General features: G+C 65.4%; 53 protein-coding genes (2 of these 53 running past the window's edge). 33 read left to right on the forward strand and 20 right to left on the reverse strand.

The features are described 5' to 3' along the window. From AC1X6S_RS10815 to AC1X6S_RS10830, 4 genes are all read left to right on the forward strand, one after another. Positions 1 to 130, forward strand: partial view of a helix-turn-helix transcriptional regulator gene (locus AC1X6S_RS10815; protein ID WP_483405743.1) — the 3' portion only. 830 nt of this gene lie to the left of the window's left edge; only the last 130 of its 960 coding nucleotides appear in the window; its start codon lies off the left edge, out of view; it ends in the stop codon at positions 128 to 130. A 31-nt stretch (positions 131 to 161) separates the two neighbouring features. Next, positions 162 to 2,390 (forward strand): heavy metal translocating P-type ATPase, encoded by a 2,229-nt coding sequence (locus tag AC1X6S_RS10820; protein WP_483405744.1) that lies wholly within the window; start codon positions 162 to 164, stop codon positions 2,388 to 2,390. Positions 2,391 to 2,538: 148 nt separating this feature from the next. After that, a complete protein-coding gene (locus AC1X6S_RS10825; protein ID WP_483405745.1) occupies positions 2,539 to 4,725 on the forward strand; it encodes a DEAD/DEAH box helicase in 2,187 nt (728 codons plus the stop codon). Between the two features lie 2 nt (positions 4,726 to 4,727). Beyond that, positions 4,728 to 5,102 carry a DUF6804 family protein gene (locus tag AC1X6S_RS10830; RefSeq protein WP_483405746.1) on the forward strand — a complete coding sequence of 125 codons (375 nt, stop codon included), beginning with the start codon at positions 4,728 to 4,730 and terminating at the stop codon, positions 5,100 to 5,102. A gap of 34 nt (positions 5,103 to 5,136) precedes the next feature. On the opposite strand, the gene AC1X6S_RS10835 is transcribed toward AC1X6S_RS10830, so the two are convergent. Together AC1X6S_RS10835 and AC1X6S_RS10840 are read right to left on the reverse strand one after the other, a co-directional pair. After that, positions 5,137 to 5,448, reverse strand: coding sequence for a hypothetical protein (locus tag AC1X6S_RS10835; RefSeq protein ID WP_483405747.1), 312 nt, complete (start codon positions 5,446 to 5,448; stop codon positions 5,137 to 5,139). 92 nt (positions 5,449 to 5,540) lie between these two features. Further along, on the reverse strand, positions 5,541 to 5,810 hold the full coding sequence (locus tag AC1X6S_RS10840) for a mycoredoxin (protein ID WP_483405748.1): 270 nt from the start codon (positions 5,808 to 5,810) through the stop codon (positions 5,541 to 5,543). 153 nt (positions 5,811 to 5,963) lie between these two features. Here AC1X6S_RS10840 and AC1X6S_RS10845 point away from each other — a divergent pair, with 153 nt between their 5' ends. Next, the gene (locus AC1X6S_RS10845; protein ID WP_483405749.1) at positions 5,964 to 6,992 is read left to right on the forward strand and encodes a 6-phosphofructokinase; all 1,029 of its coding nucleotides are present in this window, start codon (positions 5,964 to 5,966) and stop codon (positions 6,990 to 6,992) included. A 100-nt stretch (positions 6,993 to 7,092) separates the two neighbouring features. Here the strand turns inward: AC1X6S_RS10845 and AC1X6S_RS10850 are convergent, their stop codons facing one another. Beyond that, positions 7,093 to 9,222 carry a S9 family peptidase gene (locus tag AC1X6S_RS10850; protein WP_483405750.1) on the reverse strand — a complete coding sequence of 710 codons (2,130 nt, stop codon included), beginning with the start codon at positions 9,220 to 9,222 and terminating at the stop codon, positions 7,093 to 7,095. Between the two features lie 42 nt (positions 9,223 to 9,264). Between AC1X6S_RS10850 and AC1X6S_RS10855 the strand changes: the two genes are divergently transcribed. From AC1X6S_RS10855 to AC1X6S_RS10870, 4 genes are all read left to right on the forward strand, one after another. Further along, positions 9,265 to 10,104 (forward strand): aldo/keto reductase, encoded by an 840-nt coding sequence (locus AC1X6S_RS10855; protein ID WP_483405751.1) that lies wholly within the window; start codon positions 9,265 to 9,267, stop codon positions 10,102 to 10,104. A 75-nt stretch (positions 10,105 to 10,179) separates the two neighbouring features. Beyond that, positions 10,180 to 12,090, forward strand: coding sequence for a DUF2207 domain-containing protein (locus tag AC1X6S_RS10860; protein WP_483405752.1), 1,911 nt, complete (start codon positions 10,180 to 10,182; stop codon positions 12,088 to 12,090). A gap of 156 nt (positions 12,091 to 12,246) precedes the next feature. Next, complete coding sequence (locus AC1X6S_RS10865; RefSeq protein WP_483405906.1) at positions 12,247 to 13,422, forward strand: inorganic phosphate transporter; 1,176 nt, start codon at positions 12,247 to 12,249, stop codon at positions 13,420 to 13,422. Beyond that, the gene (locus tag AC1X6S_RS10870; RefSeq protein ID WP_483405753.1) at positions 13,419 to 13,751 is read left to right on the forward strand and encodes a peptidase; all 333 of its coding nucleotides are present in this window, start codon (positions 13,419 to 13,421) and stop codon (positions 13,749 to 13,751) included. Before AC1X6S_RS10865 ends, AC1X6S_RS10870 begins: the two co-directional genes overlap by 4 nt. A gap of 91 nt (positions 13,752 to 13,842) precedes the next feature. Here the strand turns inward: AC1X6S_RS10870 and AC1X6S_RS10875 are convergent, their stop codons facing one another. Further along, a complete protein-coding gene (locus AC1X6S_RS10875; RefSeq protein ID WP_483405754.1) occupies positions 13,843 to 15,120 on the reverse strand; it encodes a uracil-xanthine permease family protein in 1,278 nt (425 codons plus the stop codon). A 192-nt stretch (positions 15,121 to 15,312) separates the two neighbouring features. Between AC1X6S_RS10875 and AC1X6S_RS10880 the strand changes: the two genes are divergently transcribed. The 3 genes from AC1X6S_RS10880 (at position 15,313) to AC1X6S_RS10890 (ending at position 19,490) form a co-directional block, all read left to right on the forward strand. Beyond that, positions 15,313 to 16,749: an NCS2 family permease gene (locus AC1X6S_RS10880; protein ID WP_483405755.1), complete on the forward strand. Its 1,437-nt coding sequence runs from the start codon at positions 15,313 to 15,315 to the stop codon at positions 16,747 to 16,749. 128 nt (positions 16,750 to 16,877) lie between these two features. Further along, complete coding sequence (locus AC1X6S_RS10885) at positions 16,878 to 17,771, forward strand: phosphodiesterase (protein ID WP_483405756.1); 894 nt, start codon at positions 16,878 to 16,880, stop codon at positions 17,769 to 17,771. A 183-nt stretch (positions 17,772 to 17,954) separates the two neighbouring features. After that, entirely contained in the window at positions 17,955 to 19,490 is a 1,536-nt protein-coding gene (locus tag AC1X6S_RS10890; RefSeq protein ID WP_483405907.1) for an aspartate ammonia-lyase, read from the forward strand. A 58-nt stretch (positions 19,491 to 19,548) separates the two neighbouring features. Here the strand turns inward: AC1X6S_RS10890 and AC1X6S_RS10895 are convergent, their stop codons facing one another. Further along, complete coding sequence (locus tag AC1X6S_RS10895) at positions 19,549 to 19,971, reverse strand: cytidine deaminase family protein (RefSeq protein WP_483405757.1); 423 nt, start codon at positions 19,969 to 19,971, stop codon at positions 19,549 to 19,551. A 71-nt stretch (positions 19,972 to 20,042) separates the two neighbouring features. Beyond that, positions 20,043 to 20,936, reverse strand: coding sequence for a fumarylacetoacetate hydrolase family protein (locus AC1X6S_RS10900; RefSeq protein ID WP_483405758.1), 894 nt, complete (start codon positions 20,934 to 20,936; stop codon positions 20,043 to 20,045). A 65-nt stretch (positions 20,937 to 21,001) separates the two neighbouring features. Between AC1X6S_RS10900 and AC1X6S_RS10905 the strand changes: the two genes are divergently transcribed. From AC1X6S_RS10905 to AC1X6S_RS10915, 3 genes are all read left to right on the forward strand, one after another. After that, the gene (locus AC1X6S_RS10905) at positions 21,002 to 22,291 is read left to right on the forward strand and encodes a PrsW family intramembrane metalloprotease (RefSeq protein ID WP_483405759.1); all 1,290 of its coding nucleotides are present in this window, start codon (positions 21,002 to 21,004) and stop codon (positions 22,289 to 22,291) included. 207 nt (positions 22,292 to 22,498) lie between these two features. Then, entirely contained in the window at positions 22,499 to 22,873 is a 375-nt protein-coding gene (locus AC1X6S_RS10910; protein ID WP_108390561.1) for an FKBP-type peptidyl-prolyl cis-trans isomerase, read from the forward strand. A 3-nt stretch (positions 22,874 to 22,876) separates the two neighbouring features. Further along, the gene (locus AC1X6S_RS10915; RefSeq protein WP_483405760.1) at positions 22,877 to 23,404 is read left to right on the forward strand and encodes an adenine phosphoribosyltransferase; all 528 of its coding nucleotides are present in this window, start codon (positions 22,877 to 22,879) and stop codon (positions 23,402 to 23,404) included. Between the two features lie 14 nt (positions 23,405 to 23,418). Here AC1X6S_RS10915 and AC1X6S_RS10920 read toward each other — a convergent pair whose 3' ends face one another. Further along, positions 23,419 to 23,814, reverse strand: coding sequence for a DUF1304 domain-containing protein (locus AC1X6S_RS10920; RefSeq protein ID WP_483405761.1), 396 nt, complete (start codon positions 23,812 to 23,814; stop codon positions 23,419 to 23,421). Between the two features lie 181 nt (positions 23,815 to 23,995). On the opposite strand from AC1X6S_RS10920, the gene AC1X6S_RS10925 reads away from it, so the two are divergent. Genes AC1X6S_RS10925 through AC1X6S_RS10935 form a run of 3 tightly spaced genes read left to right on the forward strand, consistent with a single transcriptional unit; the run spans position 23,996 to position 27,078 of the window. Next, positions 23,996 to 24,475 carry an Lrp/AsnC family transcriptional regulator gene (locus tag AC1X6S_RS10925; protein ID WP_108390564.1) on the forward strand — a complete coding sequence of 160 codons (480 nt, stop codon included), beginning with the start codon at positions 23,996 to 23,998 and terminating at the stop codon, positions 24,473 to 24,475. A 52-nt stretch (positions 24,476 to 24,527) separates the two neighbouring features. After that, positions 24,528 to 25,568 (forward strand): LLM class flavin-dependent oxidoreductase, encoded by a 1,041-nt coding sequence (locus tag AC1X6S_RS10930; RefSeq protein ID WP_483405762.1) that lies wholly within the window; start codon positions 24,528 to 24,530, stop codon positions 25,566 to 25,568. 49 nt (positions 25,569 to 25,617) lie between these two features. Further along, positions 25,618 to 27,078: an MFS transporter gene (locus tag AC1X6S_RS10935; protein ID WP_483405763.1), complete on the forward strand. Its 1,461-nt coding sequence runs from the start codon at positions 25,618 to 25,620 to the stop codon at positions 27,076 to 27,078. Position 27,079: 1 nt separating this feature from the next. On the opposite strand, the gene AC1X6S_RS10940 is transcribed toward AC1X6S_RS10935, so the two are convergent. Together AC1X6S_RS10940 and AC1X6S_RS10945 are read right to left on the reverse strand one after the other, a co-directional pair. Then, positions 27,080 to 27,421 (reverse strand): protealysin inhibitor emfourin, encoded by a 342-nt coding sequence (locus AC1X6S_RS10940; RefSeq protein WP_483405764.1) that lies wholly within the window; start codon positions 27,419 to 27,421, stop codon positions 27,080 to 27,082. A 19-nt stretch (positions 27,422 to 27,440) separates the two neighbouring features. Beyond that, positions 27,441 to 28,526, reverse strand: a complete 1,086-nt coding sequence (locus AC1X6S_RS10945) for a M4 family metallopeptidase (protein ID WP_483405765.1) — start codon at positions 28,524 to 28,526, stop codon at positions 27,441 to 27,443. 132 nt (positions 28,527 to 28,658) lie between these two features. On the opposite strand from AC1X6S_RS10945, the gene AC1X6S_RS10950 reads away from it, so the two are divergent. Genes AC1X6S_RS10950 through AC1X6S_RS10960 form a run of 3 tightly spaced genes read left to right on the forward strand, consistent with a single transcriptional unit; the run spans position 28,659 to position 30,568 of the window. Beyond that, on the forward strand, positions 28,659 to 29,549 hold the full coding sequence (locus AC1X6S_RS10950) for an LLM class flavin-dependent oxidoreductase (RefSeq protein ID WP_483405766.1): 891 nt from the start codon (positions 28,659 to 28,661) through the stop codon (positions 29,547 to 29,549). Continuing rightward, positions 29,546 to 30,004 (forward strand): PaaI family thioesterase, encoded by a 459-nt coding sequence (locus tag AC1X6S_RS10955; RefSeq protein ID WP_483405767.1) that lies wholly within the window; start codon positions 29,546 to 29,548, stop codon positions 30,002 to 30,004. The genes AC1X6S_RS10950 and AC1X6S_RS10955 overlap by 4 nt, the downstream gene beginning before the upstream one ends. Positions 30,005 to 30,034: 30 nt before the next feature. After that, a complete protein-coding gene (locus tag AC1X6S_RS10960) occupies positions 30,035 to 30,568 on the forward strand; it encodes a GNAT family N-acetyltransferase (RefSeq protein ID WP_483405768.1) in 534 nt (177 codons plus the stop codon). 36 nt (positions 30,569 to 30,604) lie between these two features. Here the strand turns inward: AC1X6S_RS10960 and AC1X6S_RS10965 are convergent, their stop codons facing one another. The 4 genes from AC1X6S_RS10965 to AC1X6S_RS10980 all read right to left on the reverse strand — a co-directional run bounded on the left by AC1X6S_RS10965 (position 30,605) and on the right by AC1X6S_RS10980 (position 33,214). After that, the gene (locus AC1X6S_RS10965) at positions 30,605 to 30,808 is read right to left on the reverse strand and encodes a DUF5302 domain-containing protein (protein ID WP_483405769.1); all 204 of its coding nucleotides are present in this window, start codon (positions 30,806 to 30,808) and stop codon (positions 30,605 to 30,607) included. An 83-nt stretch (positions 30,809 to 30,891) separates the two neighbouring features. Then, a complete protein-coding gene (locus tag AC1X6S_RS10970; protein ID WP_483405770.1) occupies positions 30,892 to 31,320 on the reverse strand; it encodes a VOC family protein in 429 nt (142 codons plus the stop codon). Between the two features lie 47 nt (positions 31,321 to 31,367). Next, positions 31,368 to 31,802: a hypothetical protein gene (locus AC1X6S_RS10975; RefSeq protein WP_483405771.1), complete on the reverse strand. Its 435-nt coding sequence runs from the start codon at positions 31,800 to 31,802 to the stop codon at positions 31,368 to 31,370. Between the two features lie 758 nt (positions 31,803 to 32,560). Next, the gene (locus AC1X6S_RS10980; protein ID WP_483405772.1) at positions 32,561 to 33,214 is read right to left on the reverse strand and encodes a pyridoxine/pyridoxamine 5'-phosphate oxidase; all 654 of its coding nucleotides are present in this window, start codon (positions 33,212 to 33,214) and stop codon (positions 32,561 to 32,563) included. A 195-nt stretch (positions 33,215 to 33,409) separates the two neighbouring features. Here AC1X6S_RS10980 and rpsO point away from each other — a divergent pair, with 195 nt between their 5' ends. Beyond that, a complete protein-coding gene (gene rpsO, locus AC1X6S_RS10985) occupies positions 33,410 to 33,679 on the forward strand; it encodes a 30S ribosomal protein S15 (protein ID WP_108390576.1) in 270 nt (89 codons plus the stop codon). A gap of 124 nt (positions 33,680 to 33,803) precedes the next feature. Here rpsO and AC1X6S_RS10990 read toward each other — a convergent pair whose 3' ends face one another. Then, complete coding sequence (locus AC1X6S_RS10990; protein WP_483405773.1) at positions 33,804 to 35,546, reverse strand: glycoside hydrolase family 13 protein; 1,743 nt, start codon at positions 35,544 to 35,546, stop codon at positions 33,804 to 33,806. Between the two features lie 89 nt (positions 35,547 to 35,635). Here AC1X6S_RS10990 and AC1X6S_RS10995 point away from each other — a divergent pair, with 89 nt between their 5' ends. Continuing rightward, positions 35,636 to 37,129, forward strand: a complete 1,494-nt coding sequence (locus AC1X6S_RS10995) for an amino acid permease (RefSeq protein WP_483405774.1) — start codon at positions 35,636 to 35,638, stop codon at positions 37,127 to 37,129. A gap of 84 nt (positions 37,130 to 37,213) precedes the next feature. After that, positions 37,214 to 37,696 (forward strand): VanZ family protein, encoded by a 483-nt coding sequence (locus AC1X6S_RS11000; protein ID WP_483405775.1) that lies wholly within the window; start codon positions 37,214 to 37,216, stop codon positions 37,694 to 37,696. A 61-nt stretch (positions 37,697 to 37,757) separates the two neighbouring features. On the opposite strand, the gene AC1X6S_RS11005 is transcribed toward AC1X6S_RS11000, so the two are convergent. Continuing rightward, positions 37,758 to 38,903: an acyltransferase family protein gene (locus AC1X6S_RS11005; protein ID WP_483405776.1), complete on the reverse strand. Its 1,146-nt coding sequence runs from the start codon at positions 38,901 to 38,903 to the stop codon at positions 37,758 to 37,760. Positions 38,904 to 39,041: 138 nt separating this feature from the next. Here AC1X6S_RS11005 and AC1X6S_RS11010 point away from each other — a divergent pair, with 138 nt between their 5' ends. The 3 genes from AC1X6S_RS11010 (at position 39,042) to AC1X6S_RS11020 (ending at position 41,037) form a co-directional block, all read left to right on the forward strand. Next, a complete protein-coding gene (locus tag AC1X6S_RS11010) occupies positions 39,042 to 40,154 on the forward strand; it encodes an LLM class flavin-dependent oxidoreductase (RefSeq protein WP_483405908.1) in 1,113 nt (370 codons plus the stop codon). Further along, entirely contained in the window at positions 40,154 to 40,780 is a 627-nt protein-coding gene (locus AC1X6S_RS11015) for an FMN reductase (protein WP_483405777.1), read from the forward strand. Before AC1X6S_RS11010 ends, AC1X6S_RS11015 begins: the two co-directional genes overlap by 1 nt. A gap of 68 nt (positions 40,781 to 40,848) precedes the next feature. Then, the gene (locus AC1X6S_RS11020; protein ID WP_483405778.1) at positions 40,849 to 41,037 is read left to right on the forward strand and encodes a hypothetical protein; all 189 of its coding nucleotides are present in this window, start codon (positions 40,849 to 40,851) and stop codon (positions 41,035 to 41,037) included. On the opposite strand, the gene AC1X6S_RS11025 is transcribed toward AC1X6S_RS11020, so the two are convergent. Then, on the reverse strand, positions 41,034 to 44,744 hold the full coding sequence (locus AC1X6S_RS11025; protein ID WP_483405779.1) for a DUF3376 domain-containing protein: 3,711 nt from the start codon (positions 44,742 to 44,744) through the stop codon (positions 41,034 to 41,036). The genes AC1X6S_RS11020 and AC1X6S_RS11025 overlap by 4 nt on opposite strands. A 436-nt stretch (positions 44,745 to 45,180) precedes the next feature. Here AC1X6S_RS11025 and AC1X6S_RS11030 point away from each other — a divergent pair, with 436 nt between their 5' ends. Beyond that, a complete protein-coding gene (locus AC1X6S_RS11030) occupies positions 45,181 to 47,484 on the forward strand; it encodes a polyribonucleotide nucleotidyltransferase (protein WP_483405780.1) in 2,304 nt (767 codons plus the stop codon). Between the two features lie 80 nt (positions 47,485 to 47,564). Here AC1X6S_RS11030 and AC1X6S_RS11035 read toward each other — a convergent pair whose 3' ends face one another. Further along, positions 47,565 to 48,035 carry an Lrp/AsnC family transcriptional regulator gene (locus AC1X6S_RS11035; protein WP_483405781.1) on the reverse strand — a complete coding sequence of 157 codons (471 nt, stop codon included), beginning with the start codon at positions 48,033 to 48,035 and terminating at the stop codon, positions 47,565 to 47,567. Positions 48,036 to 48,241: 206 nt separating this feature from the next. Here AC1X6S_RS11035 and pdhA point away from each other — a divergent pair, with 206 nt between their 5' ends. From pdhA to AC1X6S_RS11055, 4 genes are read left to right on the forward strand one after another with little or no spacing between them, the layout of a single operon-like run. Next, a complete protein-coding gene (gene pdhA, locus AC1X6S_RS11040) occupies positions 48,242 to 49,387 on the forward strand; it encodes a pyruvate dehydrogenase (acetyl-transferring) E1 component subunit alpha (protein ID WP_483405909.1) in 1,146 nt (381 codons plus the stop codon). Beyond that, positions 49,384 to 50,397, forward strand: coding sequence for an alpha-ketoacid dehydrogenase subunit beta (locus tag AC1X6S_RS11045; protein ID WP_483405782.1), 1,014 nt, complete (start codon positions 49,384 to 49,386; stop codon positions 50,395 to 50,397). Before pdhA ends, AC1X6S_RS11045 begins: the two co-directional genes overlap by 4 nt. Beyond that, positions 50,394 to 51,929, forward strand: coding sequence for a dihydrolipoamide acetyltransferase family protein (locus AC1X6S_RS11050; RefSeq protein ID WP_483405783.1), 1,536 nt, complete (start codon positions 50,394 to 50,396; stop codon positions 51,927 to 51,929). Before AC1X6S_RS11045 ends, AC1X6S_RS11050 begins: the two co-directional genes overlap by 4 nt. A 39-nt stretch (positions 51,930 to 51,968) precedes the next feature. Continuing rightward, positions 51,969 to 52,652: a hypothetical protein gene (locus AC1X6S_RS11055; protein ID WP_483405784.1), complete on the forward strand. Its 684-nt coding sequence runs from the start codon at positions 51,969 to 51,971 to the stop codon at positions 52,650 to 52,652. Here AC1X6S_RS11055 and AC1X6S_RS11060 read toward each other — a convergent pair. The 3 genes from AC1X6S_RS11060 to AC1X6S_RS11070 all read right to left on the reverse strand — a co-directional run bounded on the left by AC1X6S_RS11060 (position 52,645) and on the right by AC1X6S_RS11070 (position 54,837). After that, entirely contained in the window at positions 52,645 to 53,292 is a 648-nt protein-coding gene (locus AC1X6S_RS11060) for a DUF6584 family protein (protein ID WP_483405785.1), read from the reverse strand. The genes AC1X6S_RS11055 and AC1X6S_RS11060 overlap by 8 nt on opposite strands. Before the next feature lie 5 nt (positions 53,293 to 53,297). Next, complete coding sequence (locus AC1X6S_RS11065; protein WP_483405786.1) at positions 53,298 to 54,029, reverse strand: DUF6584 family protein; 732 nt, start codon at positions 54,027 to 54,029, stop codon at positions 53,298 to 53,300. Between the two features lie 103 nt (positions 54,030 to 54,132). Further along, positions 54,133 to 54,837: a DUF6584 family protein gene (locus AC1X6S_RS11070; protein ID WP_483405787.1), complete on the reverse strand. Its 705-nt coding sequence runs from the start codon at positions 54,835 to 54,837 to the stop codon at positions 54,133 to 54,135. 238 nt (positions 54,838 to 55,075) lie between these two features. Between AC1X6S_RS11070 and AC1X6S_RS11075 the strand changes: the two genes are divergently transcribed. Then, positions 55,076 to 55,776 carry the start of an ABC-F family ATP-binding cassette domain-containing protein gene (locus AC1X6S_RS11075; RefSeq protein WP_483405788.1) on the forward strand. 946 nt of this gene lie beyond the right edge of the window, so only the first 701 of its 1,647 coding nucleotides appear in the window; its start codon is at positions 55,076 to 55,078; its stop codon lies off the right edge, out of view.

Raw genomic sequence — 55,776 nt, forward strand, 5'->3', positions numbered from 1 at the left:
TGGGTCGTTCGAAGAGCTGATCAGTGCGCTCGCCTGGGTTGAGCGCGGCGTCGAGTACCGGATCGAGGGAAATGACGAGTTTGCTGAGTTCGTCCGGGAAGCGGGGACGCGGATGCTGCGGGCAACTTGAACGCAATACCCCCTAGGGGTACCGTGGAAGAGTGAAGACTGCAACGCTCGAAATTTCGGGGATGACCTGTGCCAGTTGCGTCGCTCGCGTGGAAAAACGCCTGTCCCGGCTGGACGGCGTGACCGCCGAGGTCAACCTCGCCACGGAGCGAGCCAGCGTCCACTTTCCGGCCACGGTGTCCGCCGAGCAGCTGGTCACGGCGGTTGAGTCCGCCGGCTACGGGGCCACGCTGGTGCCAGAGCATCCGCTCGCCGAGCCTGCCGCCCGCGCGGAGCCGGCATCCCTTCGCACCAGGCTTATCGTGAGCGCTGTCCTCACGCTTCCCGTCGTGGTGCTGGCGATGGTTCCGGCCTGGCAGTTCGTGAACTGGCAGTGGGTGTCGCTCGCGCTCGCCGCCCCGGTTGTGATCTGGGGCGGATACCCCTTCCATCGGGCGACCTGGCTGAACCTCCGCCATGGCACGCTCACCATGGACACCCTCATCACGCTCGGCACGGGGGCCGCATTCCTCTGGTCGCTCTGGGCGCTGTTCTTCGGCATGGCTGGAATGCCCGGAGCGACGCACGAGTTCAGCCTGTTCACCCCGGACGCCGACCCGTCGGGAACCATCTATCTCGAGGTGGCCGCCGGAGTCACCGTCTTCCTTCTCCTCGGTCGGTACATCGAGCAGCGCTCTCGGCGTGCGGCAGGGCATGCGCTCCGGTCACTGCTCGAATTGGGAGCGAAAGATGTGACGGTGCTGCGTTCCGGACCGTCCGGATCGCAGGAATCCACGATCCCGATCGGCGAACTCACGACCGGCGATCGGTTTGTCGTCCGTCCCGGTGAGACGATCGCCACGGACGGCATCGTCGAGTCCGGCTCTGCCGCCGTCGATGTCAGCATGCTCACGGGAGAATCGGTCCCCGTCGAGGTGGCGCCGGGCGACGCGGTGACCGGTGGCACGATCGCCGGCGGTGGGCGGCTCGTCGTTCGGGCGACCCGGGTCGGAAGCGAGACGCGGCTCGCCCAGATGGCGCGCCTCGTCGAAGCCGCCCAGCTGGGAAAGGGGCAGGCCCAGCGGCTGGCCGACCGGATCTCGGCGGTCTTCGTACCCATCGTCATCGCCCTCGCCGTTGCTGTGTTCGCGGGGTGGGTGCTCGCCGGTAACCCGCTCTCGTCGGGATTCACCGCGGCGGTTGCCGTGCTCATCATCGCGTGCCCCTGCGCCCTCGGCCTCGCCACCCCCGTTGCACTTCTCGTCGGCACCAGTCGCGGTGCGCAGTCGGGCATTCTCATCACAGGCCCTGAAGCGCTCGAGCGGGCGCGCCGAATCGACACGGTCGTGCTCGACAAGACGGGCACTGTCACGACGGGAACGATGACGCTGACCCGTGTGACGGCGACCGACCAAACCGCGCTCCGCCGTGCGGCGTCGCTCGAAGCCGCGTCGGAGCATCCGGTCGCCCGTGCGATCGTCGCCGGGGCAGTGGACCTCATGGGCACCGATGGACATCGTGCGGCGGCGCCGGCGGTGTCCGACTTCCGTAGCGCAGCGGGACTCGGCGTGACGGGAACCGTTGACGGGTTCGATGTCGTCGTCGGGCGGCCTGCCTTTGCCGCCGACCACGGTTGCACGGTGCCCGATGGGCTTGCGGATGCCATCACCGCGGCGGAATCCGCGGGATCGACAGCGGTTGTGGTCGGCTGGGATGGCGAGGTTCGAGGTGTGCTGGAGGTGGCCGACACGGTCAAGCCGGGAGCGCGTGCCGCCGTCGAGCGCCTGCGCCGGCTCGGACTCAGCATCGTCCTGCTGACCGGTGACAACGAGCGCGCCGCCCGGGTCGTCGCCGGTGAGGTCGGCATCGACCGTGTCGTCGCCGGCGTGCTTCCCGAACAAAAGGTCGACGAGATCCGGCGCATCCAGGGCGATGGCCACAGTGTTGCGATGGTCGGCGATGGCGTGAACGACGCGGCAGCGCTCGCGACGGCTGACCTCGGTATCGCGATGGGTTCCGGGACGGATGCCGCGATCTCGGCGTCAGATATCACGCTCGTCCGCTCCGACCTCGGAAGCGTTGCCGACGCCGTCGAGTTGTCGCGAAAAACGCTCGCTATCATCCACGGCAACCTGTTCTGGGCGTTCGCCTACAACGTCGCTGCGCTCCCGCTCGCCGCTTTCGGGCTGCTCAACCCGATCATCGCCGGCGCCGCCATGGCGTTCTCGAGCGTATTCGTGGTGCTCAACAGTCTCAGACTGCGCTCATTCACACCACGCTGACCTCTTCCATGGCGTAGAATGAGCGAGCGCCCGCCGTGTGGGGTGTGCCGATCCGCAATGAACATCTTCGCGTCGATTGGTCACGTAATCGGCGCCCGCTGTCTCGGCCACCGGCATCCGCCTGGCCATTCGACTGCTCAGGAGGAGCATGCCGCACACCGGTACACGCCGCAGTTCTGGCCGACAGGCCACCCGCGGATCTTCATCGCGCGCATCATCGTCGCGCGGTTCATCGTCACGACACGATGACGAATCCCCGATCATCCCCATCCTCGCCCGCAAGGTGCGCGAGGTTGAAGCGAAGGCGCAGAAGGGCAAGGTCGGGCCAACGAACCGGACCAAGTTCCAGGTCATCGCGTTCCTGGTTCGTGAGGAACGGGCAAAGGTCAAAGCCGACACCACCCTCAGCGACAGCACGCGAGCGGAACTGCTGAAGCGACTCGACGGTGTTGCGACCATTCTTGCGAAGACCGCCGCGCGCGACACCTCGCTCATCACGCTGCTCGAAGCGGATGCCGCCACCACGCCGGTTGCGCAGAAGTTGCGTCGCGACTGGCTGCTCGAGTCCGGCGCTGAGCTGAGCCCCGACGAGCTGATCATCACCACAACGAAGCCGGTGCTTGAGCCCGTAGTTCCCGCCGAACTCGCGGAGAAGCAGGTCATCCCGCAGTCCGTGAAGTCGCGGCTGATGGCCAATCCGTTCCTCGCTCCGGTCCTCGACCAGCCGGAGGTGAAGCAGCCCGTTCGCGGCCGGCTCTCCAACTGGGAACTGATGGGCCCGCTGTACAAGGCGTTCGAACAGGGCTCAGGCGGGCGAGCCGCGAGTATGGAACTTCCCGAGGCGCCGAAGATCGACAGGCTTTCTCCCAAGGGTCGCGAGATCATGCGGCACCAGGCCCGATTCGTTGAAGCGGTCCGAGAGGGTCACCGCACCTTCCTGCTCGCCGATGAGCCCGGGCTCGGCAAGACCGCGCAGTCGATCCTCGCCGCCAGCGTCGCCGACGCGTGGCCGCTGCTCGCCGTCGTCCCCAACGTCGTGAAGATGAACTGGGCACGAGAGGTCGAGCGCTGGGCGCCCAACCGCCGCGCAACGGTCATCCACGGTGACGGTCGCGACCTCGATGCGTTCGCCGATGTCGTCATCGTCAATTACGAAGTGCTCGACCGTCACCTCGCCTGGCTGGGAACCCTCGGGTTCAAGGGCATGGTCGTCGACGAGGCGCACTTCATCAAGAACCTGCACTCGCAGCGTTCACAGCACGTGCTGTCGCTCGCGTCGCGTATCCGCAAGCTGACACCGGGCGGCAACCCGCTGATGCTCGCGCTCACCGGTACGCCGCTCATCAACGATGTCGAGGACTTCAATGCCATCTGGCAGTTCCTCGGCTGGGTCGATGGCGACAAGCCCGCACCCGAACTCATGGCGAAGCTCGAGGAGACCGGACTCACCCCGGCCGACCGCGACTTCTACCCCGAGGCTCGCAGTGCCGTCATCGACATGGGCATCGTCCGTCGTCGCAAGATCGACGTCGCCAAGGACCTGCCGTCGAAGATGATCGCCGACCTTCCCGTCGAACTCGACGACGACCTCGGGCGTTCCATCCGCGACGCCGAGCGCGAACTCGGCGCCCGGCTGCTTGCAAAGTACCGTCGCATCATCGAGGCACGCGGGGAACGCGCGTCGCTGGCCGGAGAACCGGACACCGACATCATGCGTCTCGTCGCCCAGGGCGAACTCGACGAGTCCAAGGCGTCTGGGGGAGCGGAGAACGTCTTCACCATGGTGCGCAAGATCGGCCAGGCGAAAGCAGTGCTCGCGGCCGATTACACGGCGCAGCTGGCTCACTCGGTGGGCAAGGTCGTCTTCTTCGCCAAGCACATCGACGTCATGGACACAGCGGAGCAGGTCTTCGCCGGCCGCGGCATCCGTACGGTGTCGATCCGTGGAGACCAGTCGACTCCGGCCCGCCAGGCCGCGATCGATGCCTTCAACAACGACCCGGACGTGGCCGTTGCTGTCTGTTCGCTCACCGCTGCGGGAGTGGGACTCAACCTGCAGGCCGCGTCGAACGTCGTTCTTGCCGAGCTCAGCTGGACCGCTGCGGAGCAGACGCAGGCGATCGACCGCGTTCACCGCATCGGCCAGGACGAGCCGGTGACGGCGTGGCGGATCATCGCTGCTCACACTATCGACGCGAAGATCGCCGAGCTCATCGACAGCAAGCAGGGCCTCGCGGCTCGGGCGCTCGACGGCAGCGACCAGGAGATCACGACGAGCGATTCCGTCCAGCTCAACGCTCTCGTCGCGCTGCTGCGCGACGCGCTGGCGGCGTAATCGTGGCGAAACCACAGGCACGGCCTGCCGAACCGACGTTCTCGAGGCCTGCCCTCGCCCCCGGCATCCTCGCCGCCATCGTCCTGATGGCGGGTGTCGCGTTCATCGAGGACTCATGGTTCATCGCGGTGCACTTCGCCGTGACCATCCTCGCGGTGATCATCGGCTGGTTCGCGATCCAGGGCAGGCAGTACTGGTGGCTGATCGTCCTCGTGCCCATCATCGTGCTGTGGAACCCGGTGTTCCCGTTGCCGCTCTCCGGTGACGGCTGGTTCGCTGCACAGCTGATCGCGGCGATTCCGTTCGTCGCGGCCGGTGTGATGATCAAGGTCGACACCCCGGCAGACGCACACGCAGAAGACCGCCGCAGGCGCTAGGCCAACGGCGGTCTGTGTTCCGCTGATTGAGGGTTTAGCCCGGGTCTGGTGCGAGTTCCTCGGCTTCGGCAGGAGTGGCCGCGTCAACGGCCGGATTCTCGGCAACACGGTCGGACTGTCCGCTCGGATTGTCTGACGCCGTGTCGTGGCCGGTTGCGTTGTTCTCGACCGAACCGGAACCCGAGTCGTGTGACTCCGGGTCACCAGCGGCATCATCGGCGACGATGTCGGCGTCCTGCGGAATCGAGAAATCGGTCAGCGGGTCGTTCGAGGTCGCGGTGTTCGCGGTTCCCTCGGTGTTTTCCGTGTTCGGCCCGGTCTTTGGGGTGTTCTGTGCGTCGGTCATGGCTCGAGGCTACGGCGACGGTGACGGCCGAGGCTACCCCTTGCGCTCTCGAAGCGGATGCTGTTCAGCCGCGCGCAATTACACGCCGGGGCTCAAGCGCCGAGCGCAGCCTTGACGGCGATGAGAGACGGGTTGGTCGCGGAGGTGCCATCCGGGTAGATCACCGTCGGGACCGTCTGGTTGCCGCCATTGAGGCTCGCGACCAACTCGGCAGTTCCCGGGACCTCTTCGATGTTGACTTCGGTGTACCCGATTCCGGCCTTGTCGAGCTGGCTCTTCAGTCGTGAACAGTAACCGCACCATCCCGTTGAGAACATCGTGATGGTGCCGTCTTCGGGAATGTAACTGGTCGTTGTGCTCATGATTTCGTGGGGCTTTCTTGCTACTGTTCTCGGTCTATTGCGGGTCGCGGTACGCCGGCGGGTAAACCCCGGCGCGTGCTTCACGCTATCCTCATTGCAGCAACGACGCTGCTCTTTTCATTCCCCCATCTACCGTATGAGGAACGTAACCCTATGAGAATTGGTGTACTCACCAGCGGCGGCGACTGCCCCGGACTGAACGCCGTCATCCGTGGAGCCGTGCTGAAAGGCACCAAGATCCACAACCAGGAGTTCATCGGAATTCGCGATGGGTGGAAGGGTGTCGTCGAGGGACTGACCATGCCGCTCGACCGGCACAGCGTCCGCGGCCTCGGCAAACAGGGTGGCACCATCCTCGGCACCAGCCGCACGAATCCGTTCGAGGGTCCGCACGGTGGCCCCGAGAACGTCCAGGCGACACTCGACAGGCTCGGGATCGACGCGCTCATCGCGATCGGTGGAGAGGGCACTCTCGCAGCGGCGAAGCGGTTGACGGATGCCGGACTCCAGATCGTCGGCGTGCCGAAGACCATCGACAACGACCTCGATGCCACCGACTACTCGTTCGGCTTCGACACCGCCGTCGAGATCGCCACCGAGGCGATCGACCGGCTGCGCACCACTGGTGAGTCACACAAGCGCTGCATGGTCGTCGAGGTCATGGGACGCCACGTCGGCTGGATCGCGCTGCACTCCGGCATGGCAGCAGGCGCCCACGCGATCCTCATCCCGGAGCAGCCGCAGTCGATCGATCAGATCTGCGAGTGGGCGAAGAGCGTCGGAGACCGCGGACGCGCCCCGGTCATCGTGGTCTCAGAGGGATTCACGCTCGACACCATGGAGAGCGCTCACTCCGAGAAGGGGCTCGACGCGTTCAACCGTCCCCGCCTCGGCGGCATCGCCGACGTGCTCGCCCCCATCATCGAGGAGCGCACAGGTATCGAGTCCCGCGCCACGGTGCTCGGGCACCTCCAGCGCGGTGGCGTACCGAGCGCGTACGACCGCGTGCTCGCCACCCGCCTCGGCATGGCTGCCATCGACTCCGTCATGAAGAAGGAGTGGGGCACCATGGTCGCGCTGCGCGGCACCGACATCGTCAACGTTCCGTTTGAGGATGCCCTCGGCGGCCTGAAGACGGTTCCTCAGGAGCGCTACGACGAGGCCGCAATCCTGTTCGGCTAAGCCGTACGTCTCGGCTCAGCCATCCTCGCGAGCGCTGCACTTCCATGCCCGCGCTGCAGAAACATCTGCAGCTTGAGCATGGAAGTGCAGCGTTCGGCGTTTAGTCGGCCAGACCCAGCACCTTGAGCAGCCAGGCGAGCTCGTAAGCGCGCTCGTGCCAGGCCTTGTACCGGCCGCTGACTCCGCCGTGACCGGCGCTCATCTCGATCTTGAGCAGTGCCGGCGCGCCCACCTCGCGCAGGCGGGCCACCCACTTGGCTGGCTCAACGTAGAGCACCCTCGTGTCGTTGAGGCTCGTCACCGCGAGGATCTGCGGGTAATCGACTCCCTCCCGCACGTTTTCGTACGGCGAGTACGACTTCATGTACTCGTAGACTCCGGCGTCCTCAAGCGGGTTTCCCCATTCGTCCCACTCGATGACGGTGAGCGGAAGATCAGGATCGAGGATGCTGGTGAGCGGGTCGACAAAGGGAACAGCGGCAAGGATGCCGGCGAAGAGTTCAGGGGCAAGGTTCGCGACGGCGCCCATGAGCAGGCCTCCCGCGCTTCCGCCCTCAGCGACCATCCGCTCTGGTGTGGTGTACCCCTCGGCAACGAGATGACGTGCACACGCCACGAAGTCGGTGAACGTGTTCTTCTTGGCCAGCGTCTTGCCGTTCTCGTACCACGCGCGGCCCAGCTCGCCACCGCCGCGGACGTGCGCGATGGCAAACGTGACGCCTCGGTCCAGGAGGCTCAGCCGCGCCACTGAGAACGCCGGGTCCATGCTCGCCTCGTATGAGCCGTACCCGTAGAGCTCGAGCGGACCGGGGTGGGCCGCTCCCTTCTTCCAGACCAGCGAAATGGGGACCCGTGTCCCGTCGTCGGCGACCGCCCACTCGCGTTTCTGTTCGTAGTCGAGCGGGTCGTACCCGCCGAGCACCGGCTGCTGCTTGAGCAGGGCGAGCTCACCGGTGCGTACGTCGAGGTCGAACACCGTCGCGGGTGTGACCAGTGAGCCGAACCCGAATCGGACCGTCGGTTGCGTCCACTCGGGGTTGCTCGACGACCCGACGGTGTACAGCGGTTCGGTGAACGGCACCTCGTCGACGGCGAGAGCAGCGGGGGAGTCGACCCCGTCCAGTGTCGCGATGCCGAGCTGGCTGAGCCCCGCCCGCCGGTAACCGAACACGAGGTGGCCGGCGAACGCCTCGACGTCCTCGAGCCTGACCTCGGCACTGTGTTCACGCACGACGATGGCGTCCGCCGGGCCGGTGCCGACGGCATCCGGGCGCACAGCGACCAGCTCGAAGTTCGGGGCACCGTCATTGTGAAGGATGAGGAACCAGTCCTCGCCGCCGATCACGGCGTGCTCGAGGGAGTACTCAACCTCGTCCCGGCGTTCCCAGACCACCCGCGGCTCGGCGGTCGGGTCAGCAGCATCGAGGATGAGCCACTCGCTGGTGACGCTCGAGGAGACCACGATGATGATGTACTTCGCGCTCCGGGTGACTCCGGCGCCGACCCAGAACCGTTCGTCCGGCTCGGAGAGCACGACGACATCGGCGCTCGACGCCGTGCCGACCTCGTGCCGCCAGAGCGTGTCCGGTCGCCAGGACTCGTCAACCGTCGTGTAGAACACGTGGGCGCCGTCGGGGGAGAAGGTCGCGCCGTGTGAGGTGTTGGGAATCTCGTCCGGCAGGTCGACGCCCGTCACCAGGTCACGGATCCGGAGGGTGTACCGCTCGTCACCCTCGGTGTCGACGGCCCAGGCCAGCAGCCGGCCGTCGAGCGAGACGTCGAACGAGCCGAGCGAGAAGAACTCGTGCCCATCGGCCTCGACGTTGCCGTCGAGCAGCACCTGTTCACCGGCGACGTCGACGCCGGGGGTGAGGGTCGGCGGAGTCCAGTCGAGCGGGTCTGTGATGGGCGCCCGACAGTGCAGGGCGTACTCCTTGCCCTCGATGCTCCTCGAGTAGTACCACCAGTCGCCCTCACGCACGGGAACGCTGAGGTCGGTCTCGAGGGTCCGTCCCTTGATCTCCTCGAAGATCCTCTGCCTGAGTGGAGCGAGTGACGCGGTCTGCGCATCGGTCCAGGCGTTCTCGGCTTCGAGGTGGGCGATCACCTCGGGGTTGCTCTTGTCGCGCAGCCACTCGTAGTCGTCGACGACTGTATCGCCGTGGTGAGTCCGTTCGGTGGGGCGCTTCGCGGCGCGAGGTGCAGCGCGAGGTGCGGAAATATCAGGCATGATTCCACGCTACCGGGCATCACCCGGGCATAGGGTCGACACATGACTTCTCTCCGCTCGCTCACGCTCAATGACGGCAACCAGCTTCCAGGAATCGGATTCGGCACCTACCCGCTGAAGGGTCAGGAGGCGACGGATGCCGTGGCATCCGCTCTCGAAATCGGCTACCGGCTGATCGACACCGCTGTGAATTACGGCAATGAGGATGCTGTCGGCCGCGCGATCGCGGAGACCTCTGTACCTCGATCGGAGATCACGCTCACAACGAAGCTGCCGGGCCGCGACCACGGCTACGACGAGACCCTGCGGTCGTTCGATGCCTCTGCCAGCGCGCTCGGCGTCGACACCATCGACCTCTATCTCATTCACTGGCCGAACCCGTCGGTCGGAAAGTTTGCCGAGAGCTGGAAGGCGATGGTGCAACTGCAGAGGGACCACCGGGTTCGCAGCATCGGTGTGTCGAACTTCACTCAGGAGTTCATCGAACGGCTTGGCGCCGAGACGGGTGTGCTCCCCGCGGTGAACCAGATCGAGGTGCACCCGTACTTTCCGCAGGAGCCCCTCATCGAATTTCACACCGAGCGCGGCATCGTCACTGAGGCCTGGAGCCCGCTCGGAAAAGGCGCGGCGCCGTACAAGGACGAGGTCGTCGTCGACATCGCTCGCGAACACGGGATCACCCCGGTGCAGGTCATCCTGCGCTGGCACACGCAGCGCGGCACAGTCCCGCTGCCGAAGTCAGGAAACCGCGAGCGGCAGCTGGAGAACTTCTCACTCCCCGGTGGCGACCTGTCCGCCGAGGAACTGGCCGCGATCACTGCACTCGGGCGGGAGAACGGGCGACTGTTCGGCGGCGACCCGAACACCCACGAAGAGATGTAGGGGCGGGTCCGCGACGCTCGCGGACGTCGCGGATCCTGTGCGTGAGCCGGGATGCCGGTCTTCTAGGCTGGTGGCATGACGCTCCAGCCGACATCGCCGTCCCGACAGTCAGTCCGTTCCAGGTTCGCTCGCCGCGCGGCGGTATTTCTCGCCGTCACGGGGGCGCTGGTGATGTCAGCGGGGATCCCCGCGACCGCCGCCGTGCCGCAGCAGGCGGAGGCAGGCATCCGCTCGGATGTCGACGACTTCACCTTCAGTTCGTTCGACGGGGAGTACACGCTCGGCAGGGACGACAACGGCAACTCAACGCTCACAGCCGTCGAGACGTTCGTCGCCGAGTTCCCCGAGTTCGACCAGAACAAGGGCATCATCCGGGCGATTCCCGAGGGATACCTTGGCGTCAACCTGCACACCGAGATCCAGTCGGTGACGGATGCCGCAGGCAACCCGGTCGAGTTCGACGACTCCGAAACCGAAGACGGGTTCATCCTCCTCGCGCTCGGTACTGACGATTACGTCCGTGGCACCCAGACCTACGTGATCGAGTACACCCAGAAGGATGCTGTCCGGGCGTTCGCAGACACTGACGCTGACGAGTTCTACTGGGATGCACCGGGAACGGGCTGGAACCAGCCCTTCACCGAGGCGCAGATGCGGGTCGTCGTGCCGGAGGAACTGGCGAGCGAGCTGACGGGCGCTGCAGCCTGCTACACGGGTCCCCAGGGATCGACCGACAGGTGTGAGCTCGAAGAGACGGCGACGGACGGGACCGTCGAGTTCGCCTCGCCCGTCACCGGACTGGCTCCGCACGAAACGTTCACCGTAGCCATCGGCTTTGAACCGGGTACCTTCGTCACGCCGGAGATCCCATCGACCTGGCCCGTCTTCACCGTGGTCCCGGCAGGGATCGCCGGCGCAGGACTGATCGGTCTTATCGCCGCCGTCTTCACCAGGCGGCGAAACGTCAGGGATGCGCCAGGGCGAGGAACCATAGTCCCGCAGTACACGGTGCCAGCTGGCGTGGACATCGTGGTGGCCGCCGACCTGATCGGCAAGATCACGAAGGCCATCCCTGCCCTGTTCCTGAGCCTTGCGGTGAGGAGAAACATCCGCATTCTCGACGATGGTGAGTCGTCGAAGCTCGGCGCGAAGAAACGCGAGTACCGTATTCAGTTCCTCACGGACGCCGGCGCATCGGCCGCCGATCTCGAGGCGCTCGACGCCCTGTTCGGCGCAACAAGGCGTCCGAATATGATCATGCCGCTCAGCGCAACGAACACCACGCTCAGCAAGAAGCTCCAGGCCATGACGACGAAAGCGACGGATGCTTCGGTCGCTGCCGGCTACCGCGTGAAACGTAAAGTACCGCGCGCCGGCTGGTTCGCCCTGTTCGCTCTCGCCGTTTTCGCTGTGCTGTTCGCGCTCTTCTGTGTCGGTGTGGCGTCGTATGCGGTCAATGCGTGGCTGGGATTCGCGCTCGTCATCGGGCTGATTTGTGCGATCGGCACGCTGCTCGCTGTCTCATCGAAGAAAGCGCTCACGCCCGAGGGGGCCGAGATGAAGGATTACCTGCTGGGGCTCAGGGAGTACCTGGCGCTCGCCGAAAAGGACCGGATCGCCATGCTCCAAAGCCCGGAGGGCGCCGAACGGGTGAGGGTCGAGGACACGGTGAACCCCGGTGACACCGTCGAGGTGATCAAGTTCCACGAGAAGCTGCTTCCCTTCGCTGTCCTGTGGGGAATCGAGAAGGAATGGGCGGAAGAACTGGGCAGGTACTACGAAACCACCGGCACCGATCCGGACTGGTACTCGAGTCGGTCAGGCTTCTCGCCATACGGTTTCACCGCGGGACTGAGTACATTCGCGACCTCGTCCGGGGCGTCGACACCGTGGTCCGCCAGCGCGACTGCGAGCTCGAGCGGTGGTTCGAGCGGTGGTGGATTCTCCGGCGGCGGTGGCGGCGGCGGAGGCGGCGGGGGCCGCTGAGCGTTTGCCCAAACGGGGGTGTCAAGTTGACGGCTGGATCGAGGGGTGTAATCATCGTTTACGGCCCCTCAACTGGCAACCTCGATCACATGAACCCCTCCTGAACTTTTAGGGATTCCCGTGCCCGGGCGAGTCCCTACTCAGAGAACTATGCCGGTGGATATCACCCTCATTATCGTGCTTGTTATAGCACTTGCCCTTTTCTTCGACTTCACCAACGGATTCCACGACACAGCGAACGCTATGGCGACCCCGATTGCCACTGGGGCTCTCAAGCCCAAGATGGCTGTCACGCTTGCGGCGATCCTCAACCTGATCGGTGCGTTTCTGTCGACCGAGGTCGCCAAGACGATCTCGGGTGGAATCATCCGCGAGGGTGAAGGTGGAGTCCTGATCTCGCCGGAGCTCATCTTCGCCGGCCTGATCGGCGCGATCGTCTGGAACATGCTGACCTGGCTGCTCGGACTGCCGTCCAGCTCCTCCCACGCGCTGTTCGGCGGGCTCATCGGTGCCGCCCTCGTCGGGGCTGGTGTCGGGGCCATTGACTTCGGCGTGCTCACCTCCAAGGTGCTCCTGCCGGCGCTCCTCGCCCCCCTCACCGCCATGCTCATTGCCTTCATCGCCACCAAGCTGGCCTACGGCGTCACCCGCCGTTACGACGGCAAGCCGGACGGACGTTCGGGCTTCCGGTACGGCCAGATCTTCTCGTCCTCGCTCGTTGCCCTCGCGCATGGCACCAACGATGCTCAGAAGACGATGGGTGTCATCACCCTCGCCCTCATCTCGGTCAACCTTCAGGCACCGGGTGACGGCGTGCAGTTCTGGGTTGTGGTCGTCTGTGCACTCGCTATCGCTCTCGGCACCTACGTTGGCGGCTGGCGCATCATCAAGACCCTCGGTACCGGCCTCACCGACGTGAAGCCGGCGCAGGGCTTCGCCGCCGAGACCAGCACCGCCGCAACCATCCTCGCGTCGAGCCACCTTGGTTTCGCGCTGTCGACAACGCAGGTTGCCTCCGGCTCCGTCATCGGCTCGGGGCTCGGCCGCCGCGGCTCCACAGTGCGCTGGAAAACCGCGGGCAGGATCGGCCTCGGCTGGCTGATGACGCTTCCCGCCGCTGCCATCGTCGGTGCTCTCGCCGCCCTCGTCGCGCACCTCGGCACGTGGGGTGTCATCGTTGACGCCGTCGTCGGCATCGGTACCATCGCTTTCATCTTCCTGTGGTCTCGCCGCGACCAGGTCGGCCACCACAACGTCGTGAGCGAGGTCGCAGCGTCCGGTGAAGCCGTCTCGATTGCTCCAGAGCCCGACATCAAGAAGGTGACCAAGTGATCGACTGGATGGGGTTCGTTATCGTCCTGCTGGCGGCGCTCACCGGCACCGTCGTCGTTGTCGGCCTGTACTCTCTCGGGCTGAAGTTGCTCGTGCGGGCGGGCCGTGTGCCGGTTGTTACGCCGGCTACTTTCACCGACGCAATCACGGTGTTTACCGAGGCCGAGATTAAGTCGGCCGCGAAGAAGGCCGCCAAGGCCGTCAGGAAGAATCCGCTGTCCCCGACGCAGAAGCGGATCGCCCAGATCGCCGCATACACCTGCTTCGCGCTCTGCGGCGCGGCAGTACTGTTCGGTATCTACCTCATCGTGCCAGCCCTGCACAGCTAGCACAACGACAAAGCCCCCGGCCCCGACGCGTGATGCGTCGGGGCCGGGGGCTTTGTGCGTGGCGCTCTGTCGGCGCGCAGCGCGTCGCGCCTTAGCCGGTCCCGCGGAGCCGACCGAGGGAGTTCATCACGTGATAAACGATGATCGCCGCGAGGGTTCCGAGCGCAATCCCGTTGAAGATCACATCCCCGAACTGCAGGGTGTAGTTGGCGATGCCGAGGATGAGGGCGATCGCCGCGGTGAACTGGTTCTTCGGCAGTGAGAAGTCGACCCGGTTGTCGATCCAGATCTTCACGCCGATGATTCCGATCAGGCCGTAGAGCGCCGTCGTCACCCCGCCGAGGACCCCGGCAGGAATCGTGTTGATCACCGCTCCGACCTTCGGGGAGAGCCCGAGGAGGATGGCAAAAATGCCAGCGACCCAGTACGCGGCGGTTGAATAGACGCGCGTTGCGGCCATGACACCGATGTTCTCGCCGTATGTTGTGGTTGCCGAACCGCCGCCCATTCCCGCAACGACCGTTGCGAGACCATCGGCGAAGAGGCCCCGCCCGGTGAGTTTATTGATCGTGGGGTCGTCGGTCATTTGTGCGACACCCCGAATGTGTCCGACGTTCTCGGCGACAAGGACGAGCACGACCGGCAGGAACGCGGGGAGCACCGCCCAGAGTGCTGAGTCGGTGAACGGGTTGCCTGGGCTACTGAATTGCGGGAGACCCACCCAGGCCGCATCGCCAACACTGGAGAAGTCGATCTCACCGGCAACCACTGCGGCGATGTACCCGACGATCACGCCGATGAGAATGGACATCCGGCCGAGGATGCCACGGAAAAGGACGGATGCCAGAATCACCGCTGAAAGCGTGATCGTCGCGGTGAGCGGGGCTTGCTGGAAGTTGTTCCAGGCGGCAGGGCCGAGGTTGAACCCGATCAGGGCAACAATGGCGCCGGCGACGACAGGCGGCATGAGCGCGTTGATCCAGCCGATGCCGGTGAACTGCACGAGAAGTCCGACGAGTGCGAGCAGAAGGCCGACGATGACGATGCCGAAAAGCGCGCTTCCCATGCCCTGCGCTGTTGTCGCAACGGTGATCGGAGCGATGAAGGCAAACGACGAGCCGAGGTAACTTGGCAGGCGGTTTTTGGTGATGATGAGGAACAGCAGTGTGCCGATTCCCGAAAACAGCAGTGTGGTCGACGGCGGGAAATCGGTGAGGATCGGGACCAGGAACGTGGCGCCAAACATGGCCACGACATGCTGGGCGCCGAGGCCTATCGTGCGTGGCCAGGTCAGTCGCTCCTGTGGCGCGACGACTTCGCGCGCGCCGACATCCTTACCGTCACCGTGCAGCGTCCAGGGTAAATTCATTCGATCTCGTCTCATTTTCGGGCGTGGTCCTTGCGATACCGTACTCGCAAACAACCGGGGTGCGCGGACGAGCACAAGGCTGGCAATAAACTGGCAGTCTGCGCGTTACGCGTGCACGGGTCACCCGTTCCTGGCTCGTGTGTCTGGCGCCAGCCGGTTTCATCCCATTCTCCTGTTCGGAAAGGCCCCTGAGTGGCATCCTCAACTGCGCCAAGCGTCAAAGACCGCGTCGACAGATTCTTCGAGATTACGAAGCGAGGCTCCACCTTCGGCGGTGAGATCCGCGGCGGCCTCGTCACCTTTGTGGCGATGGCCTACATCGTCATCCTCAACCCCATCATCCTGAGCGGGGGAGTGGACGTCGACGGCAACTCCCTCGACTTCGCCCAGCTCTCCGCGGTCACGGCACTTACCGCCGGCGTGATGACCATCCTGTTCGGCCTCGTGGCCCGACTGCCGTTCGCGTTCGCTGCCGGGCTCGGCATCAACTCGTTCCTCGCGTTCAGTGTCGTCGGTCAGGTCACCTGGGCCGAAGCGATGGGACTCGTTGTCATCAACGGCGTGTTCATCGTGCTCCTCGCCGCAACCGGACTTCGACGGCTGATCTTTGAGGCGGTGCCCATCCAGCTGAAGATCGGCATCACCGTCGGTATCGGTCTCTTCATCGCGTTCATCGGGCTCGTCAACGCGGGCTTCGTCACGTCAACCGGCCAGGCCTCGCCCCCGGTCGGGCTCGGAGTCGACGGCTCGGTCGCGACGATCCCCACCCTCATCTTCGTGATCACGCTCCTCCTCGGCGGTGTGCTCGTCGCCCGCAAGGTGAAGGGCGCGCTCCTGATCGCTATCCTCGTCGGCACGGTTCTCGCGGTAATCACCGAACTCATCTGGCCGGTCGGCGCGTCCAACGGCGGAGAGAACCCTGGCGGCTGGAGCCTCACCGTTCCCGCGCTTCCCACCCAGATCTTCAGCGCTCCCGACCTCGGCCTCATCGGTGCGTTCAACTTCGGTGCCTTTGAGCGGATCGGCGTCCTCGCGGCACTCATGCTCGTCTTCACCCTCGTGTTCACGAACTTCTTCGACGCCATGGGGACAATGACCGGGCTGAGCAAGGAAGCCGGGGTCGCCGACAAAAACGGCAACTTCCCGCGCATCAAGTCCGCGCTCATCGTTGAGGGTGTCGGTGCTGTCGCCGGTGGAGCAACGTCGTCGTCATCGGCCACGGTCTTCGTCGAGTCCGGCGCAGGCATCGGCGAGGGTGCCCGCACCGGGCTCGCCAACATCATCACCGGTGTGCTGTTCATCCTGGCCATGTTCCTGACGCCGCTCACCGGCATCGTCCCGAGCGAGGTTGCATCCGCGGCTCTCGTGCTCGTCGGCGCCATGATGATGGCCCAGATCAAGGACATCGCCTGGACGGAATTCTCCGTCACGTTCCCGGTTTTCCTCACCGTGGCGGTCATGCCGTTCACGTTCTCGATCGCCAATGGAATCGGTGCCGGGTTCATCTCCTGGGTCGTGCTCCGTGCTCTCAGCGGCAAGGCACGCGAGATCAGCCCGCTGCTCTGGATCGTTGCGCTGGGCTTCGTGGTCTACTTCGCGCGCGGACCGATCGAGATGCTGTTCGCCTGATAACGACCTGACGGGCCGGAGGGCCCGACGTCTGCGAGAGCGGGCCGACCGAACGGTCGGCCCGCTCTCGTGTTTCATCCGGGTGACATCTTCAGAGCTGTGTCCGCGGCCCGAACTAGGCTGGGCCCATGGTTCAGCTCGGTCAGTACCCCAAGGCACGGCAGGTGCTCGTTCACCTCAGCGACACGCACTTCCTGAGCGGCGGGGCACCACTCCACGGAGATCTACCGGCCGAGTCCAACCTCGAGCGGGCCCTGGAGCAGGTCGAATCGATGGGCATCAGCCCATCGGCGCTTGTATTCACCGGAGACCTCACCGATGAGGGTGAGACGGATGCCTATGCTCGCCTCCGCGAGCGGGTCGAGCCCGCCGCGCGGCAGCTCGGGGCCGAGGTGATCTGGCTGATGGGCAATCACGATGAACGTGGTGCGATGCGTTCAGCACTTCTCGACGAGGAGCCCAGCGACGCCCCGGTGGACCGGGTCTGGGACCTGGGCGGACTTCGGTTCATCGGCCTTGACTCGAGTGTTCCCGGTTTCCACCACGGCGAGCTGACCGACGCGCAGCTGGACTGGCTCGACGCCGTGCTCGACGTTCCCGCGCGCCTCGGAACGGTGATCGGGATGCATCATCCGCCCGTCCCCGCTCCGCAGCCCCTGTTCGATCTGCTCGAGCTCAGGCACCAGCGCCCGTTCGCCGAGGTGCTCGCCGGCCGTGACGTCAGGGCCATCCTGGCCGGGCACCTCCACTACTCACTCAGCTCGACATTCGCCGATGTGCCGGTGTCAGTTGCCGCTGCGACGTGTTACACGATGAACCTCTCCCGCCCGCCGCGCGAGGCCAACGGTATGAACGGCGGACAATCGTTCAACCTGGTGCACGTCTACGACGAGCAAATCACGCACTCGGTGGTTCCGATCGGCGACTTCGAGACAGCAGACACCTTCAGCGCTGAGTTCATTGCCGAGATGGAGGCGCTCTCGCCCGAGGAACGCGTCGAAGCCTTCTCACGCAAGCGATAGCCACCCGGCCCGCAGGCGCCGCGAGTGCTCCGTGCCATTCCGGCGCGCGTGCGGCATTCGGATGCCAGTTCGGCCAGCTTCCGGGCAGCCAGAAGCGGGTACAGTCGAAACTGTCCGGCCACAAGCACACGACACAGGCGATGGAGCCACACAGTGAGAATCAGCAACGCCGCCACACGCGGAATGACGATCGACGACGAAAGCGGAAAGGGGTTCACGGTGAATGCACCAGGCCAGACGCGGACGGAGACGGATTCACTCGGATCACTGGAGATTCCCGCCGACGCATACTGGGGCATCCACACCGCACGAGCGCTGGAGAACTTCCCGATCTCGAAGCGGCCGATCTCCGTCTATCCCGATCTCGTCGAGGCCCTCGCGAGTGTCAAACAGGCAGCGGCCCGCACGAATGTCGAGCTTGGTGCGTTGAGTGCCGAGAAGGGCGCCCTCATTGACCGGGCCTGCCAGCGCATCATCGACGGCGAGTTCCACGACCAGTTTGTGGTTGGGGTCATCCAGGGTGGCGCAGGAACGTCGACCAACATGAATGCCAACGAGGTCATCACCAACGTGGCCCTCGAGATCGCCGGGAAGCCCAAGGGCGAATACAGCTACCTCTCGCCGATCGATCACACGAACCGCAGTCAGTCGACAAACGACGTCTACCCGACCGCGATCAAGATCGCCCTGTCGTTCTCACTGCAGACCCTGCTCGACGAGCTCGAATACCTCAAGGAGTCGTTCACCCGGAAGTCCGCGGAGTTCCGTCACGTCCTCAAGGTTGGACGCACGCAGCTGCAGGACGCCGTTCCGATGACGCTCGGCCAGGAGTTCCACGGGTTCGCGACGACGCTCGGTGAAGACCACGCGCGGCTCAACGAGACTCGGTGGCTGCTTGCCGAGATCAACCTCGGGGCGACAGCAATCGGTACGGGCATCACAGCGGATCCCCGGTACGCTGCCGCTGCCGTCAAGCACCTGAACCGGATCACCGGACTCAGCCTCGAGACCGCGCCTGACCTCATCGAGGCGACGAGCGACGCCGGGGGATTCATGTCGTTCAGCGGAACCCTCAAGCGTTCGGCGATCAAGCTGTCGAAGATCTGCAATGACCTCAGGCTTCTCTCCAGCGGCCCTCAGGCCGGGTTCGGCGAGATCAACCTGCCGCCGGTCCAGGCTGGATCGAGCATCATGCCAGGCAAGGTGAACCCGGTCATTCCCGAGGTCGTCAACCAGGTCGCGTTCTCGGTGGTTGGCGCGGACATGACGGTGACCATGGCCGCCGAAGCCGGGCAGCTGCAGCTCAACGCGTTCGAACCGGTGATCGCGCACTCATTGCTGCAGAGCATCACCTGGATGACCCAGGCGTGCCACACGCTCCGGGTCAACTGCATCGACGGCATCACGGCCAACCTCGAGCGACTGGAGACGATGGTCGGCTCGTCGGTCGGCGTGATCACTGCCCTCACCCCGCACATCGGGTACTCAGCGGCAGCTGCCCTCGCCAAGACCGCGCTCCTGACCAGGAGGAACATCGCCGATCTCGTGGTCGAGTCGGCGTTGATGACGCGCGAAGAGGTGACCAGGCAGCTCTCGCCGGCGAGACTCTCCGGACTCGAGGCGGTCACGATGGCGATTCCGATCATCGATGGGCCCACTCACCCGCACCCGGTCGGAGAAGAGCTCACAACGGCGGTCGAGGGCACCGAGCGGGTCTGACCCGCCTACGCGCCTGGTTGACCGGGCCGCTGATTGCCTGACCCGCTCGCTGCGCCCATCACTGGCTCACAGCCTGCTCTTCGACCCAGTCGAAGGCGAGGGGGAGGAGATCCGCGATGGCGACGCTCCGAACCCCCACCGGCGTCGGGACGATAACCCGGATGCCGGGGTGATAGTCCGCGAGCACCTGCCGGTCGCGCCCACAGGGGGCCTTCACTCCGCGCCCGGCGTCGCCCACCGCCACGATGGTCACCAGCTCACGGGCGCCCGCACTGCGCGCTGCCCCGAGGGCAACGAGTTCAGCGCAGGGCCCGCCGGTGAAGTGGTACAGGTTGACGCCACGGTGCACGCGGCCGGTGACGTCTCTCACAGCCGCCCCGACCGTGTGTACCCCGGACTCAGCATCCGCGTTGGCGTCGATGACGGCCGTTGCCTCGGCGATGAGGTCGATGTCGTCCTGGCTGAGCTCGCGCATGTTCATGCCGTCGAGCCTATTGCCGGTCAGTGCCGTTGCCGACCAGCGCTGTCGCTGGTGAGGCCGGGAGCAGCCGATCAGGTCATCCGGCAGTGCGTGGTGAGGGCTCCGACACCCTCCACGGCAACGGTGACCGTCGACCAGTCGCGAAGGAAGACCTGCGGCTCCCGGGAGTATCCGGCACCGCCGGGGCTGCCCGTTGAAATCAGAGTGCCAGGCAACAGGGTTGCTGATCGCGACAGGTGGGCGATGAGTTTGGCCACACTGCGCACCATCAGGCCCGTTGTCGAATCCTGCATCAGGTGCCCGTCGAGCGTCGTCGTGACGTGGAGGGCCTGCGGATCGGCGATCTCGTCGCGGGTAACGACGGTGGGTCCCGTCGGCGTGAAGCCGTCGAACGACTTGCAGCGGCTCCACTGGGTCTCGGCGAACTGGATGTCGCGGGCTGTGATGTCGTTGACGACCGTGTAACCGAAAACGTAGTCAAGGGCATCCGCCTCTGAAACGTCTTTGGCGCGCTTGCCGATGATGACGCCGAGCTCCGCCTCATAATCGATCGACTCGCTCAGTGCCCGCGGCCAACTGGTCGTTGCTCCGTGTCCGGAGAGGGAGTTGGGCCAGAGCGAGAACACGGTCGGGGCGGCGTCGGCCTTGACGTTGAGTTCACTGGAGTGGGCCGAGTAATTGAGACCGATGGCGATGATCTGCGGCGGGCGCAGAACGGCCGACGCGTGGGTGAGTTCAGACACCGGTGTGAGCCCTACTCCCTGGGCGAGCGCGGCGTCTGAGTGAGACTTCACCCGCGCCAGCTCGGCATCGCCCCGTTCGAGGAGATGCTGGAGATCGACGGGAGCGTCGTCGAGGATCTCGTCGAGGAAGAGCGCACCGTCCCCGGAGATCACAGCCAGTCGAGCAGCGGGCGTGCCGGGGGCACTGGGATGGGCGTCATCGATCAGGTGTGCAAATCTCACATTCTCAGGGTAGTGGACCCCGCCGCGGTTCATTTCGTAAGCGCGGGAACCAGTAATCTGATCCAATGGCGAACGAGTTTCCTGGCGGACACCGGCACACTCCAGACAATCGCGCGCGCGGTCACGAAGCAAAGGGCCATCGCCCGCTGCAGATCTATACCGGCTCTGCGTACTCCACGCCGGGCGGATTCGGCCACCCGACCTACGCCCAACCCGTCGCCCCTGAGTCCTGGGTTCAGCCCGTGTGGACACAGCCGGTGTCGCGCACGCCGGCGGTTGCCGTGGTCGGCGTCATCGCCGTAGCCGTCCTGACCCTGCTGCTTTTCTCTGTGCTCGGCTACTTCGTAATCTTCCTCGGGCCCGCAGCCACCCTCGTTGGTTTCCTGATCGCCCTCGTGCCGCTTGCCGTCGTGCTGTGGGCGATCCGCTGGGTCGACAGGTGGGAACCGGAACCCCGACTCGCGCTGTTGTTCGGTTTTCTCTGGGGTGCAGCTGCCTCGGTCGCGATCGCCCTCATCGTCGGGCTCACCATCGAGATCGCCGCGATGGCGACGACAGGGCAGGGCACCCCGACATTCCTTCAGGCTGCCCTGCAGGCACCGGTTGTCGAAGAGACAGCCAAGGGCATCGGCGTGCTCATCCTGTTTTTCGCGACGCGCAAGCATTTCACCGGCCCCGTCGACGGCCTCGTCTACGCGGCAATCATCGCCGCGGGATTCGCGTTCACCGAGAACATCCAGTACTTCGCCGTCGCGCTCGTCGAGGGTGGGCTCGGCGAGCTGGGCGCCACGTTCTTCATGCGGGCGATCCTCGCGCCGTTCGCCCACGTGACCTTCACCGCCATCACCGGACTGGCGATAGGCATGGCGGCTCTGCGTGGAGGCAGGATGCTGATCGGCTGGTTCGTTCTGGGCCTCGCGGGTGCCATCGCACTTCACGCGCTGTGGAACGGTTCCCTCTTCGTTGTCAGTTCCCTCGAGTCGTATGCCATGTACTACGTGCTGATCCAGGTGCCGATTTTCGTGATTCTCATCGTGATCACCATCCTGATGCGCAGGCACGAGGCCCGTCTCACCGCAGCGAGGCTCAGCGAGTACGCCGCCGCCGGGTGGTTCGTGCCGGCGGAAGTGCAGATGCTCGCGTCAGCGACAGGGCGCAGGCAGGCCATGTCATGGGCTCGCACGCTGCCGGGAAACAAGGCCGGCGTCATGAAGCAGTTCATCAACGATGCCACCCGGCTGGCATTCACCAGGCAGCGGATCATCACCGGGCGCAATGACCTCGTCAACCGCAAGACAGAGCAGGAACTCCTTGTCGCTGTTGCCGGCGACCGCCAGGTGCTGCTCGGGCCGTAATTGCCCGACGACCGGCACAGAAAAAACCCATCGCCCCGTGCTGCGGCACTGCCGGCGAGTCGACGGGGCGATGAGTTCTCTTAGGTTCAGGATGCACCCGGCATGGCTGTATTGCAAGCACTATTTCCGCATTAGCGCTCGATGACGTGAGCTTCAATGCCCCCCACTCGCTTTGACGCACGCACTCTGACGCGGTTGTATTGTTCTATGACCGAATCGCAGAACACCAAGCCCGAAATCGACGCACCGGAGGGGCCGGCTCCCTCCGAACTCGAGATCGTCGACATCACCGTCGGCGAAGGAGACGAAGCCAAGAGCTCGTCGACAGTCAACGTGCACTACCTCGGCGTCAGCTATGACACCGGCGAAGAGTTCGACTCATCCTGGAGCCGTGGCGAACCCATCAACTTCCCCCTGTCCAACCTCATCCGTGGCTGGCAGGAAGGCATCCCCGGCATGAAGGTTGGCGGTCGCCGCAAGCTCACGGTTCCGCCCGCACTGGCGTACGGCGCTGCAGGAAGCGGACACCCGCTTTCCGGCCAGACCCTCGTCTTCGTCATCGACCTGCTTGGCGTGAAGTAAAGTTTGAGCGTTTCAGACCTCGTTCTCGAGCTGAGCGACACGATCCCCGACTTTCCGAAGCCGGGGATCGTGTTTCGTGACCTCACGCCCGTCTTCGCCGACGCGGATGCCTTCACCGCGATCATCGATGACCTCGCCTCCCGATTCGCCGGTGGGTACGACGCGGTCGCTGGCCTCGAGGCCAGGGGTTTCCTGCTCGCCGCTGCGCTCGCGTACGCCGGGCACGTTCCCCTGGTCGCGATCCGCAAGGAAGGCAAGCTTCCCGGCGACGTGCTGTCGGAGACCTACGACCTTGAGTACGGGACGGCGACGTTCGAAATCCGGCCAGGACAGATCGCCAGCGGGAGCAGGGTGCTCATCGTCGATGACGTCCTCGCCACCGGTGGAAGTGCCGTCGCTGCAGCCCGGCTGGTCGAGCGGGCGGGCTACGTCGTCGGCGGAGTAGGACTCGTGCTCGAACTCGATGGGCTCGGCGGCCGGGACCGGCTCACGGGCTACGACGTGTACTCGATAGTCGCCGAACCGGCATAGTCACTGTTTTCCGATCAGTGCTCCGTCACCCAGCTGGTGATGTAGAGCACAACCGTGATGAGCGGGAAGATCCCCTGAATGACCGCGGCCGACAGTCGGCCCTTCCCGCTCGTCACGAGCACAATGGCGGCCGCGAGCATGCTCGCGACGCAGAAGATCCCCAGCGCAAAACCGGCGTCTGCCCGGCCAATGCCATACATGATCGAGCCGATGAGGGCACCGATGCCGAGGAAGAGGTTGTAGAAGCCCTGGTTGTACGCCAGCGCTCTGGTGGTCTCGGCGTCTTCAGCGCTTCTGAGCCCGAACCGTTTCCAGACGGCGGGCCGCGTCCACGCGACTGATTCCCAGTAGAAGATGAGGAAGTGGACCGCGGCGGAGAGGGTTGCGGCGATCGTGATGAGGATGACCATGGGCTGAGCCTATTGCGGCAGCTTCGCCTGAGCCAGTATCGCCTGCGGGTGAGCCGCGCGCGCCACGCCTGGGTGCGGCTCAAGGGCACCTTCGTCGATCATCCACCCGGAGACGGCCCATCTAAGATGAGAGAACCGGCAAATCGTCGCAGATGGTGCACATACCACGAGGGATCACCCCATGGAATCGAAGAAACCCCCGCTTGACAGTACAGATCGCGCACTTCTGCGCGCCCTGTCGAGCAATGCCCGTGCATCGGGTTCACAGTTGGCCGCGGATCTCGGTCTTGCCGAGTCGACGGTGTCGCTCCGCCTCCGGCGACTGCACCAGTCCGGTCACATTGTCGGGTATCACGCCGACATCGACCTCGCTGTGCTCGGTGCGCCGCTCCAGGCGCTCATCGCCGTTCAGCTTGCCCAGCACAACAGAGCCGACATCCAAAAGTTCCGGCGCGAGGCGCCGACCTGGCCAGGGGTGCTCTCGATGTTCCACATGGGTGGACGGGACGACTACCTGATGCACGTCGCGGCGCGCAGCACGGCCGATCTCAGGGAATTCGTCGTTCAGTACCTCACCGGCCACCCCGCCGTCGCGCACACCGAGACGAACCTCGTCTTCGAGCACGCGGCGGGAACCGGCTGGCAGCAGCTTCTCGCCTGATCGGGAATGTCGGCGCGTTCGTTGTGCTTGGACTTCTCGAAAGGTTGTGTTTGTGAAACTCTCTGTTCTTGATCTTGTCCCCGTCCGTTCGCGGCAGTCGTCGTCTGACGCCCTGGCCGCATCCATCGATCTGGCGAAGGCCGCGGATGCCCTCGGTTACACCCGCTATTGGGTGGCGGAACACCACAACATGCCGTCGGTCGCATCGACGAACCCGGCGGTCATCATCGGGATTCTGGCCGCGCACACCGACAGGATCCGGGTCGGCTCGGGCGGTGTGATGCTGCCCAACCACGCGCCCCTGGTTGTCGCCGAACAGTTCGCGCTGCTCGAAGCAAGCGCCCCCGGCCGGATAGACCTCGGGCTCGGGCGGGCACCGGGAAGTGACCCGGTCGTCACCGCTGTTCTCAACCGTTCCGGTGCAACGAGCGACGTCAATCAGTTCCCGAACTATGTATCGGACATCGTCTCGCTGCTTGGCACTGACGGCGCAACGGTCCGGCTCACCAGCGGCACCGAGTACCAGCTCAAGTCGACGCCGGCCGCCACGAGTGTCCCGGACATGTGGCTGCTCGGCTCCAGTGACTACTCGGCGACGCTCGCCGCGTCGCTCGGCCTGCCATACGTCTTCGCCCACCACTTCGCGGGCCACGGCGCCGAGCGAGCGCTCGAGATCTACCGCGGCCAGTTCCAGCCGTCGGAGATTCTCGACGCACCGCGCACCTTCGTGACGGCGAACGTCGTCGTCGCGCCGACGGCATCCGAGGCCTATGCCCTTGCCCTGCCGAACCTGCAGCACATGGCACGGCTCCGAAGCAACGAACCGCTCGGCAGGCTCGCGACGGTCGAGGAGGCCGCGAACACCACGATGAGCCCGATGCAGGACGAGTTCATCAGCGCGTCGCTCGGGTCCTGGATCATCGACGAACCAGTTGCGGCGGCACAGCGCGTGCGGGAGCTGGCGAAACGCTTCGACGTCGACGAGGTGATGGTGTCTCCCGGAGCTTCGGCGTACGACGCCGAGAGCCTGACCGAGACACCGGGCCGGGTTCAGACGCTCGAGCTGCTCGCGCAACAACTGCTCGCAGACTGACCGCAAAACGGTGGTGCGCGTCGCGCCACTGACGCGCCAGAATAGGCAGATGACGTTACCTCCGAGCTCGCGGTTGGCGAGGCTTGACGCACTTCCGTTTACGAAACAGCACAGGAAGCTCCTGGTTGGATCCGGGGTCGGTTGGGCGCTTGACGCCATGGACGTCGGATTGATCTCCTTCGTTCTCGCCCAGCTCGCCGTGACCTGGCAGCTCGAAAGCGCAGAGCTCAGCTGGATCGCCTCTGCGGGGTTCATCGGTATGGCCGTCGGGGCGAGCCTCGGCGGCCTGCTCGCTGACCGGTTCGGTCGCAGGCAAGTCTTCGCGATCACGCTGCTTGTCTTCGGGATCGCCACAGGGGCAGCGGCGCTGTCCTGGTCGCTCGGCGTGCTCATTGTCCTGCGGTTCATCGTCGGCCTCGGTCTCGGCGCCGAGCTGCCTGTGGCGTCCACCTACATGTCCGAGTTCGCACCGCCGCGGATTCGCGGACGCGTCATCGTGCTGCTCGAAGCGTTCTGGGCCATCGGCTGGACGATTGCGGCACTCATTGGCTATTTCATCGTGCCGCTGAGCGACAATGGCTGGCGCTGGGCGCTCGCCATCGGAGCTGTGCCGGCGATCTACGCCGTCATCGTACGGTTTGCAATGCCGGAGTCCGTGCGCTTTCTCGAGTCACGCGGTCGCACGGCCGAGGCAGAGGCAACGGTGCGCCGGTTCGAGATCTCGGCCGGACGGGCGACGGATGCCGTTGGCGATGCGGCGGGGGAACGCGAGGCGGCGGCTGCACAGCGGGCTGGCACTGCCGGTCCCGCTGGCACCGCCGGTCCCGCTGATGCAGCCGGTGCTGAAGACGCGGGAACTGCACGAACGAAGCCGAGGCTCACCGCGCGGGCCCAGGTCGCGACGCTCTGGGCGCGCCCGCACCGTGTCCAGACCCTCGCCCTGTGGGTCGTCTGGTTCTGCGTGAACTTCTCCTATTACGGAGCCTTCGTCTGGTTGCCATCGATCCTCGTGGCATCCGGGTTCTCGCTCGTCAAGTCGTTCGAGTACACGCTCATCATCACGCTCGCACAGCTGCCCGGATACCTGGTTGCCGCGTACCTCGTCGAGAAGTGGGGCAGGAGCAAGACGCTCGCCGTCTTCCTGACCGGTTCGGCGGTCTCGGCCGTGCTCTTCGGCCTGGCCGGACTCGAGTGGCAGGTGATCGGCGCCGGCATGCTGCTGTCGTTCTTCAACCTCGGCGCGTGGGGTGCGCTCTACGCCGTGACGCCTGAGCTGTACCCGACCGAGCTTCGCGCAACAGGGTCGGGCTGGGCGGCCGGGGTCGGCCGGATCGCGTCGATCATTGCCCCGCTGCTTGTCCCGATCCTCACCGGTGTCGGCGGCAGCGCCCTGCTGTTCAGCGTGTTCGCCGCGTTCTTCCTGATCGCGGCAGCCGCAGCGCTTGCCCTCGCAGACAAGCGAGGCAAGGCGCTCGAGGAATTCGTCCCGGCCGTCGCCGAACGGGTGTGAGCTAGAAGCGGTTCGGTGTGCCGCCGGTACGATCGGTGTGCCTCGGCTGCTCCGGGGTCGGGTCGAACGCGCGGACCCGGTCGACGAGTTCACGCCAGCCACCGGTGAGGGACTGCTCGGGGATGACGGCCTCCCTCGGTTCCGGGCGGGCCTCAGGGACCGGTTCCAGCCGGATCCGGTAGATGTAGCGGTCGGGCTGTGGCGGTTGCGGGCGCTGGTTGTCCCAGGGCAGGTCTCGCAGCAGGACGAGCCACGAATCTGCGTCCGGCTGCTCGTCGACGCGGACTTCCCAGCGTGTGCTCAGCCCGGCGAAGCCGCCGCTCCGGATAACCGTCACCTTCATGCCGGGAATGCTACTCCGGTTATGCGGTGACACCTACCGTCTGCCAGGCGGTGCGAACGGCGGAGGTTTCGCGGGAGTCCTCTCCGAAGAGGCGGGATGCGACGACAACCGTTGCCTCCGCGAACTCCCGGAAATCGGCGTTCGCCTTGACCTCGGTGGTCAGGGTGTCGTACCAGATCCGACCCGGTGCCTCCCACGCGTTGCCGCCGATGGCGGTCGCCACGAGGTAGAACGCCCGGTTGGGGATTCCGGAGTTCAGGTGGACTCCGCCGTAATCGTCTTCGGTTTCGATGTACCCGCTCATGTCGGCCGGTTGCGGATCCTTACCGAGGACGTCGTCGTCGTATGCGGTGCCAGGCGCCTTCATGGAGCGAAGTGCCTGGCCCTCTACCTCAGCCGAGAAGATTCCCTCGCCGATGAGCCAGCTGGCCTCGTCGGCGCTCTGGCCCCGGGAGCGCTGGTCGACGAGCGCGCCGAAGACGTCGGACACCGACTCATTGAGGGAACCCGATTGCCCCGAGTAGACGAGGTTCGCTGTGTACTGGGTGACGCCGTGGGTGAGTTCGTGCCCGATAACGCTGAGCGATCTGGTGAACCCGATGAACACCTGGCCGTCGCCATCACCGAAGACCATCTGGGTTCCGTCCCAGAACGCGTTGTCGTACGCGTCTCCGAAGTGCACGGTTGCGGCGAGGGGGATACCCTCACCGTCGACGGAGTTCCGGGAGTACGCCTCCCAGAACAGAGCGTATGTTTGGCCGAGACCGTCATAAGCCTCGTTGACGCTGTCGTCGGGTGTTGGCGGCTCGCCCTCCGAGCGGACGAGGCGACCGGGCAGGTCTTCTGTGCCCCCGGCATCCGAGATGTATCGCTCGGGCTGGCCGGGAGCTGATGCCTGCCGGGGGTCGGTGTCGCTACCCCGCATCGACTGCCGCGGGGGAGCCGGTTCGCCCCTCCGCACCGCACGGATCTGTGACGCGGCTGCCAGTGCGCGCTGTGCCGCGCTCGCCGCGCGGGCGAGCCGTGGATCGTCGAGCTGCGCGAGGTGGTTGAGGAGATACGGCGGCACGATGGAGCAGCGGGGGGAGTCGATGTGAGTGCTCATGGCGACAGTGTGGCACTCGCCGCAGACATCCGGACACTACCCTGTGGCGTTTTCTTGAGGGCGGGGTGCACCAGCGGTTGGACCGTGGCTTCGGGGAGGTCCTGGCCGCGACGCGTCTTCTAGACTGCGGGGATGCGTTGTGGAATCATCATCCTCCCTCAGGACCCCTGGCTCGAAGCGAAGCGCAAGTGGCAGGGAGCTGAGGAACTCGGCTTTGATTCGGCGTGGACCTATGACCACCTCTCCTGGCCGAGTCTCGCCGATGAGCCGTGGCAGGCCACGATCCCCACGCTCACAGCGGCATCCGTCGTTACCAGCCGCATCCGTCTCGGGACGATCGTCGCGTCACCGAACTATCGGCATCCTGTTCCGCTCGCGAAGGACATTGCGACCGTCGATGAGATCTCGGACGGGAGGTTCGTGCTCGGTGTTGGCGCGGGTGGAACCGGCTTCGACGCGTTTGTGCTCGGCGATCGTGAGCTCACCCCGCGTGAGCGGCACGAGCGATTCGCCGAGTTCGTTTCTGACCTGGATGCCCTGTTGCGGTTCGAGCTTCCGGAGAGCGGGGGAGTGAGCTTTGAGGGCGACTGGTACACGGCGGTGAACGCCCGGATGGTGGGAGCGCCGGCGCAGAGCCCGCGGGTGCCATTCGTGGTCGCGGCGAACGGCCCCAAGGGGATGCGCGTTGCTGCCGAGTACGGTTCAGGCTGGGTCACGACCGGTCCCGACGGCGAGGTCGGCGACGAGTGGTGGGCGTCTGTCGCAACGCTCGGGAAGCGATTCGAGGACGCCGCGTTGTCGGTCGGCACCGATCCGCTGTCGGTCGAGAAGTACCTCATGATCGACTCAGGCGGCTCGTACGCGCTCGACAGTGCGGCCCGGTTCGAGGACAGCGTCGGGCGAGCGGCCGAGCTGGGATTCTCCGAGGTGCTGACGCACTGGCCGCGGGCGAACGGGATCTACGCCGGAAGCGAATCCGTGCTGGATGACGTCGCCGCCCTGTTCCCTAAGCTGAGGGGATGAATATTCTCGACGCGCCCGAATCAGACGGTCTCGACGGCCTTGAGCAATTGCAGGCGATGCTGGCAGCGGGGCAGCGGCCGTCCATTTGCGAGACGCTCGGCTTCGATCTCGTCGAGGTCGGTCGTGGCTCCGCCGTCTTCGAGGGCACCCCTGGAGCGCACGTCCTCAATCCGATCGGCACTGTCCACGGCGGATTCGCCGCAGCGTTGCTTGACTCCGCCTGTGGCACCGCTGTGCACACCCGCCTGTCGCCGACGCAGGGGTACACCACGCTCGAACTCAAGACCTCGTATCACCGGCCGATGAGCGTCGACACCGGTGTTGTGCGCGCGGAGGCGAACCTCATTTCGTTCGGACGGCGGGCAGCGTTCGCGTCTGCCGCGCTGACGGATGCCGATGGCCGGGTGCTCGCGACGGCGACGTCGTCTCTGCTTGTGTTCGAACGGTCGGCGTAGAGCGCAGTCGGTTGGAGAGGGACAGTCGTGATGCACTTCGAGCGTGATCTCGGCGACGGCTATCGGCTGGGTCTTCGCACGAGGGCGACCGATGAGGGGATGCTCCGGCTGATCGAGAAGAACCTCTCACGGCTGCGAGCGTGGGAACCGTGGGCGCTCGCCGATCAGACACGCGAGACTCTCGGGGCCTTTACGCAATATCAGCTCGAGGGTTTCTCTCGGGGAACCATCGTGCCGACCGTCATTTTCCGGGGGGATGAGATGGTCGGTGCAGTTTCTGTGGCGCTGAACCGTGTGACGCGGAAGGCAGAACTCGGCTACTGGCTCGATTATGAGGTCGAGGGGAAGGGCGTTGCGTTCCTGGCCTGCTCCGCGCTTGTGGAACACCTCGCCGAGCAGGGCATGCGACGGGTCGAAATTCGCACGGCAGCCTCGAATGAGCGCAGTTGCCGACTCGCAGAGCGCCTGGGTTTTGAGCTCGAGGGTGTTGTGGAGCGGGCGCTCGTGCTCGGCGAGAGACGGCTCGACCTTGCGATCTACAGTCTCGCCATCGACAGTGCGTGAGTCGGCACTCACGCGCTGACTCGATGGTAGGTGCCGCTAGCCGGTCTTCCTCCGGAAGTCGCGCTGGTGCGTCGCTGGCCCGTGCGCGCCGTGGATGGCTGAGTCACCGTCGAGGTGATCGGTGCCCTTGCCCTGCGACTGCGCCTTCTTGCGTTCGAGCGCTTCGCGGAACTTGCGCTTCGTTTCCTCGGCGCGGTCTGCGGCCTCATCGGCATCCGGTGTCGGATTCTCAGAACTCATTGTGGTCCTCACGCTGGATTTCAACCGTTTCAGTTTAGGCACTGACGGCATCCGTTGACAGTGTGGATTTTCTCGTGAAATGTTCATTCGCCGAGGAGGACAGCGCCCGTTTCGTCGATGCTCCAGGCCGGGTTGTGCGCGATCTCCCACACCACGCCGTTCGGGTCGGTGATGTGGCCGTGGTAGCCGCCGAACGCCGCGAACTGCGGCCTTTTCAGCAGCGTCCCGCCCGCGCTGAGGAGCGCTTCGATGGTTTCGTCGACGAGCGTTGGACTGTCGACATTGTGCGACAGGGTGAAGCCGGATGGCTCGGCGGTTCCGGGTAGCAGGAGATCCCGGTTGAACGCGCGGGAGTCGTAGAGACCGAGTACGAGCCCGGGGCCGACCTGGAAGAAGAGGATCTCGTCGGGAACGTCCACGAGCGGTTCCCAGTTGAGTCCGTCGACGTAGAAGCGGCGGGCGGCGTCGAGATCGGCGGCGGCGACGGTGAGGAAGTGGAGGCGAGGATCCATGCCGTCAGGATGCCAGTGCGGCGGTCGAGGGGGAAGGCCCGTCTGGCCTAGGTGATCGTCCTGAGGGAGCCGTTCGCGTCCCGCCCGAGCCACGCCATGAGGATGAGCACAAGCGCCGTGCCGGAGAGCAGGCCGTCGGCGAGACCGGCCGGCAGCAGGAACACCATGAGGGTGAGCGTGATGACGCAGTTGACGAGGGAGAGCGCGAGGCCCCAAAGCCGGTTGCGGATGAGTCCGACCGCTCCGATCACGCGGAGCGCAGCGAAGATTCCGCTCATTGCCATCATCAGGTAGAGGTTGTCCTGAAGGTAGGGCAGGGCGAAGATGTGTGCGTTGTCGGTGATGACCGTCTGGCTCATTCCGGTGCTGAGCAGAAGCACAAGGCCGATGACGACAAGACCTTCCATCAGCACGCCCTGAACGAGGAGCAGGACGCCCGCGATCGTCAGCTGTCGTCGGGCAGGTCCTGGCGCGCGGGTCATGAGTCTCAACCTAGTGGGCCGAGGTGATGGCGTCGGCGTGGGGTTAGTTCGTACGAGAGTGTTTCCGGAGGAAAAACGTGGGGTCGGTGGGCTATAGCCGCCTGGGCTTCCGCATTCGCCTCCCGAAGCAGCGCCGGGTGCCGGTTCCGGCGGTTGGCTGCCGTTCGTGTCGCGAGTGCCGGCTGCGGCTCGTGTTACCTGTGTCGGCCTGCTGCAGACGCTGGTGTGGGCGGCGGCGCCGGAGTGGGCGCGGGGTGGTCGGTGTGCCGCCGGTGTGTTTCGGGAGGAAAAAACGTGGGTCGGCGGGCTGTTGCCGCCCGGGCCTCCGCATTCGCCTCCCGGGGCATCGCGGGGCGGCGGGCCACCGTGTGGGCAAAACGGCTCGTCTTGTCCGCGCTGCCTGAAGCTGCGGCTCGTGTCGGCTGGCTCCGAACGCCGGGAAGTCGTGGCGGGCGGTGGCGGACGTGTGGGTCGGACGCGGCTGGTCGGTGTGCCGCCGGTGGGTTTCGGGAGGAAAAACGTGGGGTCGGCGGGCTATTACCGCCCGGGCTTCCGCATTTGCCTCCCGGGGCATCGCGGGGCGGCGGCCCGGCGCGTTGGCTGGGTTGTGGGACCAGCGTGGCGGAAGTGCCTTGAAGAGGGGTTTCGGGAGGAAAAACGTGAGGTCGGTGGGCTATAGCCGCCGGGGCCTCTGCCTTCACCTCCCGGGGAATCGCGGGCGGAAGCCCGAGGGGGCGACAGGAGGTGGGAGGGACCGGCTACGGCCAGAGCAGCCCACGCTCCCACGAGCGCCCGTGCAGGCGGTACTTGAGCCGGAGGTGTCCGCGATCACTGGACGCCTGCCAGAACTCAACCTCGTCGGCGATCACAGCCCACGTGCTCCAGTTGCGGTCGACCCGCCTGGGATCCCCGGCCACGGCAGCAACGGCATCCTCGAGCGCCTCGCGGTAGGTCTCGGGGGAGTCCAGTGGCTCGCTCTGGTGCCCAACAAAGGCAGCGGCACGCGAGCTCTCCGGCCGCGCCAGGAAGTCTTCCTCGCTGTCGGCCCGCGTCCCCTTCCGCACGGCACCGGTCACCCGCACCTGCCTGCCGAGCTGCGGCCAGAAGAAGGTGAGCGCAGCGAACGGGTTCGCACCGAGGTCTCGCGCCTTCGGGCTGTCATCGCGCGACGCGAACACCCAGCCATGCTCGTCGATGTCCTTGAGCACGAGCGTTCGTGCCGTGACCCGGCCGTCGGGCTCGCTCGTCGACAGTGTCATCGCGTGCGGTGCGGGTACACCGGCATCCACAGCCTCGGTCAGCCACTCGGCGAAGAGGTCGGCCGGCTGCTCCGGCGCCCGTTCCCAGTCAAACACCGGAAGATCGCCGGGGAATGACGGAATCGAACGCAGGGTGTCCCGGAGGTGGCTCATGGCATCCCTTTCGCTGCAGGTATGGACGCGGCCCCGGCCTCCCCGGATGTACCGTGTCGAGTGGGTTCACACTAGCGCCGACTCGGCGAGCGAAACCTGCTAAACTCTTGAGGTTGCCGTCAAACGGCCGCGGATAAAGAGAGCCCACGCATTCTGTGACGGGCACCGCGCAACGAGAGAAAAGGGGATCAACCTATGGCACTTGAAGGCGAAGCCAAGAAGGCGATCATCGAAGAGTACGCAACCCACCCGGGTGACACGGGATCCCCCGAGGTCCAGGTCGCAGTGATGACCCAGCGGATCAAGGATCTCACCGAACACCTCAAAGAGCACAAGCACGACCACCACTCACGTCGTGGCCTGCTTCTGCTGGTTGGTCAGCGTCGCCGCCTGCTCGGTTACCTCGCTGATGTCGACATCAACCGTTACCGCTCGCTTATCGAGCGTCTCGGCCTCCGTCGCTAATTTCAGCCGGGAACCGCGTGGGTCCCTGATTTGATCAGGACGATGACAACGCGATCTTCTTGAAAACGGGCCGTTCACCTTCGGGTGAACGGCCCGTTTTTTGTGCACCAGCGGATGCCAGGGGTCAGAGCCGGTACAGCCGCGCCTCCCATGGACGCAGCGGCAGGTCACCGTCAACCGGGTAGTTGCCCAGCACGAGCTCGGCTGCAGCGACATCGAGGGGGAGTGCGCCGTCGAATGGCTCGTCCGACACGTTGGCGACGACGAGCAGACGTTCCGAAGCGGATGTCCTCATAAATGCGTACAGCGTCGGATGCGACGGCTCCAGCAGTTCGAAGTCGCCGAGCGCGACAGTGTCGTTCGTGTGCCGCAGCTCGATCAGCCGCTGGTAGAACGCGAACACGCTCGTGCCGCTCGCGCGGTCGGCCTCAGCGTTGATCTCCGGATAGTTCGGGTTGACCGAAATCCACGGCGTGCCCGTCGTGAAACCGGCCTGCTCACGGCCATCCCACTGCATGGGAGTCCGCGCGTTGTCGCGCCCCATCGCGTGCACGGCGCTCAACACACTCGACGGCGCCAGATCGAACTCTTCGACCGCTTCCCGATAGTGGTTGATCGACTCGATATCGCGGTAGTGCTCAATCGACTCGAATTTAACGTTCGTCATACCGATCTCCTCGCCCTGGTAGATGTAGGGCGTGCCACGGTGCAGGTGCAGCACAAGGGCCCACAGCGTCGCCGACTCGTAGCGGTACTCGGTGTCGTTGCCGAAGCGTGACACCAGTCGGGGCTGGTCATGATTGTTGAGATACAGGCTGTTCCAGCCGGTCTCGGCGAGGCCGACCTGCCAGCGGGCCAGATTGGTCTTGAGGGCAACCAGGTCGAGCGGGATCGGATCGAACTTGTGCTGACCCTGGTCGAGCGAGACGTGCTCGAACTGGAACACCATGTCGACCTCGCCCTGCGTTGGGTCGGTGAACAGCGCAGCATCGTCGATACTCACGCCCGGCATCTCGCCGACAGTGAGGTACGTCTCATCGCGCCCGGCAAAGACCTCGCGGTGCATTTCCTTCAGGTACTCGTGAATTTGCGGTCCCATCGCGAAACCACTGCCAGTACCGCGGTCCGGCCCGTCGATCAGTTCGCGCCGTTTCGCGATCAGGTTGATGACGTCCATCCGGAACCCGTCGACACCGCGGTCAAGCCACCGCCGCATCATCGCGTACACGGCCTGCCGCACGTCGGGGTTCTCCCAGTTGAGATCCGGCTGCTGCTTCGCGAAGAGGTGCAGGTAGTACTCGCCGGTCTCCTCGTCGAGCGTCCACGCCGGGCCCGAGAACGCGCTCGTCCAGCCGTTCGGGGCGCTACCGTCGTCCTGCGGTTTACGCCACCAGTACCAGTCCCTCTTCTGGTTGTCGAGGGAGGACCGCGACTCGCGGAACCAGGCGTGCTCATCGCTGGTGTGGTTCACGACAAGGTCCATGACAATGCGGATGCCGCGATCGTGCGCTTCGGCGACCAGCGCATCGAAGTCGGAGAGAGAGCCGAACACCGGCTCGATGTCTTCGTAATCGCTGATGTCGTAGCCGTTGTCGTGCTGCGGCGACGGGTACACCGGCGAGAGCCACACGACGTCAACCCCGAGGTCAGCCAGGTAATCGAGCTTCGAACGGATGCCGTTCAGGTCGCCGACCCCGTCACCATCGGAATCCGCGAAGCTCCTCGGGTAGACCTGGTAGACGACGGCGCGGGTCCACCAGGGGGCGGCGGTCGCTGGCGTGGTCTCGGTCTCCGTGGCGGGCGCGGTCCCTGCCTCGGCGGTGGCCGCGGTCTCGGCAAGATCGTTCGATACGTGGGTCTCTGTCATGGACACGATCCTCTCATCTCGACGCGGCCGCCGATGTCTGGCATTCTCGGTAGGTGCCCCGTTCGGGTCACACAGACGGGGAGAGCAACATGAGCCTTTGGCGGACCAAAAGCATCGAGGAGTCGCTGGCGGACTCTCACCTCGAGCACCGCAGCCTGAAACGCACACTCGGCACCTGGGATCTCATGGTCATGGGCGTCGCCGTCGCTGTGGGAGCCGGAATCTTCTCGGTCGGAGCCCGTGCAGCGGGTCAGTATGCAGGACCATCGGTCAGCCTCTCCTTCCTGCTCGCCGCCCTCACCTGTGCCCTGGCGATCATGTGTTACGCGGAGTTCGCATCGACGGTGCCCGTCGCCGGGTCTGCCTACACGTTCACCTATGCGACGCTCGGCGAACTCGTCGCGTGGATCATCGGCTGGGACCTGATCCTCGAGATGCTCACGGCGGCAGCGGTCATCGCCAAATACTGGGGTATCTACCTCTCCCTTGTCTTCGACCTGTGGGGGTGGAGTGTTCCGGACACCCTGAACCTCGCTGGACTCCAGGTCAGCTGGGGTCCGTTCATCATCGTCGCGATTTTCACCACACTCCTCGTGCTCGGCACGCAGCTCTCGGCCCGTGTGGGCGCGGTCTTCACAATCATCAAGGTCGCCATCGTTCTCTTCGTCATCGTGGTCGGCGCGTTCTTCATCCGCCCGGAGAACTACGTACCGTTCATCCCGGAGTCGGTTCCGACCGAGGGCGGATCGAGTGACGTCTGGAGCCAGTCGCTCTTCGCGTTCCTCACCGGAGCAGCCCCGGCACAGTACGGGGTATTCGGCCTCCTCGCCGGAGCCAGCCTGGTCTTCTTTGCCTTCATCGGATTCGACGTGGTGGCGACGAGCGCTGAGGAGGTGCGTGACCCGCAGAAGAACCTGCCGCGCGGCATCCTCGGTGGTCTCGCCATTGTCACCGTTCTGTACATCGGGGTGAGCCTCGTGCTCACCGGCATGGTGCCGTACACGACGCTCGCCGAGGCAGAGGACCCGTCGCTCGCCACCGCCTTCGTCGCGGTCGGGGCCGACTGGGCGGCTCAGGTGATCTCCGTCGGGATCCTCGCGGGTCTCACGACGGTCATCATGGTGCTCCTGCTCGGTCTGGCGAGGATCCTGTTCGCGATGAGCCGCGACGGCCTGCTGCCGCGGTCGCTGAGCGTCACGAGCGACAAGCGCCGCACTCCCGTCCGGGTTCAGATCATTTCCGGCGTCCTCGTCGCGCTGCTCGCCGGCCTGACGGATGTCGGTGTCCTCGAGGAGATGATCAACATCGGCACCCTGAGCGCCTTTGTGCTGGTGAGCATCGCCGTCGTCGTCCTCCGCAAGAAGCGGCCGGACCTGCCGAGGGCCTTCCGCGTGCCGCTCTCACCGTTCCTTCCCATCCTGTCGGCGGTGCTCTGCCTGTGGCTCATGTTCAACCTCACGACCCTCACCTGGGTTCGGTTCCTCATCTGGCTCGCTGCGGGTCTGGTCATCTACTTCGCCTACGGGCGGAGCCACTCGGTCCTCGGCAAACAGAACGCCGAGCGTCGCCTCGCCCAGGAGTGACGGGCAGGGCGCTCCCGGGGGATTCCCCGGAAGTGCTCTGCTCGTGTCCATCCGGACATCAGAGAAGTAGGACAGACTGAACGGATGCTGCACCGTCACCCGATCCTCGGCCTGTTCACTGGCGCGTACCTGGCCTTTGTCTGCTGGGTGACTCTCGGGCCGCAGCCATTCGACGACAGCAACAGCGGACTGATTTTCCGTGCGCTTGGCGTACTCGACCGGTACGAGGCGACCTCCTGGATCACCTACAACGTCCTCGAGTTCGCGGCCAACATCGCCATGTTCTTTCCCATCGGGTTGTTCCTCGTCCTGCTTTTCGGTCGACGACTGTGGTGGCTCGCGATGGCCATCGGCTGCGGCATCACCGTCGTTATCGAGACTGCCCAGCTCTTCATCCCCGGCCGGGTCTCCGACCCGAGGGACCTGGTAGCGAACAGCGTCGGTGCGATCCTCGGTGTGATCGTCGGCCTGCTCCTCACGGCCCGAAAAGCACGACGGCTTCGCGAGGAGCGTGCGGCGCGGTCCACGCCAGTCCGACAGCGATCGGTCGCCGGTTCGGTCAGGTAGCAGGAGCACCGCAGCGCCGCAGGTCCACGCACCGCGTCGCGTCGGCGCCCACCGCGTCGCGTCAGGCGCCCTCGCGAGGAGGGGTCGGCGGACGCTTGGCCTCCGGAGCGGGGTCCCGCTCGGCCCCCGTCGGGTCGCGGCGCGACGGTCCGGGCGGGGCATCCCGGTGATCCGCAAAAATCCACCGCGGTTTCGGCTCGATCACAGGCCGGAAAACGCGCCGTACCGGCGCGCTCGCCAGTGCCACCGAGATAACGACGGCAAAGATCAGCATGGCGACGAGCCAGACATCCGGCAGCGATTCGTGCCGGAGCACCCCGCTCTCCCGAAGCGGATAGAGCACGAAACTATGCAGGAGGTAGACGTACATCGTGTACCGGCCAAACCGGGTCATCCAGGTCTCGTGCCGCGGCAGCAGGACGAAAAACGCCGCGCTGAGCAGGGTGGCAAGGACGATGAGGCCGAGTCGGACAGCGCCACCCCACCACTGGGCTTCACCGAGACCCGCGTACGAGTCGTCGTAGAAGAACCAGAAACGAAGGTCGATCCTCCGCCACAGGTCGATGAAACTCACGAGCACTGCGATCCAGGCGGCGAACAGCGCGATCGCCGCGCCCCGGATCACCCACGTCTGGCGATCAACGACACGCCAGCGCTCGACGAGCTTCCACCTGTGCAGCTGCCAGCCGAGAACAAAGAACGGGAGGATCCCGAGCGTCCGAGCGAGGGAGAACGTGCTGTCGACGTTGTCGAGGTAGCCGACACCGATGGAGATGATCAGTGCCCAGGCGAGCGGCCAGCGCAGCAGCGCCAGGTAGGGGAGGACCAGCCGGAAGATACCCAGCGCCAGCAGGAACCAGAGAGTCCACGACGGCTGCGTCGGATTCAGCTCCTGCTTGCCCTCCACGAGGAACTGGACCAGGGTCCACACGGTCTCGAATATCACGTAAGGAACAAGGATGTCCGTGATCAGTCGTTTCATCTCGCGGGCGCCAGGCGGGCTGCTCTTCGTGAAGTACCCGCTGACGATGGCGAACGCGGGCATGTGGAAGGCGTAGATCAACAAATATACGGTGAGTGCGGCATCCGAATCGTAAATGAGTCGCTGGATGCCGTGCCCCATCACGACGAGGACGATGCAGGCGAAGCGGGCGTTGTCCCAGAACGGTACTCGGGGTTTGGGGATGCTGCCGGTCACTGCTCTCACGCCTCCACCCTAAGCGCCAGCGCCGGTCACCCTGGAGGCCCGCCGGGAATGAATGCGGTCGTAACCCGGTTACACTCGATATCCATTCAAACGAATAGATGACTTCTCTGGTTGGAAAAGACAATGGCGGAAAGCACAATGCAGTTCGGAATCTTCAGCGTCGGCGACATCACTACCGACCCGACGACCGGTCACACCCCCACAGACGCCTCGCGCCTCAATGACGTCCTGACCATCGCTCAGCACGCTGAAGCGGTGGGCCTCGATGTGTTTGCCATGGGCGAGCACCACAACCCCCCGTTCTTCCCGTCGAGCCCCGTCGCGATCAACAGCTACCTCGCGGCCAAAACCTCGACCATCATCCTGTCGACCGCAACGACACTCATCACCACGAACGACCCGGTGCGCATCGCCGAGGAATACGCGATGCTCCAGCACCTCTCCGGCGGCCGGATGGATCTCACCCTCGGCCGTGGAAACACCGGCCCCGTGTACCCGTGGTTCGGTGAAGACATTCGCCAGGGCATCCCGCTCGCCCTCGAGAAGTACGCCCTGCTCCGGAAGCTCTGGCGCGAGGACGTCGTTGACTGGGAGGGCCAGTTCCGCACTCCGCTCCAGGGCTTCACCTCCACTCCGCGACCGCTCGACGGTGTGCCTCCGTTCATCTGGCACGGCTCGATCCGCTCTCCGGAAATCGCCGAGCAGGCCGCGTTCTACGGGGACGGCTTCTTCTCGAACCACATCTTCTGGCCAGCGTCACACACCCAGAAAATGGTTGCCTTCTACCGCCAGCGGTTCGAGCACTATGGTCACGGCCGCGCCGACCAGGCCATCGTCGGGCTCGGCGGACAGGTCTTCATGCGCAAGAACTCGCAGGATGCCGTCCGCGAATTCCGTCCGTACTTCGATAACGCCCCGGTGTACGGCCACGGCCCCAGCCTCGAGGACTTCACCTCCCAGACCCCGCTCACGGTGGGCAGCCCGCAGGAAGTCATCGACAAGACGCTCGGTTTCAGGGACTACGTCGGCGACTACCAGCGCCAGCTGTTCCTGATGGACCACGCCGGCCTGCCGCTCAAGACGGTGCTCGAGCAGCTCGACCTGCTCGGTGAAGAAGTGGTGCCGGTGCTCCGCAGGGAGTTCGCGAAGAACCGTCCGGCCGATGTGCCGGACGCTCCGACCCACTCGTCGCTCAAGGCCGCTGGCGCGTCGGCTCACAACGAGGCTCTCACCGATTCAGAGGTGAAGTAATGACCGCCAGGAAACTCGCCGTCGTTTCGGCAGGCCTCAGCCAGCCGTCATCCACGAGAATGCTCGCCGACCGCCTCACGGACGCGACAGTGGCGCGACTGCAGGAACAGGGTGTCGACGTCGAGGTCACGACGGTGGAGCTGCGCGACGTCGCCACCGACGTCATGAACAACATGCTGACCGGCTTCGCCAGTCCGAAGCTCGAGGCGGTCATTGATGCGGTGACCGGTGCCGACGGCCTGATCGCCGTCACACCGATCTTCACGACGAGCTACAGCGGCCTGTTCAAGTCGTTCTTCGATGTGCTCGACAACCGGTCACTCACCGATATGCCCGTGCTCATCGGAGCCACAGCCGGCACCGCGCGTCATTCCCTCGCCCTGGACTACGCGCTTCGCCCCATGTTCACCTACCTGCATTCCGTCGTCGTCCCGACGAGCGTCTTCGCCGCGTCGGAGGACTGGGGCAGCGGGGCGGACACGGTGAAGACCCTGCCGGACCGGATCGACAGAGCAGCCAGCGAACTCGTGCCGCTCGTCGCGGCATCCGATCGCTCTCGGCAGGTTCGCGACCCGTTCGGATTCGACGCGTCGCTGAGCCCGGTCGGCGGGTTCCAGCCCGGCTGAGCCGCGCGGGAGGACGGGTGCGGAGTACTCGTTCGCTGTTGACGACGATCGTGTGGTCAACTTGAGCCATGAAGACCAGCACAAAGAACCTCCTGATCGGCATCGTCGTCGTCATTCTCGCTGTCGTCGTTGCATCGTGGATCGTCAACATCGCGCTTGCCTTCCTCGCCGCCGCGATCAAGTTCGCCCTGATCGCCCTCGTCGCCGTAGTGCTGCTCATCGTTGTCGGCGCCTGGTGGGCCCGCACCCGCGACTAATCGCGCAGGGCGTCCGGGATGACGGCCGCTTTCCAGGCGTCGCTTCTGCCCTCCGGGATCTCGGGCAGCCACCACACGTGCTGACCCCAGACAAAGACCATCACGATAACCGTGGCAGCGACGTGAAGCGGCGTCGCATTCGTGCCGGGCAACAGCATCGAGACCACGACGACCGCCGCGGCTGCCGCACCCGCGACCGCTGACACGGTCACCGTGTTGAGCAGCCAGGTGCGCGGGAGTCGCGCCCTGACCGGCAGCCACCCGACCGTCAGCAGGAGAGCGACGCTGAAGCCGGCCAGCGCAACACCGGCAACAACCACCAGGTCGGATGCCGGGAGCCCGAAAATGCCGCCGGTTCCGCTCGCGCCGGCACTGACGTCGGCGACGAACCCGGGCAGCGCGAGCACGAGAGCAATCCAGACGGCGTAACCGACGGCGCAGGCGCCGAAGGTGAGGGCGGGCGTGCCCCTGTCACTCGGCGATCGCGCGAGGTGCAGTGCCAGTGCGGCAAGGATCACCGCGGCGTAGGCGAGGATCCAGAACGACGCGCCGAGGCCGTTGCCGGCCAGCAGCAACGCCGCGATCCCCAGGGTTGTGCACGACCCGGCCGCGCACGTCGCCGCCTGCCAGGTGGCAGCCGTGCGCAGCGTGTGTGCCGACGCCAGCGCACGCGCCAGCCAGCTGGCGGGCGCCCGCTCTCTGGCAGCCGCGCCCTCTCTGGTATTCGGGCTCGGTGGGGCATCCGCTTTCCGGGCCCCATCCGCTTTCTCGATGGCACCGATGAGGTGTCGCCAACGGTGCACGGCGACTCCGAGTCCGGCGACCAGTGCAACGAATATTGCCGCGAGGATGAGGGCTCCCGCCAGTACCGTCCCCGCGCCGGGCGCGCTCACGGTGACCGGGGTTGAGGATGCTGACAGAACGATGGTTGCGCCGAGAATCAGCACAGCGGCTCCCGCCCTGACCGGTGTGGCAACGAGCGGCACGAAGAGGACCAGTGGACGCAGGAGCGCGAGGAACAGGCGTCCGGGCGTCGACGTTGATCCCGAGATCGCCCGGGATGTCACGCGGATGCTGCGGGACAGCACGGCGAGAAGGTACCCAGGCGAGAGATCCCCGAGCGTGTTTCCGCCGCGGGTGAACACGCAACGGATCTGGTGTGGTGGCGCTGTTTCGCCCGGGTCCGCCGGAAAAGGTCGGTCAGGGCTCGCCGCCGCGTCCGCCAGCACACTGGACTGCACGGCGTCGATCGATGGCGGTTCGGTTCTCCTTCTGCCCGCCTGTTCGAGCGGCGGGTAGGAATGGATGAAGCGGGTCATGCCCGCAGCGGCATCCAGTCGTCCCCACCACCAGTCATTCGCGCGCCACCCCCTCGCGAGGAACCCGCCGAAGTTGACGGCGGCTATGCCGGCGAGCTTGTCTCGCGACGTGAGAGGTGTGCCGAACAGGCGAGCGAGGACGTCCTGGTCGATGTCGCTGGTCGGGCGTGAAAGTGCTGTGCGTGTTGCTGTCCGCATCTTGCGCTCGAGCAAGGCCGTGTAGTCGCCAGGCCTGGCCGCTGGTTCATCTCCGGTGATCCGCCAGAACGCCAGCGCGGAGATGGGTTCGGGGATCCCCATCGCCGCGAGGAACGGGGCAAGGTCGAGTGCTGTGAAGTCCGGTCGGCGCATCGGAATCCCGCTCCACGGCACATGTGCCCACACCCGGGCGGTGTGCGTGCTGGTGGTTGAATCGGCGTTGCTGCTGCGAGTACCGGTCTCGCCATGGCCGGGCGACGCGGTGCGGAGCGCGTCGAGGCACTCATCGAGGACGGCCCAGTGCCTCGCAACGGCACCGACGGCGGCGGAGTTCTCGCGAATCCATGCCGCAAGAACTGTGTCGGCCAGCCGGGCGGGCGACGATGCCGCGTCGAGCCGCTCGGCGTCGTCGAGCACGGCGCGAAGGCACAGGTCCCGCGCGTCGGTTGCCCGTGCGAGGACCTCGTAGACCCTGAGCCGGATGTCGGCGACCGCATCACTGGTCGCCACGACGCTTTCGAGCGACCGCACCCAGTTGAGCAGCGACAGCGTCGCATCCAGCAGCGCCTGGGGTCCGACGACGACAGCGCGGAAGAACTCCCTAGTCTCGGATTCGCCGGACAGATCGTCGAAGACGCGCTTGAAAAGGTGATCCAGTCCGCGACGTTCCTCGGCTGATCGCGCACGCCAGTCGGACCGCGTCGGCAGGTTGGTGCCGAGCTGCCACAGCGAGGGATCGGCGAGCACAAGCGTGATCCGCTGCAGATCCGCCGCCGCCCGGTACCGGATGTAGGCGCGTTGCGCCTCCACCCGGTCGTAGTCGTCAACGGCCGCTGGGGAGAAAACGGCGAAGGACTCGCTCCGTCCCTCCGATTGTTTGAGGGCGAGGCGGAACCGCTCGACTTCGTCTTCCTCCTCCGGCCCTGACTCCCTCATCACCTGTCGTCTCAGCGCCGCGACGATGACGGAGAGAAACTGGGACTGCCTGTCAGCCAGCCGCTCGAGCAACCGGTGGGGTCCGGCGGGCGCCGAGCCAGCATCCGCCCGCCCGTAGTGGGTCGGTCGCACCGAGGCGAGCGGCTCGGTCGGGGGACTCGGGTCGAGGTACAGCAGCGCCCGGGTGGCATTGACCCTCGAGGCCATACCGCGGACCGCCCGAAACGCCCGATCAATCGGAACGTTATCGAGCACGCCACCGTCGACGACGCGAAACGGATGTGACCAGTCGTCCCGGTGCGCGTGGAACGCGAAGGTCATATCGATGCTCTCCACATCCGGGACCCACGGGCCGTTGAGGGGTAGGCGCGTCGACTTCGAGAAGATGAGCGCAGGCTCGAACGCGCCCGGAAACGATGACGTCGTGCGCGCGGCGTAGGCGAGTCGAGCCAGGTCGGCTGCCGGCACCGGCCCGTCGCCGGAGGGAATCGCGCGGCCATACTCTGACGCCGAACCGTCATCACTGCCGACGAAGTGGAAATGACCGTTGGCGTCCTCAGTTGGCCGCGCGGCGGCATCCGTGTTGTCGATGAGCGTTGCCGAGAGATCAACGGCCATGCGGGTTGCACGGTGGAACGGATGATTGCCGGTGCCCGCATAGAGACGGTGGAGGACGCCCTTAAGTTCGGGCCAGAAGTATCCGTCACCGCGCAGGATGGAATCGACGCGCTCGAACCCGGGCGGGCGCAGGAGCCGCCAGACACTTCCTATGTCGCGCCAGACCGGCAAAAGCGCATCGACATCGGCACCCGCGCGCTGCGCTGTGGCGTACATCACGGCGTTGAGGCCACCGGCACTCGCACCGGCCAGAACGTCGAACTCGATGGCGTCGAACCCGCGCGAGTGCAGGAGTCGTGCGTAGGTCACGACGCGGTCGAGCCACACGGCGTCCAGCGTGATGTTTGATAGTGACTCCATCCCCCCCAGTGACGGGGGCACGATCACGGCGTACGTCGACCCGCCGGCATCCGTGCGGATGCGGATGCGACGCCACAGGTCCATCTCTGCTGTCGCACCACCGATCCAGACCGCGAGGCTCACTCCGCCGCGCATGGCCAGGGCGGCACGCAGAATTCGCGAGTGACGGGGCTGGAGCGCATCGAACTCGCTGACGCTGATCCGGCGGGGAGTGAGGCGCTCGCCGGGGTCGAGCGCGACCGCCATCAAGGTCGCCGGTTGCGCGCTGGTACCCATGTGCCATCCTTGCCGCGAGAGTGATGCGAGTCACCGTACTCTCGCGTCGATGCCTCTCGGTAGTGGCTCGATCGGAGGCTCAGGACGACGGTGGAGGCAGCCGTCTGGCCACCGAGCTGTCGGCCGTTCACCCAATGGACACGCGGGATGAGCAACTTCCCAGCGCACAAAAGGGGCCCTCTGCTAGGCTGGACACGGCTCGATAGCAATATCGGGCCCACATCAACGGAGCAGGCCGGCAGGAAGCTGGTCCTCGGTGGTGAATTTCTCTCACGTCGGTCTTCCCGACGTTCCTCCCTTCGGTGTATCGGCGGTAGTGAGAGCGGTTTTCTACTGGAGATCAGCCAGACCACACGGTCTGAGAATTTACTGCCTGTTCCTGCTCCTCGCAGAGCGTGCGCCCACACGGGGCAGCGCTAAACGTAAGGAGAGACCTATGGAAGGTCCAGAAATCAAGTTCGCCGAGGCAGTCCTCGACAACGGCAAGTTCGGAAAGCGCACAGTCCGCTTCGAAGCAGGACGTCTTGCACAGCAGGCACAGGGTGCCATTGCTGCATACCTCGATGAAGAAACCATGCTTCTCTCGGCCACCAGCGCCGGAAAGCACCCCAAAGACCAGTTCGACTTCTTCCCCCTCACGGTGGACGTTGAAGAGCGCAGCTACGCTGCAGGCAAGATCCCCGGCTCGTTCTTCCGTCGCGAAGGTCGTCCGTCTACCGAGGCCATCCTCGTTTGCCGCCTGATCGACCGTCCGCTCCGTCCGTCATTCGTGACCGGCCTGCGCAACGAAGTCCAGATCGTCATCACCGTCCTGAGCATCGCTCCCGACGAGTTCTACGACGCCCTGGCGATCAACGCAGCATCGATGTCGACGCAGATCTCGGGACTTCCGTTCTCGGGCCCGATCGCCGGCATCCGTCTCGCCCTCATCAACGGCCAGTGGGTCGCATTCCCGAAGGCATCGCAGCTCGCTGACGCCGTCTTCGACCTCACTGTCGCCGGCCGCCTCGTCACAGACGAGAACGGCAACGAAGACATCGCCATCATGATGGTTGAAGCCGAAGCCACCGAAGGTGCATGGGGCCTCATCCAGGCCGGCGCCCGCAAGCCGAACGAAGAGGTCGTCGCCGAGGGCCTCGACGCCGCGAAGCCGTTCCTTCTCCAGCTGGTCAAGGCTCAGTCCGAGCTCGCCGCACAGGCTGCCAAGGAAGTTCGCGAGTACCCGGTCTTCCTCCCGTACACCGACGAGACCCTCGCCGCTGTCTCCGAACTGGCCAAGACCGAGCTCACCTCGATCTACCAGATCGCCGACAAGCAGGAGCGTCAGAACGCTGACGACGAGCTCAAGGACCGCGTCAAGGCTGCCATCGCCGCCAAGGTCGAAGCAGGCGAACTGCCCGCAGACGCCAACAACCAGGTGTCGGCCGCGTACAAGTCCGTCACCAAGGACATCGTCCGCAGCCGCATCCTCACCGAGGGTGTCCGTATGGACGGCCGCGGCCTTGCAGACATCCGTCCGCTCGACGCCGAGGTTCAGGTCATTCCTCGCGTTCACGGTTCGGCGATCTTCCAGCGCGGAGAGACCCAGATCCTGGGTGTCACCACGCTGAACATGCTCAAGATGGAGCAGCAGATCGACTCACTGAGCCCGATCACGAAGAAGCGCTACCTGCACCACTACAACTTCCCGCCGTACTCCACCGGTGAGACCGGCCGCGTCGGTTCGCCGAAGCGTCGCGAGATCGGGCACGGCTTCCTCGCCGAGCGCGCACTCGTTCCGGTTCTTCCGAGCCGCGAGGAATTCCCGTACGCCATCCGTCAGGTGTCTGAGGCTCTCAGCTCCAACGGTTCGACGTCGATGGGTTCCGTTTGCGCCTCGACCCTGTCGCTGCTCAACGCCGGTGTGCCGCTGCGCGCCCCGGTTGCCGGTATCGCCATGGGCCTCGTCTCCGACGAGGTTGACGGCCAGACCCGCTACGCGGCTCTCACCGACATCCTCGGTGCAGAAGACGCACTCGGCGACATGGACTTCAAGGTTGCCGGTACTTCTGAGTTCGTCACGGCGATCCAGCTCGACACCAAGCTCGACGGCATCCCCGCCTCCGTGCTCAAGGCCGCGCTGACCCAGGCCAAGGAGGCTCGCACCACGATCCTCTCCGTCCTGAACGCCGCGATCGACGCTCCGGATGAAATGGCACCGACCGCACCTCGCGTGATCAGCGTCAACATCCCCGTCGACAAGATCGGTGAGCTGATCGGCCCCAAGGGCAAGACGATCAACGCCATCCAGGACGAGACCGGCGCAGACATCTCGATCGAAGAAGACGGCACCGTGTACATCGGCGCTGTCGACGGACCGTCGGCTGAGGCAGCTCGTGCCCAGGTCAACGCGATCGCCAACCCGACCAACCCTGAGGTTGGCGAGCAGTTCCTCGGAACCGTCGTGAAGATCGCCACATTCGGCGCCTTCGTCTCGCTGCTCCCGGGCAAGGACGGCCTGCTGCACATCTCTGAGGTGCGCAAGCTCGCCGGTGGCAAGCGTGTTGAGAACGTCGAAGACGTCCTCGGCGTCGGACAGAAGATCCTCGTTCAGATCACGAAGATCGACGACCGCGGCAAGCTCTCGCTTGAGCCGGTTGTCGCCGAAGAGTCTGAGCGTGTTCACTCCGAAGAGCCCGCTGAAGGTGGCGACACCGCGCAGGCTCCTCGCGTTCACGCCGAGCAGCCCGCTGAAGGCTAAGCAGCTCTCTTCTGAATAACGGATGCCCCGCCTCGAGAAATCGAGGCGGGGCATCCGTTCGTTAACGTGTGACGTCGGGCTTAGTCCCGTTGCGCGCGCTCCAGCAGGGGAGCGGCCCGGAACGGGATCAGCTCGCCCATCGCCAGCGAGGTCTCGGCGCGGTCGACCCCGTCGCACGCGAGGATGAGGCTCGACACGCGGAACAGGTCGTCGGCGTCGGTGGCAACGACCCGCACGAGGAGGTCACTTGAACCACTCAGCCCGTGCGCCTGGATGATCTCGGGGATCTTCGAGAGCTGTTCGACGATCGCCCCGAGCTTCTGCTGCTGCAGATGGACCGAGATGAACGCCGACAACGGGTAACCCAGCGCGGCCGGGTTGATCCGCCGCTCGAACGAACCGAGCACATCGGTCGAGTCGATGGCGCTCAGCCGTGCCTGCACGGTGTTGCGTGACAACCCGAGTTTCTCGGCGAGGGCAACGATCGACGATCGCGGATCTTCAGCGAGCGCCAGGAGAAGGCGAGTGTCTGTGCGGTCGAGCTTGTGCATAGTGCCAGAGACTAGCAGCCCCTGTTTCGATCTCACCGGGCAGAATGCGCAATCGGAACGACGACGGTTGTGCCCATTGACGGCCCGGCGTACCGTCGCACGTACATCTGGCAACGGCGCCGGATGCTGAATTGCTGCGATCCAGCGGTTCAGTACACGAAAGAAAGTGGCGTGTAACTGTGTCCACCACCCATGAAGGCACACGAATTCACGAGGCGCACGACGAGTACGGTCTGCACCTCGGTTCCCTCGAAGATGTCGTCCAGCTCGTTCGGCCGGACGGCACACGCGTCAGCAACCCGGGTTTCGATCCGTGGGTCGACGACGTCTCCACAGAACAGCTCATCGACCTGTACGAAGACATGGTCGTCGTCCGGCGCATCGACACGGAAGCCACAGCGCTTCAGCGGCAGGGTGAGATCGGACTCTGGCCACCGCTGCTCGGCCAGGAAGCTGCGCAAATCGGCTCGGCCCGTGCGCTGCGAAGCGACGACTTCGTGTTCTCGAGCTATCGCGAGAACGGCGTCGCCTACTGCCGCGGCGTCGACTTCACCGACCTGATGCGGGTCTGGCGCGGCAGCGCGGCATCCGGCTGGAATCCGTACGAGGTCGGCATGGCCACACCGGCCGTCATCATCGGCGCACAGACTCTCCACGCCACGGGGTACGCGCTCGGCTGCAAACACGACGGCGTCGACTCGGTCACGATCGCCTATTTCGGCGACGGCGCAACGAGCCAGGGCGACGTCAACGAGGCTCTCGTCTTCGCGGCGAGTTTCTCGGCCCCGGTCGTCTTCTTCTGCCAGAACAACCAGTGGGCGATCTCCGAACCGGTGGGACTGCAATCGCAGCGCCACATCTCGGACCGTGCACCGGGCTTCGGCATCCCGAGCATGCGTATTGACGGCAATGACGTGCTCGCCGTGATGGCCGCGACGCGCATCGCTCTCGATCGGGCGCGCTCCGGCGGCGGACCCACCTTCATCGAGGCGGTCACCTACCGGATGGGTCCGCACACCACGAGCGATGACCCCACCCGATACCGTCCGGCGGGCGAACTCGACGAGTGGCGCGCAAAGGACCCGATCACGCGCATCGCCGCCCTCCTCGACGCGCGCGGCGCGTTCACGGAAGAGCTGCGGTCGAGAGTGGATGGAAGATCGGATGCCGTGGCCAGCGAACTGCGGGCGGCGTGCCTCTCGATCCCCAAGCCAGATCCGCTCACCGTTTTCGATCACGTCTTCGCCGAGCCGCACTCGGGCCTTGAGCGGCAGAAGAGCCAGTACGCCGCGTACCTCGCGTCGTTCGGAAGCAGCGATGCCGACAGCGACGCCGAAGGGAGCGAGTCATGAGCCAGATGACGATGGCCGGTGCGCTCAACGACGGACTCCGTCGCTCGCTCGCCCGCGACGACAAGGTGGTGCTCCTGGGAGAAGACATCGGCAAGCTCGGCGGAGTCTTCCGCATCACGGACAAGCTGCAGGGGGAGTTCGGTCCTCGTCGCGTGATCGACACCCCGCTCGCCGAGGCCGGCATCATTGGCACGGCGGTCGGCCTCGCCATCCGCGGGTATCGCCCGGTCTGCGAGATCCAGTTCGACGGCTTTATCTACCCGGGCTTCGACCAGATCGTCGCCCAGGTTGCCAAGCTGCACTACCGAACCAGGGGCAACGTGAGAATGGCCATCACCATCCGTGTGCCCTTCGGTGGCGGCATCGGCGCTGTCGAACACCACTCGGAGTCACCCGAGGCGTACTTCGCGCACACGGCAGGACTCCGGGTGGTGTCGTGCTCAAACCCGCAGGACGCCCACACGATGATCCAGCAGGCCATTGCCAGCGACGACCCGGTGCTGTTCTTCGAACCCAAGCGCCGGTACTGGCAGAAGGGCGACGTCGACACCGAGCTCGGGGCAAAGGCGGCGCCGCTCGGCCAGGCTCGGGTCGTGCGGCCGGGAACCGACGTCACACTGGTGGCGTACGGCCCGCTCGTGCGGACGGCGCTGGATGCCGCTGCTGCGGCGGCAGACGACGGTGTGGCAGTTGAAGTCATCGATCTCCGCTCACTCTCGCCGGTGGACTTCGCGACGGTGGAGGCATCCGTTCGGAAAACCGGCCGGCTGGTGATCACCCACGAGGCCGCGCAATCCGGCGGGATGGGCGCTGAGATCACCGCGTCGATCACCGAGCGCTGCTTTGACTGGCTCGAGGCCGCGCCGGCGAGGGTCACCGGGTTTGACACGCCATACCCGCCGGCCTCGCTCGAGGACGCGTTCCTGCCCGACCTCGACCGGATTCTCGACGCTGTCGATCGCGTCCTCGGCCGTCGAAATTCCCTGACGGGTTGGAAGGCAACAGCATGAGCATCGTGAACTTCGCCCTGCCCGATCTGGGTGAGGGGCTCACCGAGAGTGAGATCGTGGCGTGGCGGGTTGCCGTCGGTGACACGGTGACGCTCAACCAGGTCATCGCTGAGGTCGAGACAGCCAAGGCGCTCGTCGAGTTGCCGTCTCCCTTCGCCGGCACGGTGTCGCAGCTGTTCGCCGACGAGGGCACGACGGTCAACGTCGGTGAGCCGATCGTGGCGTTCGAGGTCACGGTTGGTCTGGGGACCGACGAGCCAACTGATGTGCCCACTGACGGAGCACCGAATGACGTCGACGTCGACGCCGAGACGGGAGCGGGTGAACCGGATGCCGGTAGTCAGCGGGTGCGGACGGCAGCTGGTGATGCTGGTGCGGGCGTCGGAGCGGCGTCGGCGGAGAGTTCGCGGGGGAGGGGAGAGCGGGAACCGGTGCTCGTCGGGTACGGCCCGCGGGTCGACCGGGGCGACCGGCCCCAGCGGCGTGCACGATGGGGAGCGGGCGAGGGCGCCAACCCGGGCAACGCCGCACCCAGCGATCAGGGTCTTGACGCAGGCAGCACGGTGGCACCGGAGGAGCCAGCGAGGTCGGAGGCCGAGCGCCCCCGCTCGACACCGCCCGTTCGGAAGCTCGCTCGAGATCTGGGCATCGACCTCGCAACGGTCACGGGCACGGGGGAGACCGGGCTCATCACGCGGGAGGACATTGAGCGGGCCGCCGGCCACGTGACGGCATCCGTTACTGCGCCGCAGGAAAACGCACGCGAGGACGTCGCCGAGGGCGCTGACGTCGACGGAGGGGATCTCGCGCTGAGCGCGGCGCGTGGGCGTCGAGCGGATGTCAGGGTTCCGATTCGAGGCGTTCGAAAAGCGACCGCCGAGGCGATGGTGCGGTCCGCGTTTACGGCGCCGCACGTCACGGAGTTCCTCACGATCGACGTGACCGCCGGTATGGACCTCGTGCGGTCGCTCGCGGACACTCCGGAGTTCCGGGGCAAACGTCTGTCGATCCTCACCCTCGCGGCAAAGGCGGTGATCCTGGCGGCTGCCCGGACTCCCGAAGTGAATTCGCGGTGGGACGAAGACGCACAGGAGATCGTGCAGCTCGGCGCTGTGCATCTCGGTATCGCTGCCGCCACCGGGCGTGGGCTCATCGTGCCGAACATCAAGGACGCGGACACCCTGAGTCTCGCCGGGCTGCGTGACGCGCTCGACGCGCTCATCGAGAGCGCTCGGGCTGGGGCGACCAGCCCGCAGAGCCTCGCCGGCGGAACCATCACCATCACCAATGTCGGCGTGTTCGGTGTCGACGCCGGCACGCCGATCCTCAACCCGGGTGAGGCGGCGATTCTGGCCATCGGGGCGGTGCGGCGGATGCCATGGGAATACCGGGGCGAGATCGCGCTGCGCGAGGTCATGACGTTGAGCCTGTCGTTCGACCATCGTCTGGTGGATGGGGAGCAGGGGTCGAGGTTCCTCGTCGATGTCGGCAACATCCTCAGCAACCCGGGGATGGTTCTGACGATGGTGTGAGGCGCCGTGAGAAACGCCTCAACCGCTATGCTCGGCGACGTGACCGATGCTGACGACGACCGTGACGAACTCGATCTCTGGACACCGGAGGCACGCGAGCAGGTGCGGCGCACCGGTGAAGCGCTGCTGGATGCTGTTCGGGAGCAACTCGCCGCACTCGACGCCATAGGTCCCGAATCTGATCTGGAGGAGCTTCACCGGATGGGCAACCGGGTTGATGACGCTGCGGTTGCGTTCTGTGATTGCCAGTACGCGCTGAGCGGGGAGTACTTTTCGTTCGCCGAGGTCACCGAATCGGACGACGAAGACGACGAAGACGTCGAGGATGATGACGAGGACGAGGGCGAACCGGAGGAGATCCCGGTGATCAGCGTCCTGCAGCGTGCCGAGTACAACGTCGTGGACTCCGCGGCCGTTCTCGCGGCAGGCCGCGAGGCGTACCTGCGGATGTGGCCATCCGACAGCGACGAGGACGCCCGATCACGGGTGGACTGGTTGGGAGCCGCACTCTACGAAATCGCGCACGCCGATGGCTGGCAGCATCTGGGAAAAACGACCGGGCTGCAGCCCGCCGGCGTCATCACCGACGTCATCGCTCCGGCGGAGCTGATCGACCTCCATGCGGACGTCGAGGACGGGCCGGATCCAGCGTTTTCGGTGCAGGGGAACGTGCTGCACAGGACCGTCGACCAGTGGGGCCCGCCGCCGAAGTCCATCAGTTAGGCATCAGGCCGGCTGGATGTACAAAGGCGATGACGCCAGCGCCGGTGAACAGCAGTCCGACCACGCCTACGATCGGTGCCCACCATGCCCGGGCCGAAAGAGCGTAGATACTCGTTGAGAGACCCGCGAGTACGACGTTCGGATAGGCAATGAGCCGCGCGACACCCGCTGGGTCACCGACCTCGGCTGTGACCAACACCGTCACTGCAATCGATCCGATGAGGAATGTGATTGTCGACACCAACCAGCCAATTGCGGCAATACCGAAGAGGGTCTCGCGCCACCGGTCAGACGATGGCTCCATGTACTTTTTCACCGGGCCGGCCAAGAGGTCATGCAGGTCGGCGAACGTGTGGGGAGCCGACGGAATGTTGAGGAACTTCACCAGATCATCCTCGTCTCGATAAGCGATGCTCTTGACGAGTTCCTCTTTTTCCTTCGCTGTTGTCCAGCCATCGAGAGCGATGCCCCACCGACCGGCCTGATCGGGGTAGCCCATCTCTCGGTACACCTCGGCCAGCGCACGACGAACGCGGAGGTCTCCCGGGTCCGCCCAGGCAGCGTTCTTCAGAACGTTGAGGGCAAGTCGTACGTTGCCATCTCGTCGGAGTTCCTGCGACAGGTTCAGTGGGTCGAGCACGCCGACTAGCTTCCAGCCATGGCGACGAAGCCCACGATGGAGCCGACCGTCACGAGGAGACCACAGAGGCAGAGCGACGCGGTCCGTCTTGTCCATCGGCGTTGAGCGACGGCCGCTGCTGTAAGCATCAACAACGCGAACCCGGCCAGGGCAACACTCGCGAGTAGGACATAGCGGGCAAGACCTGGCGAATCGGCGAACCCGAAGACAGCCGCGACGAAGACGGAAAGGATCCCTAACACCAGCGCGCTGATCGCGAAACCGAAGCAGACGGACGCGGCGGTCGTGAACCCAGCGCCCCGTTTGTCCGTCGAAGCACTCAAATAGCGATCGAGCCGCTCACGGTTGCGTGCAGCGAAGTGCTCACGGTAATGAGCGACCGGACCGTCGAGGAGCGCGACGATATCGGGTCGTGCCGCTACCATCCCGGGCGGCAGCACCAGAAACTCCTCGATATCCTGGTCGGTGACGCGCGACGATGCGAGCAAACGCGCCAGCCGGTCCCGCTCGATCGATGTGGTCCAGCCCTCGACGGCGATTCCCCACCGACCAGCCTGGTCGGAGTGCCCCATGTCTCGATACAGTTCGGCGAGAGCTATCCGAAGTTCCATCGATCGAGGGTCTCTGCGCACGTGGGTCGTGAGCAGCTCGACTGCTCCGCGCCGATTCCCAGCAGCGTGCAGCTGGCGTGAGCGGTTGATGCGGCGAGCAACGTAAAGTGCATGGGGCCCGGGCATTGTCTTATCAAATCAGTCGGTGAGCTGTTTCGTCGCTACCCCATTCGGGCGGTGTCGTCTCGGTGCGCGTGCACCCGGTCTCGAGCTGGGTAATCAACGCGAACTAGCCAACGAGTAAGTCCGCAAGACGGCTGATCGCGGTGCCCGTGACGAGTAGCGAGACAACGCCGAGCGTCGCGGCCCACCGCAGCTCTCGCTGGGCCGCGGCTGCCGCAGCATTCATGAGGAGCGCGAATCCGACGAGCACGCCACCGGAGCCGCCGAGCCATTGCGCAAGAACGAGCAGTTCGTCGCGCCCCGGGAACCACTCGATGAAGGACATGATCAGGTGGATGCCGACGACCACGAACGCGGCCACCCAGACGACTTTGGCGACGACGGTGAAGAAACGGCTTGGCGGGTTCGGCCGCTTGACGATCTTGTCGTCATAGCGTGGGCGATAGCGGGCGACCGGGCCATCGAGCAAAGCCTCGATAGTGGGGTACTCATCGAGATTGCGTGTGGGAAGCGCGAGGAAGGCGGGTACGTCCTGAGGCGCAACGCCGGATGATGCGAGCAAACGTGCGAGCCGGTCCTGCTCGCGCGGTGTTGCCCAGCCGTCGATAAGGATGCCCCAGCGGCCGGCCTGGTCTGGGCAGTCGATCTCGCGATACAGCTCGGCGAGCAGGAGGTGGAGCGGACGGGAGTCCGGCTGTGCGCGGACCGCGGCCTTCAGTGCCTGTCGAGCCGCAGACGACCTTCCGACACGGATGAGCTGATGAGCGCGATTGATCTCATTCGCCTCCTCCTGGTGTTGCGATACGGGCATGTGAACATCGAATCGGTTTGCGCGCTCCGCGGCGAGACCCCAGATCGGGCATCGCGACTGATTCCGCATCGCTTGCCATCCAAGCGATCCCGTGCGAAGATTTCTACTTCTGTTCCCTCACGATAGGTAATTGCTGTGGACATCTTCGGTTCCGCGCCGCTTCCCGCGCGCTGACGACCGTCGATTCGCCACATCAGGCTCCGGTATTCAGCGCGACCGCTGACTACCCCGGAGTCCCATGTTTTCGCACAGCAACGCAACAGTCACACTCACCGATCTCGGCTTCTCCTGGCCCAACGGTGACATTGCTCTCGCCCACATCTCAGGCACCTTCGGATCGGGGCGCACCGGTCTCGTCGGCGCCAATGGATCGGGCAAATCAACACTCCTCCGCCTCGTGGCCGGGGAACTCACTCCGTCCTCCGGCCGGGTCGCCGTAGCCGGTGAGGTGGGATACCTGCCCCAGAACCTGACCCTCCGCGTCGAGGCGACGATCGCCGATCTCCTGGGCATTCGTGGAAAGCTCGCGGCGCTCAGAGCGATTGAGTCCGGTGATGTGGCGGCCCACCACTTCGACGTGCTCGGTGACGACTGGGACATCGAAGCGCGGGCACGCGAAGCGCTCGCCGAAATTGGTCTGGCAGGCGCCGACCTCGGCAGGAGGGTGGACCGGATCTCGGGCGGTGAGGCAATGCTCGTCGCGACGACGGGGCTCAGGCTTCGCCGGACCGCGATCACGCTTCTCGACGAGCCGACGAACAACCTCGATCGGGATGCCCGCACACGCCTGGCCGGCCTGGTCGCGTCGTGGCCTGGTGCCCTCGTCGTCGTGAGTCACGATGTGTCGCTGCTCGAGGGAATGGACGAGACCGCAGAACTGTACGGGGGAGAGCTCTCGGTGTTCGGTGGGCCGTACAGCGAGTGGCGCGCTCATCGCGA

It is taken from the genome of Mycetocola sp. Y442 (assembly GCF_056898615.1).

Excerpts from the sequence above, each read along its gene's own strand:
- AC1X6S_RS10910 (WP_108390561.1), top strand. The coding sequence starts at position 22,499 with ATGACCGAATCGCAGAACACCAAGCCCGAAATCGACGCACCGGAGGGG.
- AC1X6S_RS10875 (WP_483405754.1), bottom strand. The coding sequence starts at position 15,120 with ATGAATTTACCCTGGACGCTGCACGGTGACGGTAAGGATGTCGGCGCG.
- AC1X6S_RS10960 (WP_483405768.1), top strand. The coding sequence starts at position 30,035 with ATGCACTTCGAGCGTGATCTCGGCGACGGCTATCGGCTGGGTCTTCGC.
- AC1X6S_RS10995 (WP_483405774.1), top strand. The coding sequence starts at position 35,636 with ATGAGCCTTTGGCGGACCAAAAGCATCGAGGAGTCGCTGGCGGACTCT.
- AC1X6S_RS10935 (WP_483405763.1), top strand. The coding sequence starts at position 25,618 with ATGACGTTACCTCCGAGCTCGCGGTTGGCGAGGCTTGACGCACTTCCG.
- AC1X6S_RS11050 (WP_483405783.1), top strand. The coding sequence starts at position 50,394 with ATGAGCATCGTGAACTTCGCCCTGCCCGATCTGGGTGAGGGGCTCACC.
- AC1X6S_RS11015 (WP_483405777.1), top strand. The coding sequence starts at position 40,154 with ATGACCGCCAGGAAACTCGCCGTCGTTTCGGCAGGCCTCAGCCAGCCG.
- AC1X6S_RS10895 (WP_483405757.1), bottom strand. The coding sequence starts at position 19,971 with ATGAACATGCGCGAGCTCAGCCAGGACGACATCGACCTCATCGCCGAG.
- AC1X6S_RS10840 (WP_483405748.1), bottom strand. The coding sequence starts at position 5,810 with ATGAGCACAACGACCAGTTACATTCCCGAAGACGGCACCATCACGATG.
- AC1X6S_RS11020 (WP_483405778.1), top strand. The coding sequence starts at position 40,849 with ATGAAGACCAGCACAAAGAACCTCCTGATCGGCATCGTCGTCGTCATT.
- AC1X6S_RS10990 (WP_483405773.1), bottom strand. The coding sequence starts at position 35,546 with ATGACAGAGACCCACGTATCGAACGATCTTGCCGAGACCGCGGCCACC.
- AC1X6S_RS11070 (WP_483405787.1), bottom strand. The coding sequence starts at position 54,837 with ATGCCCGTATCGCAACACCAGGAGGAGGCGAATGAGATCAATCGCGCT.
- AC1X6S_RS10970 (WP_483405770.1), bottom strand. The coding sequence starts at position 31,320 with ATGGATCCTCGCCTCCACTTCCTCACCGTCGCCGCCGCCGATCTCGAC.
- AC1X6S_RS10825 (WP_483405745.1), top strand. The coding sequence starts at position 2,539 with ATGCCGCACACCGGTACACGCCGCAGTTCTGGCCGACAGGCCACCCGC.
- AC1X6S_RS11000 (WP_483405775.1), top strand. The coding sequence starts at position 37,214 with ATGCTGCACCGTCACCCGATCCTCGGCCTGTTCACTGGCGCGTACCTG.
- AC1X6S_RS10855 (WP_483405751.1), top strand. The coding sequence starts at position 9,265 with ATGACTTCTCTCCGCTCGCTCACGCTCAATGACGGCAACCAGCTTCCA.
- AC1X6S_RS10950 (WP_483405766.1), top strand. The coding sequence starts at position 28,659 with ATGCGTTGTGGAATCATCATCCTCCCTCAGGACCCCTGGCTCGAAGCG.
- AC1X6S_RS10885 (WP_483405756.1), top strand. The coding sequence starts at position 16,878 with ATGGTTCAGCTCGGTCAGTACCCCAAGGCACGGCAGGTGCTCGTTCAC.
- AC1X6S_RS10905 (WP_483405759.1), top strand. The coding sequence starts at position 21,002 with ATGGCGAACGAGTTTCCTGGCGGACACCGGCACACTCCAGACAATCGC.
- AC1X6S_RS10940 (WP_483405764.1), bottom strand. The coding sequence starts at position 27,421 with ATGAAGGTGACGGTTATCCGGAGCGGCGGCTTCGCCGGGCTGAGCACA.
- AC1X6S_RS10845 (WP_483405749.1), top strand. The coding sequence starts at position 5,964 with ATGAGAATTGGTGTACTCACCAGCGGCGGCGACTGCCCCGGACTGAAC.
- AC1X6S_RS10945 (WP_483405765.1), bottom strand. The coding sequence starts at position 28,526 with ATGAGCACTCACATCGACTCCCCCCGCTGCTCCATCGTGCCGCCGTAT.
- rpsO (WP_108390576.1), top strand. The coding sequence starts at position 33,410 with ATGGCACTTGAAGGCGAAGCCAAGAAGGCGATCATCGAAGAGTACGCA.
- AC1X6S_RS10890 (WP_483405907.1), top strand. The coding sequence starts at position 17,955 with ATGACGATCGACGACGAAAGCGGAAAGGGGTTCACGGTGAATGCACCA.
- AC1X6S_RS10965 (WP_483405769.1), bottom strand. The coding sequence starts at position 30,808 with ATGAGTTCTGAGAATCCGACACCGGATGCCGATGAGGCCGCAGACCGC.
- AC1X6S_RS10860 (WP_483405752.1), top strand. The coding sequence starts at position 10,180 with ATGACGCTCCAGCCGACATCGCCGTCCCGACAGTCAGTCCGTTCCAGG.
- AC1X6S_RS10920 (WP_483405761.1), bottom strand. The coding sequence starts at position 23,814 with ATGGTCATCCTCATCACGATCGCCGCAACCCTCTCCGCCGCGGTCCAC.
- AC1X6S_RS10955 (WP_483405767.1), top strand. The coding sequence starts at position 29,546 with ATGAATATTCTCGACGCGCCCGAATCAGACGGTCTCGACGGCCTTGAG.
- AC1X6S_RS11035 (WP_483405781.1), bottom strand. The coding sequence starts at position 48,035 with ATGCACAAGCTCGACCGCACAGACACTCGCCTTCTCCTGGCGCTCGCT.
- AC1X6S_RS11025 (WP_483405779.1), bottom strand. The coding sequence starts at position 44,744 with ATGGGTACCAGCGCGCAACCGGCGACCTTGATGGCGGTCGCGCTCGAC.
- AC1X6S_RS10980 (WP_483405772.1), bottom strand. The coding sequence starts at position 33,214 with ATGAGCCACCTCCGGGACACCCTGCGTTCGATTCCGTCATTCCCCGGC.
- AC1X6S_RS11065 (WP_483405786.1), bottom strand. The coding sequence starts at position 54,029 with ATGCCCGGGCCCCATGCACTTTACGTTGCTCGCCGCATCAACCGCTCA.
- AC1X6S_RS10925 (WP_108390564.1), top strand. The coding sequence starts at position 23,996 with ATGGAATCGAAGAAACCCCCGCTTGACAGTACAGATCGCGCACTTCTG.
- AC1X6S_RS10850 (WP_483405750.1), bottom strand. The coding sequence starts at position 9,222 with ATGCCTGATATTTCCGCACCTCGCGCTGCACCTCGCGCCGCGAAGCGC.
- AC1X6S_RS10975 (WP_483405771.1), bottom strand. The coding sequence starts at position 31,802 with ATGACCCGCGCGCCAGGACCTGCCCGACGACAGCTGACGATCGCGGGC.
- AC1X6S_RS11010 (WP_483405908.1), top strand. The coding sequence starts at position 39,042 with ATGCAGTTCGGAATCTTCAGCGTCGGCGACATCACTACCGACCCGACG.
- AC1X6S_RS10835 (WP_483405747.1), bottom strand. The coding sequence starts at position 5,448 with ATGACCGACGCACAGAACACCCCAAAGACCGGGCCGAACACGGAAAAC.
- AC1X6S_RS11045 (WP_483405782.1), top strand. The coding sequence starts at position 49,384 with ATGAGCCAGATGACGATGGCCGGTGCGCTCAACGACGGACTCCGTCGC.
- AC1X6S_RS11030 (WP_483405780.1), top strand. The coding sequence starts at position 45,181 with ATGGAAGGTCCAGAAATCAAGTTCGCCGAGGCAGTCCTCGACAACGGC.